The following is a 56300-nucleotide window of genomic DNA, read 5'->3' as shown; positions in this document are numbered from 1 at the left end:
CGACGTGCTGCCCGCCGACCGTCTGCGACTCGACGGCATCGGTCGCATCCTCGAGTACCCGCCGCGCTCCGCCACCCAGGTCGAGGAGGATTACTTCGGCGCCACTCGACGGGCCCGACGTGTCTTCGACAAGCTCTTCTACGGCTGAGCGGGTTCTCGCATCCGCCCGCCGGCCTACGACATGAGTCGCTCGCGCACCTCTCGTCGCAGCACCTTGCCGATGAGCGATCGCGGCAGATCATCGACCACGACGATGCGCCGCGGAACCTTGTAGGCCGCCAGGCGCGTCTTGCAGAAGTCGCGAATGGCTTCGGGCTCGACCTCGACGCCGTCGCGGAGGACGATCGCCGCCGCGACGTCTTCTCCGCCCGACGACTTCGGCAGCGCCACGACCGCCGCGCCGGCGATGTCGGGGTGCGAGGTCAGGACGTCCTCCACCTCGCTGGGGGAGACGTTGAAGCCGCCGGTGATGATGATCTCTTTGAGGCGGTCGACGATCGTGACGAAGCCGTCGTTCGAGACCGATGCGATGTCGCCGGTGCGCAGCCAACCGCCGTCGAGCAGCGTCTCGGCCGTGTCGGACGGCCGGTTCCAGTACCCCTGGAAGACCTGCGGTCCGCGCAGCAGCAGTTCGCCGGCCTCGCCGAGCGGCAGATCGGTGGTGGGGTTCTCGGGGTCCACCACACGGATGTCGGTACTCGGGAACGGCACGCCCACCGTGCCGGGTCGACGCGACGGTCCGATGGGGTTGCCCAGGGCGACGGGGGAGGACTCCGTCATCCCGTACCCCTCGACGAGGAGACCACCCGTAGCGGCCTCCCACCGGTCGACGGTGGCCACGGGGAGGCTCATCGCGCCGGAGATCGCGAACCGCACGCTGGTCAGGTCGATCGTGCCGCGCGCGGCGGCACGCGCGAGCTGGTCGTAGATGGGAGGGACGGCGGGGAGGAACGTGGGCGGGCTCTTCTTCGCCGCTGCGGCGACCAGATCGAGGTCGTACTTGGGGAACAGGACGAGCTTGGCCCCGATGCTCATCGCGAAGGTGAGGCAGAGGGTGAGTCCATAGGCGTGGAACAGCGGCAGCACGCCGTAGAACGTCTCTTCGCCGTCGCGCAGGCCCGGGACCCACGCCCGCCCCTGCATGGCGTTGGCGCGGAGATTCGCGTGCGTCAGCACCGCCCCCTTGGGGCTGCCGGTCGTGCCGCTGGTGTACTGCAGAAGGGCGATGTCGTCGAGCGCGGGCCCGTGGTGCTTCCGGGCGAGCGTGCCGTGGGTCAGCAGCCTCTTCCAGGCCAGCGGCCGCTTCGAGGTCGGAGTGGCCGTGAGCTGTGCGCGCGCGGTACGGGCCTCGGCCACCGGAAGGCGCAGCGCCAGCCGTTTGCCCAGTGGCAGCGCCTCGGTGATGTCGACGCTCACCACGTGCTCGAGCGCGAGGTCGGAGGGGAACTCGGCGACGGTGTCGGCGAGCTTGTCCCACACGATGGCGAACCGCGCCCCGTGGTCTTCGAACTGGTGGCGGAGCTCGCGGGGGGTGTAGAGCGGGTTGTGTTCGATCACGATCGCGCCCAAGCGCAGCGCCGCGTAGAAGGCGACGACGTGCTGCGGGGAGTTCGGCAGCACCAGAGCCACACGGTCTCCGGGTCGCACCCCCAGACGGCGCAGACCCTCGGCCGCCCGGGCGACCTGCTCACCGAGTTCGCGGTAGGTCGTCGGCGCACCGAAGAACTCGAGCGCCGTCTTCTTCCCGTAGCGCTCCACGGAGGCGTGCAGCATCTCGGGCAGGGTCTGGGCGGGGGCATCGATCTCGAGCGGCACGCCCTCGGCGTACGAGGTCGACCACGGACGCGAGGCGTAAGGGGACTCCGGCATGCTCCCATCCTCGCGTGCCCCACCGACATCGCGGCGGAGGTTGACCTGAGGGGATGCCGGGAAGCAGTCGCACCGCGTCCACCCGGTCCGACGCGGCGACCCTCGCGCGCCGCGCGCGAGAGGCCTAACCTGTCGGGCATGTGCCGCAACATCGTGCCCCTGCACAACTTCACGCCCCCGGCGACGGATGCCGAATGCCACGACGCTGCGCTGCAGTTCGTGCGCAAGATCGTCGGCACCACGACGCCCTCCCGCGCCAACCAGGACGTGTACGACCGCGCCGTCGCGGAGGTCTCCGCATCCGTCCGCCAGCTGCTGGACGATCTCGTGACGAGCGCCCCGCCGAAAGTGCGCGAGCTCGAGGCGGCGAAACGACAGGCCCGCTCCGCCGAGCGGTACGAGGCGATCCGCGTGTTCCAGGAGCAGAAGCGCGCGGCGCGAACGACCGGCTGACGTGCCGGGCCCCGGCATCCGTCGACTCCCACCGAAACGACGGCGCCCGCCCCCGCGAAGCGGCGGGGACGGGCGTCGTCGTGACGATCGGGCGGTCAGACCCCGAAGTACAGCTCGTACTCGAAGGGGTGCGGACGCTGGGCGATCGGCTGGATCTCGTTCTCGATCTTGTACTCGATCCAGGTGTCGATGAGCTCCTGCGTGAAGACGCCACCGGCGAGCAGGAACTCGTGGTCGGCGCGCAGGGCCTCGAGCGAGTCGAGCAGCGAGTTCGGAACCTGCGGGATGTTCTTGGCCTCTTCGGCGGGGAGCTCGTAGAGGTCCTTGTCGACGGGCTCGTGGGGCTCGATGCGGTTCTTGATGCCGTCCAGACCCGCCATGAGCTGCGCCGCGAACGCGAGGTACGGGTTGCCCGAGGCGTCGGGCGCACGGAACTCGATGCGCTTGGCCTTGGGGTTCGAACCGGTGATCGGGATGCGGATGGCCGCGGAGCGGTTGCCCGCCGAGTACACCAGGTTCACCGGCGCCTCGAAGCCCTTCACCAGACGGTGGTAGCTGTTGAGGGTCGGGTTGGTGAAGGCGAGCACGGCGGGGGCGTGGGCCAGCAGACCGCCGATGTACCAGCGGGCGATGTCGGAGAGCCCGCCGTAGCCGGTCTCGTCGTAGAACAGCGGCTTGCCGTCGTTCCACAGCGACTGGTGGGTGTGCATACCCGAACCGTTGTCACCGAACAGGGGCTTGGGCATGAAGGTCGCGACCTTGCCCCACTCCTCGCAGGTGTTCTTCACGATGTACTTGAACTTCAGGATGTCGTCGGCCGCGTGCACCATCGTGTCGAAGCGGTAGTTGATCTCCTGCTGACCGCCCGTACCGACCTCGTGGTGCGAGCGCTCGAGCACGAAGCCCGCCTCGATCAGCTTGAGGGTGATGTCGTCGCGCAGATCCGCGGTCTTGTCGACCGGCGAGACGGGGAAGTATCCACCCTTGTAGGGCGTCTTGTTGGCGAGGTTTCCGCCCTCTTCCGCGCGGCCCGTGTTCCACGCGCCCTCTGCGGAGTCGACCGAGTAGAAGCTCGAGTTCTGCTTCACCTCGTAGCGGACGTCGTCGAAGATGTAGAACTCGGCCTCGGGGGCGAAGAACGCGGTGTCGGCGATACCGGTCGAAGCGAGGTACTTCTCCGCCTTCTTCGCGACCTGACGCGGGTCCTTGCCGTAGATCTCACCGTTGCGCGGGTTGTAGATGTCGAAGATCATGACGAGGGTCTTGGCCTCGCGGAACTGGTCGACGTAGGCGGTGGTGACGTCGGGGATGAGCTGCATGTCCGACTCGTGGATGTTCGCGAACCCGCGGATCGACGAGCCATCGAACAGCTGTCCGACGGTGAAGAACTCCTCGTCGACGGTCGAGGCGGGGATGTTGAAGTGCTGCTGCACACCAGGAAGATCCGTGAAACGGATGTCGAGGAACTTGACGTCCTCGTCCTGGATGAACTTCAGCACCTCGGACGAATCTTTGAACATGAAGACTCCAGAGGTAGAACATTCGGGATCGTGCCGGCCTCGGCCAGCCTCCTCGACCCTACCCAGAACCGGTGTCCCGGTCATATCTCCCATGTTTCGGGGATGTTACGGCGACCCGATTACGCTGGGCACGTGAGCGTCCCCGCCGAGAACGACTACCCGGGCCAGCGGCTCGGCCTCCCCCGCGAGGGTCGCGGCTCCATCGCCCGTCCGGGCCGCCGGATCGGGGCGCTGCTGATCGACGTCGCGAGCGCCGGCCTCATCGGGTTCGCCTTCTTCTCCAGCCCCGATCCCGTGACGGGCGTGCCGTTCGCGAATCCGATCGCCACCAACATCATCTTCTTCGTGGTGCAGATCCTCTTCATCCCGCTCCTCGGGGGCAGTCCGGGTCACCGGCTCCTGGGGATGCGGCTCGAGCTGGCATCCGGGGGATGGGTCGGGCTGTGGCGTCCGATCGTGCGCACGATCCTGCTCGCCCTGATCATCCCCGCGGTCGTGTGGGACTCCGACCAACGCGGTCTGCATGACAAGGCCGTCGCAACGGTGCTCGTGCGCAGCTGACGCCGGAAGCATCGCCGACCACGACGAAGGCCCCCGCTGAGCGGGGGCCTTCGTGATGAACGGGATCAGCGCGGTCGCGGCGCGCGCATCTTGGTCGGGTCGACGCCCTTCGGGATGGGCAGCGACGACAGTCCCTGCGACACCGAGGACACGCGCTTGATCACTGCGGCCATCGTGGCGCGGTCGACCTTCTTCGGCAGAGCCTTGATGGTCGAGGCGAGCTTGCCGATCGGCACATCGTCGTCACCGTGTCCGACGTACAGCACCGTGACGGGGACGCCGGCGGCCACGCGCAGCACACGGGAGCGCTCCTCGCCGACCAGACGGGTCAGGCGGCTTCGGTTGCCCTCTCCGATGAGCACGACCCCACCGCGGCCGATGGCGCGGTAGAGCGCCTCCTGCGTGCGGGGGTTGACGCCGATCGGCGTCTCGGAGGCCTGCCAGTTCCGGCCGAGCGAGGAGGAGAGTACGTGACCGGTCGCGCCGGGCATGCCGTCGATCTTCTTGTACATCGCCTTCGTCGACAGCCGCGTCATGGTGATCATCGACACGAGGATGCCGGCCAGCAGGCCCGTCACACCCCAGAGGATGATGCTCCACACCGCGAGCGGCGGGATGAGGAACCCGACGAGCACGCCGAGGGCGATGCCGACCACCACGATACCGGCGAGCAGGACGGGCAGCCACCGGTACTCCTTCTGGGTGAAGGTGTAGAGCGTTTTGAGCTGGGAGAAGAAGCCCGGACGCTTCTCGGGCGTGGTGGTGCGAGCGGCCATGGGAACGATTCTATCTTCGCCATCGACCCTTCCTCCCCAGCGGGCGGATCACGCCGTCCATCCCCGTTTCGTCTTTCTCGCGCGGCCCGCCCCCGAGGGGTTCTTGCAGCATCGGGGGATGAGCAGTCCGGCAGCCTCCGTCCTCATCGAACCCTTCGACGCCTATCTCCGACGTCGTGCACGCAGCACGACCGTCCTGACACCCGGCGAAGCGGTGACGGCGACGGTGGGGCTGCTGCGTGGATGCCGTCGGGCCGCGGGCCGACTCGGTGGCGTGTCGTGGTGGCTCACGGCGGAGGGCCGCCCGGTGCCGATCGAGGATGCCGAGGCGCCCGATGCGGTCGAGGCGACGGCGGAGACGCTGGCACGTCTCGGAGCCCTCAGCCCCGACGACGAGACACGCGAGATCGTGCGGAAGGCGCGCGAGAGCATGCTCACGCGGCCCCCGCGGGAGTGGGACGCCCTGGAGAGGCGCCTCTTCTCGCACGCGGCACCCGTCGCCCTGACCCTGGGTCCGCTCGTTCCGGCGGAGCCGGAGATCGTCACGGCCGAGCCGTCCGTCGGCACGAGCCTGTCGGGGCTCGTCGATGCCGACCTCGCCGAGGCGGTGCGCGCGGCGGTCGGCGACCTCCACGCGCGCTGGCGCGGTTCCCCCCGCTGGCGAGCGATCACGGTGGGGGTCGCGGTCGCCGCCGTGATCGCGGTCGCGGCGGCGGTCCTGCTGCCCGGTCGCGAACATGACGCGCCGCACCTCGCGGTGTCCGCCACCCCCGACCGCTCGATTCCTCAAGGGCCCCCCGATGCGATCGAGGCGGCGCCGCGGTCGGTTCCGCCGGATTCCGCCAGAGCCCGACGGGCATCACCCGACCCCGCGGCGACGGCGGTGCAGCACGCCATCGAGACCCCCGGTCCGGCGGCGACCTCGCCCGCTCCCGTCGACGAGCGCATTCCGCTGTCGGACGACGCCGTCGAAACGGCGCGACGGCTGTTCGAGCAGATCGAACGATGCGCCGGAGATCCCGTGTGCACGAGTTCGCACGAGGAGGGGTCGACGTTCATCCGTGAGCCTCTCCTCGCCGACGCGGCGGCGGCCGAGATCCGTCTGCTCGACGACTTCGGGGGCGTCGTGGTGGTGCGGGTCGGTGACGCGGCCACCGGGCAGTACGTGACGCTCGCCAGGCAGAACGACAGATGGCTGGTCCGCGCCGTGAGAACGATCGCGGACCAGCCATCATGAGCCGGTGTTCAGCGGTGTCAGATGCCGAGGTCGCCCTCGAACTGCGCCGCCTCGAGGCGGGCCTTGACCGCACCGAGGAAGCGGGCGGCGTCAGCACCGTCGATGATGCGGTGGTCGTACGAGAGCGCCAGGTAGACGTAGGAGCGCACCGAGATGGCGTCCTTACCGTCGACCGACACCACGCCCGGCTTCTTCACGACGGCGCCGAGGCCGAGGATCGCCGACTGCGGGAGGAACACGATCGGCGTGTCGAACAGCGCGCCCCGCGAACCGGTGTTGGTCAGCGTGAACGTGCCGCCCGCGAGCTCGTCGGGCTTCAGCTTGTTGTCGCGCGTGCGGGCCGCGAGATCGGCGATCTCGCGAGCGAGCGCGGCGATGTTCTTCTCGCCGGCGTCCTTGATGACCGGGGTCAGCAGGCCGCGCTCGGTGTCGACCGCGATCGCCACGTTCTCGTGCGCGGGGTAGACGATCTCGTCGCCCTCGACCGTGGAGTTGATGATCGGGAACGCCTTGAGCGCCTCGACCGCCGCGATCGCGAAGAACGGCAGGAACGACAGCTTGTCGCCCGTCTTCTGCTGGAACTCGCCCTTGACGCGGTCGCGCAGCGCGGCGACCTTGGTCACGTCGACCTCGACCACGGTGGTCAGCTGGGCGGTCGCCTGCATCGAAGCGACGGCGCGCTCGGCGATGACCTTGCGCAGACGCGACATCTTCTGGGTCGTCCCACGCAGCGGCGAGACCTCCACGGGCGCCGGAGCCGAGGGCGCGGCGGGAGCGGCAGGGGCCGCGGCGGGAGCCGACTTCGCGGCCTCGGCGGCCTTGAGCACGTCTTCCTTGCGGATGCGTCCGCCGACGCCGCTTCCCTTGACCGCGGTCAAGTCCACGCCCTGCTGCTGCGCGAGACGACGCACGAGCGGGGTGACGTAGGTGACGTCGTCGTTCGACGACGCGGCGGGAGCCTGCTCGGCCGGCTTGTCAGCGGGCTTCTCCTCGGCGGGAGCCGACTGCTGCGGCGCGGGCTGCTCCGCGGGCTGCTCGACGGGCTTCTCCTCGGCGGCCGGGGCGGCCTCCTGAGCGGGCTTCTCCTCGGCGGCCGGAGCAGCCGGCGCTTCGGGCTGCGCGGCCGGCGCGGCACCGCTGCCGATGCGGGCGAGAGCGGCGCCGACGTTGACCGTCTCGTCTTCCTGCACCAGGATCTCCTGGAGCGTGCCGGCGACGGGCGAGGGGATCTCGGTGTCGACCTTGTCGGTCGAGATCTCGAGGAGCGGCTCGTCGACCGCGACGTCGTCGCCGACGGCCTTCAGCCAGCGGGTCACAGTGCCCTCGGTGACGCTCTCGCCCAGTTCGGGGAGCGTGACCTCGGTGGCGTCGCCGCCGGCGGAGGCCGACTGCTCGACGGGTGCGGGCTGCTCGGCCGGCGCGGACTCGGCGGGTGCCGACTCCGCGGCGGCCTCCTGCGCGGCCGGAGCCGATTCCTGCTCGGCCGGAGCGGCCTGCGGGGCGTCGTCGGACGACGGCGCGCCCGATCCGTCACCGATCTTCGCGAGGACGGCACCGACCTCGACGGTCTCGTCCTCCTGGACGAGGATCTCTTCGATCACGCCCGAGACGGGGGAGGGGATCTCTGTGTCGACCTTATCGGTCGAGATCTCCAGCAGCCCCTCATCCTCCTGGACGGTGTCACCGACCTGCTTGAGCCAGCGGGTGACCGTTCCCTCGGTGACGCTCTCGCCGAGAGCGGGGAGGACGACGGATGTGCTCATGGATATGTCTCCTTCGTACCGGATGCGGTATCTAGCTTAGTGACCGGTTGTCGGTCAGAGTGCGTGCAGCGGCTTGCCGGCGAGGGCCAGGAAGGCCTCTCCCAGCGCCTCGCTCTGCGTGGGGTGTGCGTGGATGAACGGCGCGATGTCTTCGGGGTGCGCCTCCCAGCCGACGGCGAGCTGCGCCTCGGAGATGAGCTCACCCACCCGGTCGCCCACCAGGTGGGCGCCGATGACGGGGCCGTCGACGCGTCGGACGATCTTGACGATGCCCGAGGTTCCGATGATCTCGCTGCGGCCGTTGCCCGCGAGGTTGTACTCGTACGCCGTCACGGCTTCCGCCCCGAAGCGGTCCTTCGCCTGAGCCTCGGTGAGGCCCACCGACGCCACCTCGGGGTGCGAGTACGCCACGCGGGGGACGTCGACGTCGGGGACGAGGACCGGCGAGAGACCGGCGATCTCCTCGGCGACGAACATGCCCTGCTGGAAGCCGCGGTGCGCGAGCTGCAGACCGGGCACGATGTCTCCGACCGCCCACACGTGGGGAGCGGCGGTGCGCAGCCGCGCATCGGTCGTGACGAAGCCGCGCTCGAGCTCGACGCCTGCTTCCTCGAAGCCCAGACCCGCCGTGGCGGGACCTCGGCCGACCGCCACGAGGACGTAGTCGGCGGGCATCTCGGTGCCATCGTCGAGGACGACGGTCACGCCCTGGTCGTCAGCGGTCAGCGAGGTGAACCGCCGACCGAGCTGGAAGGCGATACCGCGCTTGCGGAAGGCGCGTTCGAGCGCCTTGCTCGACGACACGTCCTCGGCGGGGAGCAGGTGGGACAGTGCTTCGACGATCGTGACCTCGACGCCGAACGAACGCCAGACACTGGCGAATTCGACGCCGATCACGCCCCCGCCGAGCACGACGACGCGGTCGGGGATCTCGTCGAGGTCGAGCGCCTGTTCGCTCGTGAGCACCCGGCCGCCGATCTCGAGTCCCGGCAGGCTCCGGCTGTACGAGCCGGTGGCCAGGATCACGTCGGTGCCGCGGTAGAGGTCATCACCGACGCGCACCGCGGGCCCCGCCTCGAGCGTTCCCTCCCCGGCGACCACGCGGATACCGCGCGCCGAGATGAGCCCCTCCAGGCCCTTGAACTTCTTCGCGACGATGCCTTCCCGGTAGGCCCGCACGCGCGCGGGGTCGATGCCGGAGAAGGTCACGTCGACGCCGATGTCGGCCGCTCCGCGCGCGGCGTCCGCCACCTCGCCCGCGTGCAGCAAGGCCTTGGTGGGGATGCAGCCGCGGTGCAGACACGTGCCGCCGAGCTTGTCCTTCTCGACCAGCACCACGTCCTTGCCGAGCTCGGCGAGACGCAGGGCCGCGGCGTAGCCGCCACTGCCGCCGCCGAGGACGACGACGTCGGCCGAATACTCCGTCATCGGGCGAGATCCGTGGCGAGCATCTCGACCAACGATCGCACGGTGGCGCCCGTCACGCCCTTGTCGGTGTACCCGAACGGTGCCGACTTGTTCATCCCGACGCCGGCGATGTCGAGGTGCACCCAGGGGATGCGGGGGGCGTCGGCGTCTTCCGAGACGCGCCCCACGAAGTGGCGCAGGAACAGACCGGCGAACAGCGACCCGCCCGCGGGATCGCCGATCTTCGCGTTCTGCAGATCGGCGATGGGGGAGTCGAGGTCGTCCACCATGTGGTCGGGGAGGGGAAGCTGCCAGGCGAGCTCGGCCGCGCGACCGGCGGCCCCCAGGTACGTGGCGACGGCCGCGTCGTCGCCCATCACACCGGTGTGGCGGTTGCCGAGCGCGACGGTGATCGCTCCGGTCAGCGTCGCCACGTCGACGATCAGGTCGGGGGTCTCACGGCTGGCGGCCGCGATCCCGTCAGCGAGGACGAGACGCCCCTCGGCGTCGGTGTTCAGCACCTCGACGGTGGTGCCGTCGAGCGTGCGCAGAACGTCGCCCGGGCGCGTCGCGCGACCCGACGGCATGTTGTCGGCGATGCACAGCCACGCGCTCACCTTGACCGGCAGCTGCATCTCGGCAGCGGCCTTGAGCACGGCGAGCACCGTCGCCGCGCCGCACATGTCGTACTTCATACCGACCATGGACGCCGGGGGCTTCAGCGACAGCCCGCCGGTATCGAAGGTGATGCCCTTGCCCACGAGCGCGACGTGACGCTGCGCATCGGCGGGCGAGTAGTCCAGACGCACCATGCGCGGCGGGCGGTCCGACCCCTGGCCGACGCCCAGGATGCCGCCGTATCCGCCCTCGCGGAGGGCGACCTCGTCGAGCACCTCGACCTCGACGGGCAGACCGCGCACCGCCTCGACGGCCGCGTCGGCGAATTCGGCCGGCCCCAGCCACTCGGCCGGCGTGGTGACGAGGTCTTTCACCAGCGCCACGGCGCCCGAGATCGCCGCGACCGCGGCGGTGTCGGCTTCCGAGGGCTCTGCGTCGGCGACGACGGTCACGCGAGACGCACGCGGCTTGGCGGACTTCTTCTTGTAGTCGGCGAAGCGGTAGCCACCGAGGGCGGCGCCCTCGGCCAGCGCGCGCCACGGGGCCGCGACGAGGGACTGCACGGCGACGTGCTCGAATCCGGTGAGTTGACGAACGCCCGTGCCCGCCGCATCGCGGAGCGCGGCCTCGCTGGGGTCGCTACCGGCACCGGCCACCGCGAGCGGCTTCGTCGCACCGGGGACGTGAACGCGCTGGAACGATCCCGCCGCTCCGGTGAAGCCCACCGCCGACAGCGCCGCACCCAGTCCGTCCCAGCCCTCGGGGTCGGGGCTGCCCTCCGCGAGGGTGGGGACGATCAGCAGGATCGCGTCGGCGTCGGACTCGTGGAGGGGGGCGTCGGTGTACGCCACAGAGGGGAAGGGCATGGCATCCATCCTAGGTTCGTGCGTGTTCGCTAGCAGCGGGACGCACCGCGCGACCGCATCCGGGAGCGCTCGTAGAGTGGAGACATGCCCTCCTCCGCCCCTCTGTACGATCGCGCCCCCGCAGCGCCGCCCGTGCCGTCGGGCCTGCCGCTGGTGATGGCCCTCACCGGCTTCACCGACGCCGGCGGGGCCGTCTCGCGCCTGGTCGAGTATTTCCGCGACGACGTGCAACCCAACCCCGTGGTCGTCTTCGACAACGACGCACTGCTCGACTACCGGGCGCGCCGCCCGTCGATCACCTTCGTCGAAGACCACCTCACCGACTACCGTCCGGCGCGCCTCGAGCTCTCGCTGGCGCACGACTCGCTGGGCCAGCCGTTCCTGCTGCTCGCCGGCTACGAGCCGGACTTCCTCTGGGAGGCGTTCGCCGAGACCGTGCTCGAACTCGCGGCGGGCCTGCAGGTGTCGTCGGTCACGTGGGTGCACGCCATCCCGATGCCGGTGCCGCACACCCGCCCGATCGGAACGACCGTGAGCGGAACGCGTCCCGACCTCGCCGAGGCCCACTCCGTCTGGCGCCCGCACACGCAGGTTCCCTCGACGGCCGGTCACCTGCTCGAGTACCGCTTCGCCGAGGCGGGGGCCAAGGTCGCGGGTTTCGCGCTCCTCGTTCCGCACTACCTCGGCGACACCGAATATCCCGCCGCCGCCCTGGCCGCGCTCGACAGCCTCACCGTCGCCACCGGCCTCGTCTTCTCCGGCGAGGTGCTGCGCGAGGAGAACCGCGAGTTCCTCGGCAAGGTCACCGAGCAGGTCGAGGGCAGCGACGAGCTGACCCGCATGCTCGAGGGACTCGAGGAGCGCTACGACGCCTATATGGCGGGCTCGACGCAGGCGACCCCGATCATCCACACGGGAGACCTGCCGAGCGCCGACGAGCTGGCTGCCGAGCTCGAGCGGTTCCTCGCGACGCGTCCCGACGACGATCGCCGCGGCAAGCTCGGCTGACCTCCGCCGCACCGCGCGCCCGACTTCCGCTTTCCCCGGCGCTGGGCACCGGCACGGGTGACCGCCCCCACCCGGATGCCGGATCCCCGGCATCCGGGAATGCCGCGTCGCCGCCGGGCGTTGTCTACGCATAGATCCCCGGTCCACGTCAAGTCCCGGTCTGGGGATGTGAGACAATGAAGAACCTGACCCGTTGTCAACCGGTCCAGGAGCCACGCTCCTCGGCTCGGCACTTGACAAGGGTCTTACTAGTGTCCGAGAACGACCGGCGGCCGTGCAACGTACGTTCCCGGTGAAAGGCGAAACGTGGCAGGCACGACAACCAAGACCCGCTCCCGGAGTGCGAAGGACACCGAGCTCGAGAACTCCGAGGAGACCGTGACGGCGTCGACGACGACGACCGCGAAGAAGGCTCCCGCCAAGAAGGCCCCTGCCAAGGCCAAGGCGACCCCCGCGAAGGCGAAGGCCAAAGCGAAGAAGGACGACGACCTCGAAGAAGACGACGAGGTCGAGAGTGAGGTCGACCTCGAGGTCGACGACAGCGACGACGCGGACGACGCCGAGGAGACGGCGAAGCCCGACGCCAAGAAGACCGACGACGACGACGAAGAGGAGACCCCGGCGGCGCCCGCCGAGGCTCTTCCCACCGGCGCCATCGTCATCTCCTCGAGCGACGAGGACGACGTCCCCGTCTACTCCGCGCAGATCACCGGTGCCACCGCCGACCCGGTCAAGGACTACCTGAAGCAGATCGGCAAGGTGCCGCTCCTGAACGCGGCCGAAGAGGTCGAGCTCGCGATGCGCATCGAGGCGGGCCTGTTCGCCGAGGAGAAGCTGTCGAACATGTCGGCGGCCGAGAAGACCGGTCAGCTCGGCCTCGACCTCCAGTGGGTCGCCCGTGACGGCCAGCGCGCCAAGAGCCACCTGCTCGGCGCCAACCTGCGCCTCGTCGTGTCGCTGGCCAAGCGCTACACCGGCCGCGGCATGCAGTTCCTCGACCTGATCCAGGAGGGCAACCTGGGCCTCATCCGTGCGGTCGAGAAGTTCGACTACACCAAGGGCTTCAAGTTCTCGACCTACGCCACGTGGTGGATCCGCCAGGCCATCACGCGCGCGATGGCCGACCAGGCGCGCACCATCCGCATCCCCGTGCACATGGTCGAAGTCATCAACAAGCTCGCCCGCGTGCAGCGCCAGATGCTGCAGGACCTCGGCCGCGAACCCACGCCCGAGGAACTCAGCCGCGAACTCGACATGACCCCCGAAAAGGTCATCGAGGTGCAGAAATACGGTCGCGAGCCGATCTCGCTGCACACGCCCCTCGGTGAAGACGGCGACAGCGAGTTCGGTGACCTCATCGAGGACACCGAGGCCGTGGTCCCCGCCGACGCGGTGGGCTTCACCATGCTGCAGCGCCAGCTGGAGTCGCTCCTCGACTCGCTCAGCGAGCGCGAGGCGGGCGTCATCCGCATGCGCTTCGGCCTGGGCGACGGTCAGCCCAAGACCCTCGACCAGATCGGCGACACGTTCGGCGTCACGCGCGAGCGCATCCGCCAGATCGAGTCGAAGACCATGGCGAAGCTGCGTCACCCCAGCCGCTCGCAGTCGCTGCGGGACTACCTCGAATGAGCGGCGAGGCCAACGCCGGCAAGGCGCTCACCGTCACCATCGAGGGCACCTCGTACGCCCGCATCCCGATCCGCACGCGGGTCGTCATGCCGGGTGACGACCTCGACGCGTTCATCCTCGAGTACGCGAAGGATGCCGTGCAGCCGGGCGACCTGCTGTTCGTCACCGAGAAGATCGTCGCCATCACGCAGGGCCGCTCGTACAAGCTCGACAGCATCACGCCCCGCAAGCTGGCGCTGTTCCTGTCGAAGTACGTCACCCGCACGCCCTACGGCATCGGTCTGGGCATGCCCGAGACGATGGAGATGGCGCTGCGCGAGTGCGGCACCCCGCGCATCCTCCTCGCCGCCGCGGTCTCGGCCGTCACGAAGGCGCTGGGGCGCAAGGGCGACTTCTACCGCATCGCCGGCGACAAGGCCCGCGCCATCGACGGCCCCACCAAGGGCACGATCCCGCCGTACAACCAGGCCGTCGTGCTCGGGCCGGAGCGCCCGCGCGAGGTCGCGGCGCGTCTGAAGTCGCTCCTCGGCGGCGACCTCCAGGTCGCGGTCGTCGACATCAACGACCTCGGTGGCAACATCCTCGGCTCCACGATGGACAAGGCGGGCGAGAAGCGTCTCGTCGCCATCCTGAAAGACAACCCGCTCGGCCAGGGACACGAGTCCACGCCGCTCGGTATCGTGCGCCACAGCTGACAGCTCGACGCGAAAGGCCCGTCCCGTTCTCGGGGCGGGCCTTCTCCGCATCCGGATGCCGGATCGCGACCCCGCGGTGCGCCAACACGTCGGAGCCGGTGCATCGTGCAACGGTTCACGGGCACTCCGACAGGCTCAGGGCCCTTCGGTGCACCACGCGAGAGGCCCGCCCCGATACGGGAGCGGGCCTGTCGGCATCCGGGCTCAGAACCCGATGGCCGCCTGATAGCGGGGCTTGTGACCCGTGCGGATGCCGGTGACGCTCGGCTTGTTCTCGTACACTCCGGCGCCCCAGTTGCCCTCCACGAGCACGGGCCCGTCGGGACCGACGACGATGTCCCAGCCGACGTACTGCACCTGCGGCACGACGCGGGCGACCTGGTCGACGAAGGCCTTGACCTCGTCGATCATGGGCAGCTGGAAGTCGGCGATGCGCACACCCGAGTCGGGGTGCAGCTCGTGCACGTGTCCGTGCGAGTCGTAGCCGGCGCCGAGCGCGCGGCCGTTCTCGTCCAGCATCGTGTAGAAGCCACCGAAGGTCATCTGGTCGCTGACCGCACCGCGGCCGAACTTCTGCGCCATCGCCAGGATGTGGGTCTTCTCGCCGTCGAAGAACGCCGTGACGCGCGTCGTGTTCACGGTGCCGGGGCAGACCGCCGCGAGATCGTCGTGCTGACGGATGACCTCTTCGACGAGGAGCTCCCCGCGTTCGAGCAGGCCGCGATGGAACGCACCCCAGTCCTCGACGTCGGCCGCGTGGTAACGATGCACGCCGGTGCCGGCCTGACCGACGGGCTCCTTCGTCACGACCGTGCCGAGGCGTTCGGTGAAGGCGCGCAGCTCGTCGGCGTTGCCGGCATCCACCACCATCCAGGCGCGGCGGAGGTAGTCGCTGAAGCGGCGGTCGAAGGCGACCTTGTCCTGGAAGAGCCCGCGGTAGTCGGGGTGGTCGTACTTCTGCGAGATCTGGTTCGAGACCGGGTGCGTCATGTACGTCGCGCGCTCGGCGGGGGTCAGGATCGCGAAGTCGTAGTCGATGTAGTCCTGGAAGCCGACGTTCTTCACTCCGGCCTGGTACAGCATGTCGGCGACCACCAGCGGCAGCGCCTTGCCGTGCTGGGCCGAGGCCTCCTTGGCTCGCTCGACCACCGATCCCACGTCGATGCGGCGGGCGCGTCCGGCGAGGTAGCGCAGACGGGTGACGGGGGAGAAGCCCTGGGATGGCATGCACGCTCCGGGGTCGGGGATGACGGACCCCGTTAGTCTAGACGGCGTGACCTCCACGCTCCCCGCCCGCCCGCCCGCGGCCGGGGGAGTCGCGCCGACGGCCCTCGTCTCGGCTTCGGCACTGCGCGCGAACGCTCTCCGCGCCGCCGCAGCCCACGCCGCCGACGGCTCGGTCGGTGCCCGCACCGGCGACGTGCTCGCGGGAGATGCCTGGGGTCACGGCGCGCAGTGGGTGGCATCCGTGCTCTCCGACCTCGGGGTGGATGCCGAGACGCTCGACGCCGCGACGGTCTACGGCCTCGCCGGCTCCGATGCGCGACCGGTGATGTCGCTGCGCGGGCGGGTCCTGGGCACCAAGCCGCTGCTGCGCGGGGAGGGCGTGTCGTACGGCTACACGCACCGCGCGGCGCACGACACCACCGTGGCCCTCGTGACCGGCGGTTACGCGCAGGGGGTCGTGCGCGCCCTCGGCAACGCCGTCACCGTGGCGATCGACGGCGGTCGGCACCCCGTCGTCGGACGCGTGGCGATGGACGTCTGCGTCGTCGACGTCGGCGAGACCGCGGTCGGTCGGGGGGCCGAGGTGGTCTTCTTCGGCGACCCCGCCGACGGCCACCCCTCGCTGCGGGAATGGACGGATGCCACCGGCCTCACCGCAGCCGAGATCGTCGCGGCCGTCGGCGTACGCGCCGATCGGAGGGTGAGCGCGTGAGCGCGTCCTACCGGGTCGACCTCGACGCCTTCGCCGCGAACCTGCACCGCGTGCGCGAGGCGGTCTCACCCGCCGCGCACATGCTGGTCGTGAAGGACGACGCCTATGCCCACGGCCTCGAGGCCGTCGTGCGGCGCGCAGCGGACGAAGGCGTCGGCTGGTTCGGCGCGTTCGACGTGGCCACGGGTGCGGCCGTGCGCCGCGTCGTCGGCCCCGATGCCCGCATCTTCGTCTGGCTCATCGGCGGTGCTACCGACCTCGCCGCGGGCGTCGCCGCCGACCTCGACCTCGGTATCGGCGACGAGGCCCTCCTGCACGACCTCTCCGATCTTCACCTCGACCGCCCCGCCCGCGTGCACCTCAAGATCGACACGGGCCTGCACCGAAACGGCATCCGTCCCGAGCGATGGGACGACGCCCTCGTCCTCGCGCGCGACCTGGTGCGGGGCGGGCGTGTCGCCTTCGAGGGCGTCTGGTCGCACATCTCCGAGGCCTCGGATGCCGACGACGACGACGCCCGGGCCCTCTTCCTCGCCGCCCGCGACGCGGCGCGCTCCGCCGGGCTCAACCCGCGGTTCTCGCACCTGGCGGCCAGCGCCGCGGGCTTCGCCCGGGGGGAGTTCCGCGAAGACCTCGTGCGGGTGGGCGCGTTCTCGTACGGCATCCGTCCGGCAGGGGGACCGGACGAGGCGGAGCTGGGGATCACGCCCATCGCGACCCTGGTCGCCCGGGTGACCCGGGCGGATGCCGAGGGCGTCCACCTCGACGTGGGGAGCCTGCACGGCGTGCCGTCGAGCCTGGCCGGCCGCTTCTCGGTCGCCACCCGCAGCGGTGATCGTCGTGTCGTGGCGATCCATCCCACCTCGATCGTCGTCGAGGCCGGGGCGGGGGTCGACGTCGGCGGAGAGGTCGCGGTGTTCGGTCGCGGTGCCCTGTGCAGCGCCACCGATCTGGCGGAACGGATCGACACCATCGGCGAGGAGATCGCGCTGCGCGTGTCGCCGATCCTGCCCCGCGTATACCGCTGACCCCGCCCGCACCGGACGCTGTGCGCTTACTCCCGACGTCGCCGCCCGGGGCCGCGGGGCGCTGCCTGCGATCAGTCGGCGCGCCCACACGCAGAACGGGCCCCGATCCGCTCCCGGAGGAGCGGCACGGGGCCCGTTCTGACGAGTGTCTCAGTCTGTGGCGTTGAGTCGCGCCGTCTCGTCGTGCCACGACGTGGCGACGCTGCGGAGCTTCTCCTCGTACTTGCGGCCGTGGTGCGCGCAGAACAGCAGTTCGCTGCCGTTGACCTCGGCGGCGATGTAAGCCTGTGCGCCGCAGGAGTCGCAGCGATCGGCCGCCGTCAGGCGGTGGTCGAGAACAGACGCTTCGGGTGCAGTCGTGGTGGTCATCTCGGGTGCCCTCCTCAAGTGGTCGTGGGCGAGTCTCCATATACAACCACGCGGATGTTTCCCCAATGCCGCCGCTTGATCACATTTCGCTGTGCGCGTACGGTGACCCGACCAGCCTGTGTGTCTGGCAGGGGATGTCGGTGGGCCCGATTACGCTCGGAGATTGTGACATCCGAGTACTCCGCCCACCACCTGCAGGTCCTCGAGGGCCTCGAAGCCGTGCGCAAGCGCCCGGGCATGTACATCGGCTCCACCGACTCCCGTGGCCTCATGCACTGCCTGTGGGAGATCATCGACAACTCCGTCGACGAAGCCCTCGGCGGCCACGGCACGCGCATCGACATCGTGCTGCACGCCGACGGCAGCGTCGAGGTGCGCGACCGCGCCCGCGGCATCCCCGTCGACGTCGAGCCCCGCACCGGTCTCACGGGCGTCGAGGTCGTGTTCACCAAGCTGCACGCCGGCGGCAAGTTCGGCGGCGGCTCGTACGCGGCCTCCGGCGGTCTGCACGGCGTCGGCGCGTCGGTCGTGAACGCCCTGTCCGAGCGTCTCGACGTCGAAGTCGACCGCGCCGGCAAGACCTACGCGATGTCCTTCCACCGCGGCGAGCCCGGCCTGTTCGCGGGCGACGGCCCCGATTCGCCCTTCACGCCGTTCGATCGCAGCAGTGAACTGCGCGTGATCGGCAAGGCACCGCGCGGCGTCACGGGAACGCGCATCCGCTACTGGGCCGACCGCCAGATCTTCACCAAAGACGCGGCCTTCGGTCACGACGAGCTCGTGCAGCGCGTTCGACAGACGGCCTTCCTCGTGCCGGGGCTCGAGATCGTCGTGCTCGACGACCGCGGCGAAGAGCGCATCGAGACGAGCTACCGATTCGACGGCGGCATCTCCGAGTTCGCCGACTTCCTCGCTCCCGACGCCGCGGTGACCGACACCTGGCGACTCACCGGCACGGGCACCTTCACCGAGACCGTGCCGGTGCTCCAGCCCGGCGGGTCGATGATTCCCACCGAGCTCGAGCGCACGTGCGAGGTCGACATCGCGGTGCGATGGGGCACCGGCTACGACACCACCACCCGCTCGTTCGTCAACATCATCGCCACGCCGAAGGGCGGCACGCACCAGCAGGGCTTCGAGCAGGGCCTGATGAAGGTGCTGCGCACGCAGGTCGACCAGAACGCGCGCAAGCTCAAGGTCGGCAACGACAAGATCGAGAAAGACGACATCCTCGCCGGCCTCTCGGCGGTGCTGACCGTCCGCCTGCCCGAGCCTCAGTTCGAAGGCCAGACGAAAGAGGTGCTCGGCACCCCAGCGGTCCGCCAGATCGTGGCGACCGTCGTGCAGAAGGAGCTCGCCGCGCGCTTCGCGTCGGCCAAGCGCGACGACAAGGCGCAGACGGCGCAGCTGCTCGAGAAGGTGGTGTCCGAGATGAAGGCGCGCATCTCGGCGCGCACTCACAAAGAGACCCAGCGTCGCAAGAACGCCCTCGAGTCGTCGTCCCTGCCCGCCAAGCTCGTCGACTGCCGTTCGAACGACGTCAACGACTCCGAGCTCTTCATCGTCGAGGGCGACTCCGCGCTCGGCACCGCCAAGCTCGCGCGCAACAGCGAATACCAGGCGCTCCTGCCCATCCGCGGCAAGATCCTGAACACGCAGAAGGCGTCCATCAGCGACATGCTCTCCAACGCGGAGTGCGCCTCGATCATCCAGGTGATCGGCGCCGGCTCCGGTCGCTCCTTCGATCTCGACGCCGCCCGCTACGGCAAGGTCATCCTGATGAGCGACGCCGACGTCGACGGCGCGCACATCCGCACGCTGCTGCTGACGCTGTTCTTCCGGTACATGCGTCCCCTCGTCGAAGAGGGCCGGGTCTTCGCCGCCGTCCCGCCGCTGCACCGCGTCGTGGTCATGAATCCCGGAACGAAGCCGAACGAGACGATCTACACCTACAGCGAGCAGGAGCTTCACGCCCTGCTCACCAAGCTCAAGCGCTCGAACAAGCGCTGGCAGGAGCCCGTGCAGCGTTACAAGGGCCTCGGCGAGATGGATGCCGACCAGCTCGCGACCACCACGATGGACCGGGCCGGGCGCATGCTGCGCCGCGTGCGGGTGCAGGACATGGAGGCCGCGGCTTCCGTCTTCGACCTGCTCATGGGTAGCGACGTCGCGCCGCGCCGCGAGTTCATCATCGACTCGAGCGACCGCCTGGCTCGCGAACGCATCGACGTCTGACGCCGGCTGCGCTGCGGGGACGCCTCATCGGGACGCACCCGACCGCGGCCCCCGGAGCGCGTCAGCTCCGCGCCGGGGCTGCGCTGCGGGGACGCCTCATCGGGACGCACCCGACAGCGGCCCCGGAGCGCACCGGCTCCGCGCCGGCGCCGTGCCCGACGCTCAGCGGACGGACGTGCCGATCGCGCCGACGACCGCGTCGAGCGGCTGGCCCGACGCATCGCGCTTGGCGGCGCCCTCGGGCAGAGTGCGCACCGACCCGTCGGGTCCGACCGCGCGGGGGTCCGTGCCCACCCACGCGAGCACGAGGGCGTCCTCGCCGCGGAGGAGCCGCTGCGCCCGCACCCCACCCGTGGCCCGCCCCTTCGCCGGGAACTCGGTGAACGCCGATACCTTCGCGCTGCCGGCGTCCGTGCCCGGGAGGGCCGCGGACGAGCCGGCGACGGTCACTACGACCGCGTCGAACGCCGACGCGCCCACGACGGCGAAGGCGATCACCCGCGCGCCGTCGGTGAGTCGGATGCCGGCCATGCCGCCCGCCGAACGCCCCTGCGGCCGGACGGACGAGGCCTCGAAGCGGAGGAGCTGCGCGTCGCTGGCGACGAAGACGAGTTCGGCGTTGTCGCCCGCGGGGGCGGCACCCACCACGCGATCGCCGTCACGGAGGGCGATGATCTCGATCTCGGGCTTCGTGCCGAGCTCGCTCGCGGCCACCCGCTTGACCACGCCCTGCTCGGTGCCGAGGGCGATCGTGGGGGAGTCGACCAGCGGCACGAGGGCCACGACGCTTTCTCCCTTGTCCAGGCTCAGGTACTGCTCGACCCGCGTCCCCGCGGCCAGGTGCACCGAGTTCGCCGGGACCGAGGGCAGGTCGACCGGGGAGAAGCGCACCAGGCGCCCCGCCGAGGTGACCGCGCCGATGTCGCCGCGCGTGGTGGTGTCGACCGACGACCGGATGGCGTCGTGCTTCGAGCGGCGCGCGGGCGGCACCACTCCACCGCCCGGGGCGTCGGCGATCAGCTCGGCGCGCACCATGCGGCTCGTGGCCGACAGGTACACGCGACAGGGAGCGTCGGCGATCCGCAGGTCGGCGGCGGCCGCGGCTTTCGCCGACCGGGGTTGCACCGGGCCGCCGTTGAGCAGCATCGTGCGGCGGGGCGTGCCGTAAGCCTCGGCCGCGGCATCCAGTTCGGATGCCACCTGCTGACGCAGGAGCGTCTCGCTGCCGAGCAGCTCGACGAGCTGCGCGATCTCGGCGTTCAGCTGGTCGCGTTCCGCCTCGAGCTCGATGCGCGAGAACTTGGTCAAGCGGCGCAGGCGCAGTTCGAGGATGTATTCGGCCTGGGGATGCGAGAGATCGAAGACCTCCTGCAGCTTGGTCCGCGCCTGCTCGCCGTCGTCGGACGAGCGGATGACCTGGATGACTTCGTCGATGTCGAGGATGGCGATGAGCAGTCCCTCGACCAGGTGCAGGCGCTCGCGCTTGCGGGCCAGCCGATACTCGCTGCGGCGGGTGACGACGCGGATGCGGTGATCCACGTACACGCGTAACATCTCGCGCAGGCCGAGCGTCTGGGGCTGGCCATCGACGAGAGCGACGTTGTTGATGCCGAAGGAGTCCTCGAGCGGGGTGAGGCGGTAGAGCTGCTCGAGCACGGCCTTCGGGTCGAAGCCCGTCTTGATGCCGATGACCAGCCGCAGGCCGTTGTTGCGGTCGGTGAGGTCGGTGACGTCGGCGATGCCGGTCAGCTTCTTGGCCTGCACCGCATCTTTGATCTTCTCGATCACGCGCTCGGGCCCGACCAGGTAGGGCAGCTCCGTGATGACGATCCCCGTGCGGCGGGGACCGAGCGACTCGATCGACGCCTTCGCGCGGGTGCGGAAGGTGCCGCGGCCGTTCGTATAGGCGTCTTTGATGCCGTCGAGACCGACGATGATGCCACCCGAGGGCAGGTCGGGGCCCGGGACGAACTCCATGAGCTCCTCGACCGTGGCATCCGGGTGCTGCAGCAGGTGGATGGCGGCGCCCACGACCTCGATGAGGTTGTGCGGGGCCATGTTTGTCGCCATGCCGACCGCGATGCCGGTGGCGCCGTTGACGAGCAGGTTCGGGAACGCCGCCGGCAGGACCTCGGGCTGCTGGAACTGCCCGTCGTAGTTGGGGATGAAATTGACGACGTCCTCGTCGAGGTTCTCGGTGAGGGCGAGGGCCGGCGGCGCCAGGCGAGCCTCGGTGTAGCGCGGGGCGGCGGGGCCGTCGTCGAGCGAGCCGAAGTTGCCGTGCCCGTCGACGAGCGGCACGCGCAGCGAGAAGTGCTGCGCGAGGCGCACGAGGGCGTCGTAGATCGGGGCGTCGCCGTGCGGGTGGAGCTTTCCCATCACCTCGCCCACCACGCGGGCGCTCTTGACGTGCCCGCGGTCGGGGCGCAGGCCCATCTCGGCCATCTGGTACAGGATGCGGCGCTGCACCGGCTTCAGGCCGTCGCGCGCGTCGGGCAGAGCGCGCGAATAGATCACCGAGTAGGCGTACTCGAGGAACGACCCCTGCATCTCGGTCGAGACATCGACGTCTTCGATGCGCTCGGCGACCGAAGACGCGGGGGAGGAGGAACGGGAATCGGGCATGGAAGCGGCCTCGGGTCGGGCGGGCGTCCGGAGCGGACGGGGATCGGGAGCCGTGTGGAAGACTTGCCCCGATGTCACTCAGCCTACCGGCGGACCCGCCGCGCTCTCGGAGCCTCACCGGTGTGGTGGAGCAGTCGATCGCCGCGCTGTCCGGCGCGTCCGATTGGTTCGGCCCCGCGCGCAGCGCGATCATCTTCCTCGTCGACGGGCTCGGCGCCCACAACCTCGCCGCCCGTCGCGGACACGCACGGTTCCTGGGCTCCGTCGGCGGCCGCCGTGACGTCGCGCGCACCGTGTTCCCCTCCACCACCGCCGCCGCGCTGACGAGCCTGCTGACCGGGACCGACCCCGGTGCCCACGGCATCGTCGGCTACCGTGCGCGCGTCCCCGGCACCGACACCGTGCCGAATCAGCTGCACGGGTGGGAGACCGACGGCCTCGACCCGCACACCTGGCAGCGCCGCACCCCGCTGTTCGAGACGCACGCGGCGGGAGGTCGCCCGGCCTTCGTGGTGTCCAAGCCGAGCTACACCGGCACCGGCTTCACCGAGGCCACACTGCGCGGGGCGCAGTTCTTCCCGTCCGACGACCTCGACGAGCGCGTGGCCCGCGCGGCCGATCTCGCCGCCCGGCATCCGGGATCCATCACGTACCTCTACGCCCCCGAACTCGACACGGCGGGGCATCGCGACGGCTGGGAGTCCGACCGCTGGACCGACACGCTCGAACAGGTCGACGCCGCCGCCCGCCGCCTCGCCGACGCGATCGACCGCGGCACCGGGGTCCTGATCACGGCGGACCACGGCATGGTCGACGTGCCCGCGCACAAGCACGTGCTGCTGCGCGCGGGGAGCCCCCTGCTCGAGGGCGTCGCCCTCATCGGCGGCGAGCCCCGCATGCTGCACCTGTACACCGACGACGGACGGGCGGATGCCGTGGCCGTGCGCTGGAAAGAAGACGAGGCCGCACGCGCCTGGGTGCTCACCCGTGACGAGGCCATCGCCGCCGGGCTGTTCGGCGCGGTCGACGACGACGTGCACGCGCGCATCGGCGACGTGCTCGTGGCCGCACGCGGGCGGTTCGCCTACTACGACGACCGCGAGGCCGACAAACGACCCCAGCGCATGGTCGGGCAGCACGGCTCGCTGACCGACGAGGAGCGCACCGTTCCGCTGCTGCGCCTGGGCGCCTTCGCCTGAGTCGGAGGCCGCTCGCACGCCCTCCGACCCCTCGCGAGGGGGAGGTCAGCTCTCGTCGGAACGGGCGCCGAAGACGATCTCGTCCCAGGAGGGCATCGAGGGGCGACCTTTGGCGCGGCGCGCCGTGTCGGGTTGAGGACGCTCGGGCTCGACCGTGTCGTCGATCGCCTCGTCGGAGTATCCAGGCTCCACCGCGTCGAAGAGCGCGACCGGAGGGGTCGAGGGGCGCGGCTCCGGCTCGACCTCGTTCGTGCCGGGCAGCGGCTCCCGCTGCCCACGGCGGCGGCGCAGCGCCTCGAGCAGGTCGGCGGTCTCGGACGAGGTCACCGGGGCATCGGGGGCGCGCTTGATCGCCGCCGCCTGCACGGCCGGGGCGACGGGGCCGGTGGCCTCGACCCCCGGCTCGTCGTCGATGTCGAGACGGCGGGGACCGAAGGCTCCGCTGTCGAAGCGCGAGTCGTCCTTCGAGACGCTGTCGAGGGCGCGCAGGCGCGGGATGAGTCCCTCGGGCAGCGATCCCTGCCGCGAGAGCTGGATCGCGTCGGCGTTCTGGGGGGACAGGCTGCTGCGGCGCGGGTCGAAGCCCCATCGGGCGTCGTGGTCGATCCCGTTCGCGGTGAACTCGAGCTTGACCAACCAGCCCGCGTTCTCTTTCCAGCTCGTCCAGCGCTCCGCCGAGGCGCCGGCTTCGGCGAGCTTGGCGCGCACGGCCGCCCCGAAGGTGATGGGACCGTCGTGATCGAGCGTGCCGCCCAGCAGCACGGGCACGGCGAGGGCCTGACCGACGACGTGCTCGCGCTCGGCGAGCACGGGTCGCTCGAAGCGCTCCACGTCCTCGACGCGGGCGTTCAGAAGGGTCGCCACCTCGCGGGCCGAGAGGCCGGCGCGGATGTGGGCCTGGATCTCGCGGGGGCTGGGTCGCGGGGCGCGGTCGTCGTCCTCGCGGTCGCGGCGCGCGCGGCGCGCCTCGGCGCGCAGCACCTCGTCGAGCGCGAGGGCGAATCGCTCGCCCGATTGCGTCGCCACGACGAGGACGTCATCTTCGGTTCCGATGACTTTGAGCTGTTCCATGCGAAACACCCCTCCGATCTGCGGTCAGCGCCCATGCTGACATGCGGGCCGCCCGGTTGCGGGAATATCCAGGGCGCGCCGCGAGTTTCCCGTCTCGCCCGACACGCAGACGCGTCCGAGAGCATTTGCTTATCGAGGACGTGTCATGCAAACTGTGGCCGCCCGATCGGGCACCCGATGGGGCAGAGCACCACGAAAACCGGAAGTAGAGACCCGCACGCATGGCAACCGATTACGACGCACCGCGCAAGACCGAGGACGACAGCGAGTCGATCGAGGCCCTCAAGGAGCGCGTGCCCGACAAGGCGTCGGGGTCGATCGACAACGAGGATGCCGACAACCCCTCGGGCTTCGAACTGCCCGGCGCCGACCTTTCCGACATCGAACTCGATGTCGTCGTCCTGCCCGCTCAGGAGGACGAGTTCACCTGCATGAACTGCTTCCTCGTGAAGCACCGTTCCCAGATCGCGGAGGAGAGCGGCCCCGGCTTCATCTGCCTGGAGTGCGCAGCCTGACCTGAGCGCGCTGGATCGCCGCCACCAGGCGATCCGGCGTGCGGGTGGACACCACCCACGACGGGGTCGGATCGTCGGGATCGGTCACGGGCACCGTGACGATGCCGTCGATCCCGCCCCGGATGACGTGCCAGGCCCGGCGGTCGAGACCACTCCCACGGGCCGTCCGCGCCTCCTCCGCCGTGACGCCGGCCGGCGCCCCCAGCAGATCGACGGGAATGTGAGCGCGCCCGGCGCGCAATTCGCCGTCCCGCACCTCGACCACGGGGGAGAGGGCGAGCAGCGCCGCGACGATCGCCACCGACACGACGAGGCCGATGAACAGCGCCAGGGTCGTGTCCAGCGGCGAGAACACGACGGCGGCCATCGGGCCGCACACGGCGGCGGCGACGAGCGCCCACAGCGACGGGCTGAGACGCTCGCGATACTCGGCTGCGGTGCGGATGCCGCACCCCCTCTTCTGCATTACCCTCATGGGGTGACCGAAACGGTGGACGTCCTCATTGTCGCATCCGAGCCCCCGGTCTTCGCCCACCCCGGCGACGCCGGAGCCGACCTCACCGCCGCCGAGGCGGTGCGCCTCGAACCCGGGCGCCGCGCTCTCGTCGCCACCGGTGTGCGTGTCGCCCTCCCCGAGGGCTTCGCCGCCTTCGTCGTCCCGCGCAGCGGCCTGGCCGCGAAGCACGGGATCACGATCGTCAACTCTCCGGGCACGATCGACGCCGGCTACCGGGGCGAGATCAAGGTGGCCCTGCTCAACACCGACCTCGACGAGGCCTACGACATCGCGGTCGGAGACCGCATCGCCCAGCTGATCGTGATGCCCGTCCCTTCCGTGCGTTTCGTCCCCGTCGACGATCTTCCCGACAGCGCGCGCGGTCAGGGCGGCTTCGGATCCAGCGGATACCAGACCCTGCAAGGGAGCACCCGATGACCGACGACGAGTCGCGAAACACCCCCGAGGCCGATCAGCCCGGGACCGAGATCGCCCCGCCCGCCAAGAGCGCCCCGCTCGACCGCGACAGCGCGGGACCGTTCGACGAGGCCGAGGCCAACCCCGTGCGCCCCTACATCGACCTGGGCGGCATCAAGATCCTCCCGCGCGAGGGTCTGAACCTGCGCCTCGAGGTGGAGGAGCAGACCAAGCGCATCGTCGCCGTGGGCTTGGACTACGCCGATTCCACGCTGCAGGTGCAGCCGTTCGCGGCGCCCCGCACGAGCGGGCTGTGGGAGGAGACGCGCGAGCAGATCCGCCAGCAGGTCAAGCAACAGGGCGGGCGTGTCGAGGAGCGCGAGGGCCCGCTCGGGCCCGAGCTGCTCGCGGAGGTGCCGGTCATGGCGGGCGCCGACGGCGCGGGCAAGCGTCTCGCGCGCTTCGTGGGCGTCGACGGACCGCGCTGGTTCCTGCGCGGCGTCGTCGGGGGAGCCGCGACGTCCGACGTCGAGGCCGCCGCCGCGGTGGAGGACCTGTTCCGATCGATCGTCGTCGTTCGCGGTGCGTCACCCATGCCCCCGCGCGATCTCATCCCCCTCCGGATGCCGGCGACCCCCGGCACGGCATGAGCGACGAGCCCGCCCGCCCGGTGTCCGACGCCGATCGCGTCCCCCTCGAACCGCCGTCCGCGGCGGAGGGCGTGGGAGCGGCGCTGGGCAACGCCGCACGCCGCGCGGGCCTGGACCCCGCGGCGCACAGCAGCACGGGCGCGGCGGTGTGGTCGGCCATGGGTGGCTGGCGCGGCATCCTCGAATCCGTCCTGCCGTCGCTGGCGTTCGTGGTGCTGTTCACCGTCACGATCGATCCCGAGACGCGCCAGGGCGACCTGTGGGTGAGCCTCGGCGTGTCGGTGGGGCTGGCGCTGGTGTTCACGCTCGCCCGCCTCGTCGCGAAGTCGCCACCGAGCGCCGCGATCGGAGGTCTCCTGGCCACCGCCGGTGCCGCGGTGCTCGCACTCGTCACCGGTCGCGGTCAAGACAACTTCGTGCTGGGGTTCTTCACGAACGGCGCCTACGGCACCGCTTTCCTCGTCTCGGCGCTCGTCGGTTGGCCCCTGATCGGCCTGGCGGCGGGGTACCTGCTCGGGGAGGGCACGCGCTGGCGGGCGGACCGCCGCAAGCGACGCGCCTACACGTGGCTGTCCGTCGCATGGGCGGCGTTGTTCGCCGCGCGGCTCGCGGTGCAACTGCCGCTGTACTTCGCCGGCGACGTCACCGCGCTGGGCACCTTGAAGATCGTGATGGGCCTGCCGTTGTTCGCGCCGATGCTCGCCGTGACATGGCTCGTGGTGCGTTCTCTCTCACCTCGGCGCGAGTCCTGATATTATCTTGACATCAAGATAAATCCCTCCCCCCGAGCGGTTAGGTCGACCTTCCTGGAATCGGCTTCTCGGCGCGGGGAAGATGGAGGGGATGCGGGCTGACGCCTGCGCATTCGCCGACGAAGGAGACGATCGTGTCCACGGTTGACAGCTTCGGTGCAAAGAGCACCCTGACGGTCGGCAGCACCGACTACGAGATCTTCCGGATCGACACGGTCGCCGGTCACGAGAAGCTCCCCTTCAGCCTGAAGGTGCTGCTCGAGAACCTTCTGCGCACGGAAGACGGTGCCAACGTCACCAAGGAGCAGATCGAGGCCCTCGGGTCGTGGGTCCCCACGGCCGACCCCGACACCGAGATCCAGTTCACCCCGGCCCGCGTGGTCATGCAGGACTTCACCGGTGTGCCCTGCATCGTCGACCTCGCCACCATGCGCGAGGCCGTGACCGCCCTCGGCGGCGACCCGAACAAGATCAACCCGCTCTCGCCCGCCGAGATGGTCATCGACCACTCGGTCATCGCTGACCTGTTCGGCAGTGAGAACGCCCTCGAGCGCAACGTCGAGATCGAGTACCAGCGCAACGGCGAGCGGTACCAGTTCCTGCGCTGGGGCCAGACGGCCTTCGACGACTTCAAGGTCGTGCCGCCGGGAACCGGCATCGTCCACCAGGTCAACATCGAGCACCTGGCCAAGGTCGTCTACGACCGTTCGGTCGACGGCGTCCTGCGCGCCTACCCCGACACCTGCGTCGGCACCGACTCGCACACGACGATGGTCAACGGCCTCGGCGTGCTCGGTTGGGGCGTCGGCGGCATCGAGGCCGAGGCCGCGATGCTCGGCCAGCCCGTCTCGATGCTCATCCCGCGCGTCGTCGGCTTCAAGCTCAGCGGCGAGATCCCCGCCGGCGTGACCGCCACCGACGTGGTGCTCACGATCACCGACATGCTGCGCAAGCACGGCGTCGTCGGCAAGTTCGTCGAGTTCTACGGCGAAGGCGTCGCCTCGGTGCCCCTGGCCAACCGCGCCACGATCGGAAACATGAGCCCGGAGTTCGGCTCGACCGCGGCGATGTTCCCCATCGACGACGTCACGCTCGACTACCTGCGCCTGACCGGCCGCGACGAGCAGACCGTCGCCCTCGTCGAGGCCTACGCCAAGGAGCAGAAGCTCTGGCACGACCCCTCGCGCGAACTGAACTTCAGCGAGTTCATGGAGCTCGACCTCTCCACGGTCGTCCCCTCCATCGCCGGCCCGAAGCGCCCGCAGGACCGCATCCTGCTGTCCGAGGCCAAGTCGCAGTTCGAGAAGGACATCCTGAACTACGCCGCGGCGTCGACGTCGGGCTCCATCGTCGATCTCGAGGTCGACGGCACCTTCCCCGCCTCCGACCCCGGATCCGTCCCCGGTGAAGAGGGCGAGGACGTGACCGAGACCGAAGTGCTCATCTCCTCGGGTCACCCCGCGAACGCCTCGAAGCCGGTCAAGGTCACCACGCCCGACGGGCAGTCCTACCTGCTCGACAACGGTGCGGTCACCCTCGCGGCCATCACCTCGTGCACCAACACCTCCAACCCGTCGGTCATGATCGCGGCGGGCCTGCTCGCCAAGAACGCCGTCGACAAGGGCCTGAAGCGCAAGCCGTGGGTCAAGACGACGCTCGGACCGGGCTCGAAGGTCGTCACCGACTACTACGAGAAGTCCGGCCTCGACAAGGCGCTCGAGGGCCTCGACTTCTACACCGTCGGCTACGGCTGCACCATCTGCATCGGCAACTCCGGTCCGCTGATCGAAGAGGTCTCCGAGGCGGTCAACGAGAACGACCTGGCCGTCACGGCCGTGCTCTCGGGCAACCGCAACTTCGAGGGGCGCATCAGCCCCGACGTGAAGATGAACTACCTGGCATCCCCGCCCCTGGTGGTCGCCTACGCCCTCGCCGGCTCGATGAACTTCGACTTCGAGACCGACGCCCTCGGCACCGACCAGAACGGCGACGAGGTCTTCCTGAAAGACATCTGGCCCGCCCCCGACCAGGTGCAGACGATCATCGACGCGTCGATCTCGCGCGAGCAGTTCATCCAGCAGTACGCCACCGTCTTCGAGGGCGACGAGCGCTGGAAGAACCTGCCCACCCCGACCGGCCCGATCTTCGAATGGGATGCCGACTCGACCTACGTGCGCAAGGCTCCCTACTTCGACGGCATGTCGATGGAGCCCTCGCCGGTCGCGGACATCACGGGTGCGCGTGTCATGGCGACGCTGGGCGACTCGGTCACCACCGACCACATCAGCCCGGCCGGCAACATCAAGGCGGGCACCCCCGCCGCGCAGTACCTCACCGAGCACGGCGTCGCGCAGAAGGACTTCAACTCCTACGGTTCGCGCCGTGGAAACCACGAGGTCATGATCCGCGGCACGTTCGCCAACATCCGCCTGAAGAACGAGCTCACGGCAGCGGTCAACGAGGGAACGGTCGTCGAGGGCGGCTACACCCGTGACTTCACGCAGCCCGGCGGTCCGCAGTCGTTCATCTACGACGCGAGCCAGAACTACCAGGCTCAGGGCACCCCGCTCGTGATCTTCGGCGGCAAGGAGTACGGCTCCGGCTCGTCGCGCGACTGGGCGGCCAAGGGCACGAACCTGCTGGGCGTGAAGGCCGTCATCACCGAGAGCTTCGAGCGCATCCACCGCTCGAACCTGATCGGCATGGGCGTCGTCCCGCTGCAGTTCCCGGCCGGCGAGACCTGGAAGACGCTGGGCCTCGACGGCACCGAGATCGTCTCGATCGAGGGCATCGAGCAGCTCAACGAGGGCGTGACGCCCAAGACCGTGAAGGTCACCGCCGAGCCGAGCGAGTTCTCGCCCGAGGGCAAGCAGACCGTCACGTTCGACGCCGTGGTCCGCATCGACACCCCCGGCGAGGCCGACTACTACCGCAACGGCGGCATCCTGCAGTACGTGCTGCGTTCGCTGGTCTGATCGCCGCGTCGACGTGCCCCGGGAGCCCCGCGCTCCCGGGGCACGTCGCTTTGCGGCGGACGCCCGCCCCGCGGGGTGCACGTCATCGGAACCGTCGCCCACCGCGACGCCGAGGCGACGAGAGTCAGCATCCCTCGACCACGCCCGCGCGCCGAACGCAAGCCGTTGCCGGGCCCGAGACGGCTCCCGAGACTAGAATCGACCCGTACGCGCGCCCCCGCGCGCACCCCACGAGAGGAGTCGCATGGCTCTCCTACCCGGAATCCACGGCCCCCGCGACCTCGACGGCCTGACGCCCGACGAGCTGCGTCAGCTGGCCGCCGAGGTGCGTTCGTTCCTCGTCGAGAACGTCGCCCGCACCGGTGGGCACCTCGGTCCGAACCTCGGCGTCGTCGAGCTGACGATCGCCCTGCACAAGGTCTTCGACTCGCCCGCCGATCCGATCATCTTCGACACCGGCCACCAGTCCTACGTGCACAAGATGCTCACTGATCGGCAGGACTTCTCGGCTCTCCGTTCGCGCGGTGGCCTCGCCGGCTACCCGCAGCGCTCCGAGAGCGAACACGACGTCGTGGAGTCCTCGCACGCATCGAGTTCGCTCAGTTGGGCCGACGGTGTGTCCCGCGCCTTCAGCCGCACCGGACGCCGTGACCGTCATGTCGTGGCCGTGGTCGGTGACGGCGCGCTCACCGGCGGCATGACCTGGGAGGCGCTGAACAACATCAGCGACGACAACGACCGCAACCTCGTGATCGTCGTCAACGACAACGGCCGCTCCTACGCCCCGACCATCGGCGGCATGGCGCGTTACCTCAACCGCGTGCGCACCAATGAGGCGTACCGCACCCTGCACCGCGGCTCCGACACCCTGTTCCGTCGGCTCGGACCCGCCGCCCGTGCGGTCTACCGCGGCGTCCGCGGCGGCACGCACGGCTTCCTGTCCCGTTTCACGAACAACGAGGCGCTCTACAGCAACCTCGACATCAAGTACCTCGGGCCCATCGACGGGCACGATTTCGAGTCGCTCATCGAGACGCTCGAGCTCGCCAAGTCGTACGGCGCGCCGGTCATCGTCCACGCCATCACCGACAAGGGCAGCGGCTACGCACCCGCGATGAGCGACGAGGCCGATCAGTTCCACGCCGTCGGCAAGATCGACCCCATCACCGGCGAGGCGCTCGGCTCCGGCGGCGGCACGCAGTGGACAGACGTCTTCGCCGAAGAGATCGTCGCCGTGGGTGCGGAGCGAGACGACGTCATCGCCATGACGGCCGCGATGCTGCGGCCCACCGGTCTGCAGCAGTTCGCCGAGCGCTTCCCCGAGCGCGTGTACGACGTCGGCATCGCCGAGCAGCACGCGGTGGCCTCCGCCGCCGGTCTCGCCTTCGGCGGGCTGCATCCCGTCGTCGCCATCTACGCGACCTTCATGAACCGCGCCTTCGACCAGGTGATGATGGACGTCGCCCTGCACAAGGCTGGAGTGACCTTCGTGCTCGACCGTGCCGGTGTCACCGGCCCCGACGGCCCCAGCCACCACGGGATCTGGGATCTCGCGATGCTGCAGCTCGTCCCCGGCATCCGGATCGCCGCTCCCCGCGACGCGACTCGTCTGCGCGAGGAGTTCCGCGAGGCCACGGCGGTCGAGGACGCCCCCACCGTGGTGCGGTACCCGAAGGGCAAAATACCCGCCGATGTCGAGGCCGTGGAGCGCCTGGCCGACGGCGTCGACGTGCTGGCTCGCGGCTCGGGCGAAGACGTGCTGCTGATCGGCATCGGCCCCATGGTGCACCTCGCCCTCGAAGTCGCCGAGCGGCTGCGGGCGCAGGGCATCGGCGCGACCGTCGTCGACCCGCGCTGGGCCATCCCCGTCCAGCCCTCGATCGTCGACCTCGCGCGGGAGCACCGTCTGGTCATCACGATCGAGGACGGCATCCGTGTCGGCGGCGTCGGCACGCGCGTGCGACAGGTGCTGCGCGAAGCGGGTGTCGACACGGCTGTCGACGAGCTCGGCATCCCGGACGAGTTCATCGATCACGCCACCCGCGAGCAGATCCTCGAGGATGCGGGGCTCACGGCCCCCAAGATCGCCCACGACGTGGTGGCGCAGGTGCTCGGCACCCGCGTGCCCATGGCGCGGCAGACGCCGACCGGCTCGATCCCGACGATCGACGCGTGGGAGAAGTCGCGCCCCTGACTCCCCGCCGACCGGTCGGGATGCCGTCATCCCGACCCGGTCCGTGTCGGCGGCGCCGCATTGGAACAGGCGATCCCGCCAGAACAGGACCCGACCGGGCGATCCCGGCCTGTTCTCACCGCATCGCCTGTCTCCGAACGATGCCCCGCGCCCTGAGCCCGCGCCGCGCCGGAACAGGCAATCCCGCCACAACAGGACCCACCCGGGCGATCCCGGCCTGTTCTCGCCGCATCCCCTGTCCCGGAACGCTGGCACGCACGACGCGCGGACGACGGCGGCGCCGCCCCGAGGGGACGACGCCGCCGTGAGAGCCGTGGTCAGCCGCTGATGCCGCGGATCGGGGGATGGTGGAACGTGTCGCCGAAGGCGCGATCCGACGCCCCCTCGCGGTCGAGGTAGGGCGAGGCGCCGCCGTCGATGAAGGGCCAGCCGGCGCCGAGGATGAGGCACAGGTCGATGTCCTGCACCTCGGGAACGACGCCCTCGTCGAGCATGATCTTGATCTCCTGCGCGAGGCCGTCCTGCACGCGGGCGAGGATCGTCTCGGGCGCGACCGGGGTCTTGCCGGTGACGAGCACCTTCTGCGCCGCCTTCGTCCAGCCGGTGACGCGTCCGCCCTTGTCCTTCTCGACGACCTCGGGGAGCGCTGCCAACTCGTGGAAGTTCTCCGAGGAGAAGAACCGGTCGGGGAACGCGTGCGCCATTGTGTCCTGCACGTGCGCGGCGACCTTCCAGCCGACGAGGTCGATGAGCTGGAACGGCCCCATCGGCAGTCCCAGCGGCGCGAAGGCCTTCTCGACGACCGTGATGGGCGTTCCCTCGTACACCGCGCGTGCGGCTTCGCCCATGACCTTCGCCAGCAGCCGGTTGACCACGAAGCCGGGGGCGTCGGCCGTGAGCACGGCGTTCTTGCCGAGACCCTTGGCGACGACGAACGCCGTCGACAATGCCGCGTCGCTCGTGGCATCCGTCTTGACGACCTCGATGAGCGGCATGACCGCGACGGGGTTGAAGAAGTGGAAGCCGACGAGACGCTCGGGGTGCTGGAGCACCGATCCGATCTCGCCGACCGACAGCGACGACGTATTGGTCGCCAGGATGGCGTCGTCGGCGACGATCTTCTCGATCGCGGTGAAGACCTCCTGCTTGACGCCGACCTCTTCGAACACCGCCTCGATCACGAAATCGCAGTCGGCGAACTCCGAGCGGTCGGTCGTGCCGTGCACGAGGGCGCGCAGCTGGTTGGCCGTGTCGCCGTCGAGGCGCCCCTTCGCCTCGAGCTTGCCGATCTCTTCGCGGATGGATGCCACGCCCTTGTCGACGCGGCCCTGATCGAGGTCGGTGATGACGACCGGAACCCGCAGCTTGCGCACGAACAACAGGGCGAACTGCGAGGCCATGAGACCCGCACCGATGACGCCGACCTTCGTGACCTTCTTCGCCAGCGCCTTGTCGGGGGCGCCGACCGGCCGCTTGGCGCGCTTCTGCACGAGGTCGAACGCGTACATGGATGCCGCGAACTGATCGCCCGTGATGAGGTCGGCCAGGGCCTCGTCTTCGCGCGCGAATCCTTCGGCCTTGGTGCCGCTCCTGGCCTTGTCGAGCAGGTCGAGTGCGACGTAGGGGGAGCGGGGGACGGTGCCGATCTTGGACTCGAGCATGCCGCGGGCCATCTTGATGGCGATGGGCCACTTGGTGAGGCGCTCGAGCTTGCCGGGCTCGTTCTTGCGCTCGACCTTCACGCGACCGGTGAGCACGCCGTCGGCCCAGCGCAGCGAGTCCTCCAGGTACGAAGCCGCCGGGAAGATGGCATCCATGATCCCGAGGTCGAAGGCCTGCTGCGGCTTGAGCATGCGGTTCTGCTTGAGCGGGTTCGACACCACGACCTCGAGAGCATTCTCGATGCCGATGAGGTTCGGCAGGAGGTAGGCGCCGCCCCAGCCGGGGATGATGCCCAGGAACACCTCGGGCAGCGCGACGGCCGCCGCCGAAGCGTCGACCGTGCGGTAGGTGGAGTTCAGCGCGATCTCGAGGCCGCCGCCGAGGGCGAGTCCGTTCACGAAAGCGAACGAAGGCACACCCAGGTCGGACAGCGAGCCGATCACCTGGTGGCCACGCTGAGCGATGAGGCGGGCGACGTCTCTCGAGGGCAGCTTGGCGACGTCCGACAGATCGGCGCCGGCGGCCAGGATGTACTGCTTGCCGGTGATGGCGACCGCGTGGATCTCGCCCGCGGCGGCGCGACGCTTCACCGTCGACAGGGTCTCGCCGAGCTCGGCGAGGGTGGCCGGTCCGAGCGTGTTCGGCCGCGTGTGATCGCGGCCGTTGTCGAGGGTGATGAGCGCCAGCACGTTGCCCGAGGGCAGACGCACGTCGCGCACGGGGGAGTGGGTGACGACCTCGTCGCCGGTGAGGGCGTCAAGGGGGGAGAAGTCGATGGTCGAGTAGTCGGTCACTTGCGCTTCTTCTTTCCGTCGAAGAACGGGTTCTCCCAGATGACCGAGCCGCCCTGCCCGAGACCGACGCACATCGCGGTGAGTCCGTAGCGTACGTCGGGCCGCTCGGCGAACTGCGCGGCGAGCTGGATCATCAGACGCACCCCGGATGCCGCGAGCGGGTGGCCCACGGCGATCGCGCCGCCCCACGGATTCACGCGCGGGTCATCATCGGCGATGCCGAAGTGGTCGAGCAGCGAGATCACCTGGATCGCGAAGGCCTCGTTCAGCTCGAACAGGCCGATGTCGTCGATCGTCAGACCGGCCTTCTTCAGGGCCTTCTCGGTCGAGGGGATCGGGCCGATGCCCATGATCTCGGGCTCGACACCCGCGAAGGCGAACGAGACCATGCGCATCTTGGGCGCGAGATCGAACTCCTTCACGGCGTCGGCGCCCGCGAGCAGGCTGATCGTCGCGCCGTCGGTGAGCGGTGACGACGTGGCGGCGGTGACGCGACCGTGGGGGCGGAAGGGCGTCTTCAACGTCGCCAGACCCTCCATCGTCGTCTCGGGACGGCGTCCCTCGTCCTCGGTCGCGAGGCCCCAGGCGCCGGCCGCGTCCTTGACGGCCACGGGGACCAGGTCGGGCTGGATCTTGCCGGCCTCGTAGGCCGCCTGCACCTTGTGCTGACTCGCGACGCCGAATCGGTCGGCTCGCTCCTTCGTGAGGTGGGGGAAGCGATCGTGGATGCGCTCCGCGGTCACGCCCATGTTGAGCGCGCCCGGGTCGACGAGCTTCTCGGCGACGAAGCGGGGGTTGGGGTCGACGTTGCCGCCGATGGGGTGGCGACCCATGTGCTCGACGCCGCCGGCGAGGGCGAGGTCGTACATGCCCACTCCGATCGAGGCGCCCATCGTGGTCACGCTGGTCATGGCTCCCGCGCACATGCGCTCGATCGCGAGACCCGGCACCGTCATCGGCAGACCCGCGAGGATCGCCGCCGTCCGGCCCAGTGTCAGTCCCTGATCGCCCGTCTGCGACGTGGCAGCGATGGCCACGTCATCGATGCGCTCCTTCGGCACGTCGCCGTTGCGCTCCATCAACCCGATGATCGCCTTGACCACCAGGTCGTCGGCTCGGGTGTTCCAGTACATGCCCTTCTCGCCGGCGCGCCCGAAGGGGGTGCGCATTCCGTCGACGAAGAAGACGTCCGTCATCTCGGCCACTCTGCCTCCAAAGTTTGGGATGGGCCCAGCCTAGGAAGAGCGCTCCGCCGCGGGGAATCGCTTGTCCGAACCTACGAAGTCGTGGCAGACGCGTCGTTGACCTCGTTGAGGGAAGCTACAAAGCTATCGACGATCACCTGTGCGGTCTGGTCAATCTGCCAGGGGCGCGCCCCCAGCTCCGCCAGCGACGCGCTCACCGCCTCGACCGTCAGTTCGGCCGGGGGCGCCCACGCGACACGGCGCAGCGTCTCGGGCGTCAGGAGGTTCTCGGTCGGCATCCGCAGTTCTTCCGCCCGGGCCTCGACGGCCGGGCGCGCCGCTTTGAGCCGCCGGTCGGCCTCGGGGTTGCGGTCGGACCACGCGCGAGGCGGCGGCAGCGTGTCGCTGGGGACGCGGTCGGCCGGCAGGTCGGTGGACTCCCGACCGGCGACGATGGCGTTCCACCAGCGGTCGAGCTGCGTGCGGCTGGCGCGGCCGTTGAACTCCTTCACGCCCGCGAGCGCCTGCTTGCTGGCGGGGTCGGCGAGCACCGCCGCCACGAGCGCGCGGTCGGGCACGAGACGACCAGGTGCCACATCCTGCTCCCGGGCGTAGTCCTCGCGGGCCTGCCAGAGCGAGCGCGCCACGGCCAGCAGGCGACGCCCCCGCACGGTGTGCAGCCCGCTCAGACGGCGCCACGGGTCCTCGCGGGCGGGCTTCGGCTGACGCTCGAGGACCGCCTGGAACTCCTGCCGCGCGAACTCGGTCTTCTGCTGCTCCTCGAGCTCGGCGACGAGCACGTCGCGCACGTCGATGAGGTGCTCGACGTCGAGAGCGGCGTATTCGAGCCACGACGCCGGCAGCGGACGGGTCGACCAGTCGGCGGCGGAGTGCGCCTTCGCCAGCGTGATGCCCAGCGTCTGCTCCACCACGGCACCGAGACCCACGCGCTCGTGGCCCAGCAGACGCGAGCCGAGCTCGGTGTCGAAGATGCGCGGGGGCTCGAGCCCCCGCTCGCGCAGGGAGGGAAGGTCCTGGCTGGCCGCGTGGAACACCCACTCGACGTCGCCGATCGCCTCCTGCAGCGGCGAGAAGTCCTCGATGGTCGAGGGGTCGAACAGGAAGACCCCCGCCTCGCGACGGAACACCTGGATCAAGTAGGCCCGCTGCGAGTAGCGGAACCCCGAGGCGCGCTCGACGTCGACCGCGACGGGACCGACCCCCGCGGCCAGGGTCCGGCACGCGGCGCTCAGGCCCGCGGCATCCTCGATGACGATGTACTCAACCACGCGTGGGCCTCCGGGCTCCGAACACGGCAACGCCCTCCGATCCCGGGGGGAGTCCGGCGAGCATGCACACGAGCTCCGCCCACGCCTCGAGGTGCGGGCGGAAGGGACCGCGCGGCGACCATGACGCGCGAAGTTCGATCTGCGACCCCTCGCCCTGTGCGGCGAGAGCGCCGAACCCGGTCGAGAGCGTCTTGGTGGCGGTACCCGACTCGGAATGCCGGTCGGCCCCGCGGGAGTCCAGCGCGTCGATGAGCCACGACCACGCGACGTCGGCGAGCAGCGGGTCGACGCCGATCTCGGGCTCGAGCGGAGCCTGGGCGAAGCACACGATGCGCCAGGCCCCACCCCACGGCTCGGGCTCCTCGGGGTCGTGCAACAGGATGAAGCGCCCCGTCCCGAAGGGCGAGTCCGTCGCGTGCGCCTCGGGCCGCACATCGCCGGCGAGGGCGAGGGAATACGGCGCCAGACCGGCGGGGGAGGGGATCTCGCGCACCACCAGGTCGTCGCGGAACGTCACGGCGCGCAGGTCGGCGGCAGCTCGCGCGAAGGGGCTGTCGGCCTCCGCCGGGCGATGCTCACTCACGGCAGCAGACTAGAGTGAGGCCTCGATGAACGCTCCCAGGCGCGCCGCGGGTCCCCGCGCATCGCGGCGCCGCACCACCGGCCTTCGCATCGCCCTCTCCACCCTGAGCCTCGCGCTGGCCGCCTCCGCGGGCGCCCTCGGCGCCGTGTCGCTGCGGGTCGCCCGCACGGTGGTGCGTCCGGCGGGGCGCCGGCCCGACACGCGCATCGTGCGCCTGGACGCCGCCGCGCAGACCATCACGCTCGAGCGGACCCCCGACACCTCGCTCCCCGGTCGCTACGGCCTGTTCACGGTCGGTTCCGCCGACTACCTGCGCCTCGGTCCCATCGTCGCCGAGGACGAGACGACCGTGACGCGCAAGCTGCTCACCCACGTGCCCGCCGACGGCGATCTCGCCCCCGAGGCTGCCTTCAGCGGCTGGTACATCGATCAGCCCGAGCACCTGCACCTCCCCTTCCGGTCCCTCGACATCGACACCGGCGTCGGCGCGTGCCCGGCATGGGAGTTCCCGGCCGCCTCGGCCACCGACGTCTGGGTGATCCAGGTGCACGGCCGCGGCACGACCCGTGCCGAGACGCTGCGTGCGGTCCCGGTCTTCCACGACCTGGGCATCACGAACCTCGTCGTGTCGTACCGCAACGACGGAGACGCTCCGCGCAGCCCCTCCGGCACCTACGCGCTCGGCGCCACCGAGTGGCGCGACGTGGACGCGGCGATCGGGTACGCCCGGCGACAGGGCGCCCGCCACGTCATCCTCATGGGCTGGTCGATGGGCGGCGCGCTCGCCCTTCAGGCGGCCCTCGAGTCGCCGCACGCGGATGTCATCGCGGGTCTCGTGCTCGAATCGCCCGTCGTGGACTGGCGCACCGTGCTGAGCTTCCAAGGCCGACTGATGCGCCTGCCCAAGCCCGTCGTCGCCCTCGCCGAGAGCACCCTCGTATCGAACTGGGGCGCCACCGCCCTGCGCAGCGGGGAGCCCATCCCGCTCGATCGCCTCGACGGGGTCGCGCGCGCGAAGGAGCTCCGGCATCCGATGCTCATCCTGCACAGCGACGACGACGGTTTCGTGCCGTCCGACGCCTCGCACGCGTTGGCCGCCGCGCGCCCCGACATCGTGACGATGGAGACGTTCTCGGTGGCCCGCCACACGAAGCTGTGGAACTACGACGAGACGCGATGGACCGACGCCATCACGCGCTGGGTCCGCGAGCGGGGGCTCGCCCGGGCGGAGTGATCCGGATGCCGCGCCTCAGGCGCCGCGCTGGGCGCGCACCTGGCGCTTCGCGCGCATGAGCATGCCGGTCATCCCCGCGATGCGCAGCGGGCTGACGGCCCGCGTGAGACCGATGCTCTGCGGGAAGTCGTCGGGCACGGCGAGCATCTCGTCGGCGGTGAGACCCGTGAGTCCCTGCGAGAGGATGCTGGCGAATCCGCGCGTCGTGGGGGCCTCGGCCGGGGCCGTGGCGTGCATCGCGACTCGGTCGTGGTCGTCGACCGCGACGATGATGTACACGGGCGACTGGCACTCCGCGACACGCTCCGCCATCTCGGGGTGATCGGCGTACTCCGCCGGCACGGCGGGCAGCTCCTGCGAGAACTCCAGCAGCAGCTGCAGCCGGTCGGGCTCGTCGAGCTCGAGGAACTCGTCGCGGATCTCGGCGAGGCGGTCCGGCAAGCCGGCGGGGGAGGTGTTGTCGGACATCACCGTCATTCTCCCACGCCGACGCCCTCGCGGGCTCGAGACCGAGGGAGACGAACCCTCAGCGTGAGGGGACCTCGCCGGGCTCCGAGCCCGACACGATCGGCACGCGTACGGCGCTGCCCCACTCGGTCCACGAACCGTCGTAGTTGCGCACGTCGTCGAAACCGAGCAGGTGCTTGAGCACGAACCAGGTGTGGCTCGAGCGCTCGCCGATGCGGCAGTAGGCGACGATCTTGTCGCCGTCCTTCAGGCCCGCGCCCTCTCGGTAGATGGCATCCAGCTCCTCACGGGACTTGAAGCCGCCGTCTTCGGCCACGGCCTTGCCCCACGGCACGCTCTGGGCGCTGGGGATGTGCCCGGCACGCAGGGCGCCTTCTTCGGGGTAGGCGGGGGCGGTCGTGCGCTCTCCGGAGTACTCCTCGGGGGAGCGCACGTCGATGAGGGGGTTGCCGAGGTGGGCGAGCACGTCGTCCTTGTACGCGCGCAGCAGGGCGTCGTCGCGTTCCACGACGGGGTAGTCGGTCGGCTCGACCACGGTCTTCTCGGTGGTCAGGGGGCGTCCCTCCGCGATCCACTTGTCGCGGCCGCCGTCGAGAAGCCGCACGTCCGCGTGGCCGAAGAGCGAGAACACCCACAGGGCGTATGCGGCCCACCAGTTGTTCTTGTCGCCGTAGATGACGACGGTGTCGTCGCGCGAGATGCCCTTGCCGCTCAGCAGGTGCGCGAATCCCGCGCCGTCGACGTAGTCGCGCACCACGGGGTCGTTGAGCTCGGTGTGCCAGTCGACCTTGACCGCCCCGGGGATGTGCCCGGTCTCGTAGAGCAGCACGTCTTCATCGGACTCGACCACGACCAGGCCCGGTCGGCCCAGCCGCTCCTCGAGCCACTCACCCGTGACGAGGCGTCCGGGCTCCGAGTAGTCGGCGAACTTGGGGGAGGTGGTGTCGAACTCGACGGTCACGGTGGCTCCTCGGTCGGGACGGGGGATGCGGCGGCATAGGGTGGACACCGCACCTTCGACCCTAGATCCGCGACGTGGGGCACGCACCCTCCCGGTAAGACTGCGACACAGGACGGCCATGACCTCGATTCCCGCCACGACCGGCCTCATCCATCTCACCGATCGCGAACCGGCCATCTCCGGGGCCGAGATGGTCAGCGCCCTGGTCCCGCCGCCGCAGTTCGACGGCGCGACCTTCGAGTCGTACCGGGCCGACGACGCCTATCCGTCGCAGCAGGAGGCGAAGGAGCTGCTCCAGGCCTTCGCCGGTCTCACGGCGACCCCCGCCAAGAAGGGCGGGTTCTTCCGCCGCGCCGAGAAGACCCCGCCGGTCAAGCCCGGCGTCTACCTCGACGGCGGCTTCGGGGTCGGCAAGACCCACCTGCTCGCCTCGATCTACCACGCGATGCCGGCCCGCCGGAAGTATTTCGGCTCCTTCATCGAGTACACCGCCCTCGTGGGCGTGCTCGGCTACGCCAAGGCCGTCGAGCTCTTCCGCGGGTCCGACCTGCTCTGCATCGACGAGTTCGAACTCGACGACCCGGGCGACACGATGGTGATGACGCGCCTGCTCGGCGAGCTCGTGGCATCCGGGACGAGGCTGGCGGCCACCTCGAACACACCGCCCAACGCGCTCGGCGAGGGACGCTTCGCCGCGCAGGACTTCCTGCGCGAGATCCAGTCGATGTCCGACAGCTTCCGCACCATCCGCATCGACGGCACCGACTTCCGCCAGCGTGCGATCGACGGCGAGGCCCGCGTGCTCGCGGACGACGAGTACCGCGACGCGCTGGATGCCGCAGCGGCCGGAGCCGTGGCATCCGATGACTCCTTCCCCGACCTGGTCGCCCACCTGGCACGGGTGCACCCGTCGCGCTTCATCCGCCTCATCGACGGCGTCGAGGTCATCGGCCTGCGCGACGTCGCCGTTCTGCACGATCAGTCGGCGGCTCTGCGGCTGGTCGCGTTCGTCGACCGCGCGTACGACGCGCAGATCCCGATCCGCGCCACCGGCGCCCCCCTGAACACGGTGTTCGGCGACGAGATGCTGGCCGGCGGCTATCGCAAGAAGTACCTGCGCGCGGTGTCGCGCCTGGTCGCCCTCACGCACTCCTGACAGCGCGTTCATCACCGCCTCCCAACCGCGCGAAACGCGATGTTTACCGCAGCGGCGTGGCTGTAACCCGCTCGAAACACGAGTCGAACGACGACGGTAACCGGGGCTGGGAACACTGAGGGGACCCGACGCTACACCTGCGTCCCTGCAGAGAGGTTCCCTCCGAGATGGATCAAGGCAACACCGCATTCATCCTGATAGCAGCGGCACTCGTGCTGCTCATGACGCCAGGACTCGCGTTCTTCTACGGCGGATTGGTCAAGGCCAAGAGCGTCATCAGCATGATGATGATGAGCTTCGGCGCCATGGGTCTCATGGGCGTCCTGTGGGTCCTGTACGGCTACTCGATCGCCTTCCCCACCACCGACGAGGGCGCCACGCAGTTCCCGTGGGCCCTCGACCCCACCAACTTCAGCCTCGCGGGCGTCCTCGAGACGCCTGAGGGCGCCGCGTACCCGCCGCTCGCCTTCGTCGCCTTCCAGGCCACGTTCGCCATCATCACCGTCGCCCTCGTCTCGGGCGCCATCGCCGACCGCGCCAAGTTCGGTGCGTGGATGATCTTCGCGGGCATCTGGGCCACGGTCGTGTACTTCCCCGTCGCCAGCTGGGTGTTCAACTTCGGCCTCGCCGACGACGGCTCGTTCTCCTACGGCGGCTGGATCACCCACGGGATGCAGGACGTCTTCGGCGTCGGCGCGATCGACTTCGCCGGTGGAACCGCCGTCCACATCAACGCCGGTGCCGCCGCCCTCGCCCTCGCCCTGGTCCTCGGCAAGCGCGTCGGCTTCCAGAAGGGCGCGCACGTCCCCCACAACCCGCCGTTCGTGCTCCTGGGCGCGGGCCTGCTGTGGTTCGGCTGGTTCGGCTTCAACGCGGGCTCCGAGCTCGCCGCCGACGGCACCGCCGCGCTGGCGTTCGTCAACACGATCGCCGCTCCCGCCGCCGCCCTGCTGGCCTGGCTGATCGTCGAGAAGATCAAGGACGGCAAGCCCACCTCGGTCGGCGCCGCCTCGGGTGCCGTCGCGGGTCTGGTCGCCATCACGCCCGCCTGCGCCTCGCTGACCCCGTTCTGGGCGATCGTCCTCGGCCTCGTCGCCGGTGCGGTGTGCGCCCTGGCGATCGAGCTGAAGTTCAAGCTCGGCTTCGACGACTCGCTCGACGTGGTCGGCATCCACCTCGTCGGTGGTCTGATCGGGACGCTCTACCTCGGCATCTTCGCCAACAACACCGGCCTGATCTACAGCGGTTCGATCAACCAGCTGCTCGTGCAGGCGATCGCCGCCCTCGCGGTGCTGGTGTACTCCTTCGTGCTCGCCTTCGTCATCGGCTTCGCGATCGAGAAGACGATCGGCTTCCGCGTGAAGAACGAGGACGAGATCGCCGGCATCGACACCGTGGTCCACGGCGAGGAGGGCTACGTGCTCTCCGACGCCCGCGGCTGACCACGGCTCACCCCTCGACGGGGCGTCACCGATTCGTCGGTGGCGCCCCGTCCGCCGTGTCTAGGGTGGGCGGTATGTCAACCACGTCACGCCTGCTGTCGGCCGTCCTGGGCTTGTTCTCCTCCCCGAAGCCCGCGCGCACGACAGCCCCCGCGCGACCCGCCGGGGCCGCGCACCGGTCGTCGACGACGACCGCCCGCCCCGTGGCTCCGTCGGGCGCAGAGACGACGGAGATCGACCCCCCGCGGCGCCTGACCCTCTCGTACGCCCCGCAGCGCGACAACGCCCCGGACGGGGGCGAGATCGTCTGGACCTGGGTGCCGTACGAGGAGCGCGACGGCCGCGGCAAAGACCGTCCCGTGCTCGTGATCGGCCGAGCGGATGCCACGCACTCCTACGCGGTGCGGTTGACGAGCAAGCCGCACGACGGCGAGAGGCAGTACCTGGCACTCGGCACGGGGGAGTGGGATCCGCAGCGCCGCCCGTCGTGGGTCGACGTGGAACAGATCTACCTCGTGCACGACCGGGGAATGCGCCGGGAAGCGGCCGCCCTCGATCGCGGGCGTTTCGACACCGTCGCGGCGGCCCTCTCGAGTCGGTACGGGTGGACGCGGGGATGAGCGACGCTCTGCTCGCGGGGCCGCGTGGTCGCCGGCTCTGCCTCGACTACGCGTGCCGTGACGAGCAGCTGCAGCACCTCGTCGGCTTCTACGGTTTCCACCGCGTCGACGCCTCGGCCCGGGTGATCGCCTTCACCGACGGCGACCCGGCTCCGATCCCGAATCCGACCGTGACCGACATCGCCGATCGCCTCTCCGCGAGGCCCGAGACGGCGATCGACGACGCCGCGCTCGCCGCTGCCCTGCGCACGACGGTCGACGTCGCCCGGTACTGGCAGGAGCCCGACCTCGAGGACCGGCTCGCCGCCCGGCCCGAGATCGTCGAGGCGCTGCGCCCGCTGGCCCGGAGGATATCCGCCCACATCGGCTCCGCGTGGGACCGAGGGCGGGGCGATCGGCAGTGGGCCGTGCACTGGCGAGAGCGCGAAACCGGCGGCCCCCTTCCGACCGGGGCATCGGACGCGCTGGCGACCTGGGCGGCACGGCTCCGCGCGGCGGAGGACCGGGCGCAGCGCGAGCTCCCCGATGCGCCCACGGCACGCGTGTCGGGGGAGTGGTGGTCCATCCCGCTGTCGCTGCTGTCGACGAGCGGCAGCGTCATCGCCGCGCTCGATCTCGTCGAGGACTCCTTCGGCGACGAGGTCGCCACCGTCATCCCCGTGAGAGGGAGTGGGCGCACGCTCGAGATCCGCGGTCCGTCCGAGTGGGCCGCGCTCTGTCGGGAATTCCCCATGGAGGTCACCGCCTCGCGCCGGCACGATTGGTACCGCACGACGGACCGCGACGGTCGTTGGCTGCTCCCCGATTGGCAGCGGGTGGGAGAGCGGTGGGATGCCGTGCACCTGACGACACTCGGGTACCTGACCACCGCGACACGACTGATCGAGATCGACGACGAGTACGCGAGCGTCATCGGTGGGTGGGCGCCGGATTCGACCCTGTGGCTGCGCGACACCGCGGTCGAAGTCGGTCCCCGGCAGGAGTGGGCTCGCGAGCACGCGGGCGCCGTCTGGGCGCGTGGGCCCGCCCCGGGCGCTGCCGCACGAAGGTGAGGGCGGCGGACCGATTCGCCCGCGGAAACGACGAAGGCCCCCGGCGAACCGGGGGCCTTTTTCGGTGGGCGATACCAGACTCGAACTGATGACCTCTTCCGTGTGAAGGAAGCGCGCTACCAACTGCGCCAATCGCCCTCGCCCCGTACGGGACTCATCGATCGTACCGGATGCCGGGAGGTGGTTCCGACCATCTCCCGGGACACGCGCGGGGCGCGTCTCGTTTTGCGCCGGCGCTCAGATCGGGTAATGTCTTACGAGTGCTCGGGGCAAGCCCCGGGAACGAAATGCGGATGTAGCGCAGTTGGTAGCGCACAACCTTGCCAAGGTTGGGGTCGCGAGTTCGAGTCTCGTCATCCGCTCGAGTGGAGGGATCTCCGTCTGGGAAACCGACGGAGAATCACGACACGTGGGTCGAACCACATCACGGTGGCGTGGCCGAGCGGCTAGGCACCGGCCTGCAAAGCCGTTTACACGGGTTCGAATCCCGTCGCCACCTCGCCTCACAATAGAACAGCCTGTATAGGCGCGATTGGCGCAGCGGTAGCGCGCTTCCCTGACACGGAAGAGGTCACTGGTTCGATCCCAGTATCGCGCACAGCTGAGAACCCCCGGACGCCCGGGGGTTCTTTTTGTTTCCACCAGGCGCCACGCCGTCCGGTGTGGCCCACCGAACGGAGGGCCGGTCACCCGCGAGGGCGCACCGGGGCGAGAGCGCGGTCACGGGCGCGGCTGCGCGATCGCAGCTCGCCGGGACGACCATCCTCCACGCCCGGTGAGGGCACGGCCGCCGCCGCCGACGGCACCGCGCACCGGACTCGTCGGGACCGGACTCGCCGGGACCGGACTCGTCAGGAGCGGACTCGTCAGGAGCGGACGCATCAGCACCGGAGGCATCGGGACCGGACGCACGGCAGGACGAGCCCGCCGCGACGCGACGTGCCCAGACCGGAGAAGCGCCGGGACCGGAGGCATCGGAACCGGACGCACGGCGGGACGAACCCGCCGCCGCGACGCGACGTGCCCAGACCGGAGAAGCGCCGGGACCGGATGCGTCGGGCTCGGATGCCGGGGGCTCGACTCCGTCATAGGCGGAGCCCGCGCCCCGCGACGGGCGGAAAGCGAGGTGGTTGTTCCCGCCGCCAGAAAGGGGGCTGCGGAGTGCCTGGCGGCGGGAACGTGACGACGCTAACCCATGTCCACCGAATGGGGGACACCTGATCCCGCGTCTTGTGACGGCGTTGCGCATTCCTTGAGCCGACGTTGAGGTTCATGCGGTCGCATGGGTCACGTCCGCCGGGCGGGTGGCATCCGCACCGTCGGCGCACGCCGTCAGATCACCGAGATGCTCTCGAGATACTGGGCCACGCGTTCCTGAGCGACGCTGTCGAGCGGGCGGCCGTCGGGTCGGCGAACCGAGGACAGGACGGTCATCGACTCGTTGGTCAGGCCGAATCGCAGCGTCTCGAGTGACACGATCACGGCCCCCACGAGCGGTACGACATAGTTCCCCACGCCCTCACGGTAGGGGAGACGGGTCATTCATGGAAGCGCTCCCAGGCACTCTGCGCGAAGCGTCCTGCGGTGCGCGGATGCCGACCCCCACCCCGGGACGTGCAGGCGGAGCCGTGGCGCTAACGTGAGGACATGATCGTCTCCGACACCCACTGGCACGAGATCGCGGCATCCGCGTTCGTCTCCCTCGGCACCTACCGCAAGAACGGCGCGCTGGTGGCGGTGCCGGTGTGGATCGCCCGCGACGGCGACGAGCTCGTGGTCACGAGCGAACGCGCGACCGGCAAGGTCAAGCGCCTGCGCAACGACCCGCGCGTGACGCTTCGCCCGTGCAGCCGTATGGGGGCGGTGGAGCCGGGCGCCCTGACGGTGGAGGCCCACGGGCGCATCGCCGGAGCGGCCACCGCGGATGCCCGCGCCGAGTCGGCGCTCCGGCGCAAGTACGGTCTGCAGTACCGCGCGATCCTCGGCTTCGAGGCCCTCGTGCACCGCCTCCAGCGACGACCCGGTGATCGCGTGATCCTGCGGATCGCGCGCACCGCCTGAGCCCGCGCCGCCTCCCGCATCCGGTTCGCGAGGGGCGTCCTCCAGAAAACGACGGCCGGCACAAGGGGGTTTACGCGCCGCGGCTTCTCGGGAGACAGTGCAGACAGCGACAGCGGCCGCCGCCCCCCAGTTCTCGCGTTCGACTTCTCGCCTGGAGATACGCACGGCGGCGGCGACGACCGCGCGGAGGATCCCATGGGCAAGTTCATCTACGACAGCAACATCAAAGTCGACTTCGAAGACCGCCTCCTCGCCCACCTGCAGGCCGTCATCATGGCCAAGGTGCGTCGCGGAGAATCATTTCCGTTCACCTGGAAAGACGACATCAGCACGGGTGGCGGGCGGACGACCGTCTACATCCACCCGAACGTGTCGCTGGTGTTCAAGTACCACGGGAGCCGCTCTCCGCAGTTGAGCTCGGCGTGGCTGCACGCGCTGACCTACAACGCCAACTCGGGCCGGGGACTTTACGTGATTCCGGAGCCCGACGAGTCCAGCCCGCGGGAAGGCGTCCAGCGCGAGGAGATGGTGTTCCGCGAGGTACCCAGGGATCACGCGAACGAGCCCGCCCATCCCTGATCCGCGCGGTCGGGAATGCCCCGCGGTAGACGGGCGGTTGTCCCCGGTATGACCGAGTGGGACGACACCAAGCCGTACTTCGAGACGACCGCCATCGCGCACCTCGCGACGCTCATGCGCGACGGTTCACCGCACTCCGTGCCCCTGTGGGTCGGTGTCGAGGGAGACCGCCTCGCGATCTTCACCGAGACCGACACGCTGAAGGACCGCAACCTGCGCCGCGACCCCCGGGTGGCCCTCTCGGTCACGGGAGCGGACAACCCGTACGCCATGGCATTCGTGCGGGGCGTGGCGGTCGAGCGCATCGATGGCGACGAGGCCATGCCGATCGTCGACCGGATCGCGACCCTGTACACGGGCGAGCCGTACGGCATGCGCGAAGGCCTCGCGGTGTGGTTCATCGAGCCGCGCAAGGCATGGGCGCGCGCGTACGAAGACTGAGCGTCAGAGCGCCAGGGGCAGCACGGCCAACACGAGGATGAGCGGGGCGATCACCGCCCCGAGCAGCACGAATCGGCTCCACCGCAGTTCCACCCCCGCGGCGACGAGTCGGTCGTGCCACAGCAGCGTCGCCAGCGAGGCCCACGGCGTGACGATCGGACCGGCGTTCACGCCGATCAGCAGTGCCGCCAGGCGCACGGGCGATCCGGCGACGGACTCGAGCGCGAGGTAGGCGGGGAGGTTGTTGATGCCGTTCGCGGCCAGCGCGCCCACGCCGGCGAGCTGCCACAGCGAGACGAGGTCGTCGCCGCTCCCGGCCAGCACCGAGGTGATGCGACCGATCCCGAGTGCCTCCAGCGCTCCCACGGCGAGGAACAGCCCGCCCGCGAACACCAGCAACGACCACGGCACGAGACGGATGCCGAGAGCCCGCGGCGCGCGCCAGGCGAAAGCGACCACGAGCACGGCGGCGGCCGCGACGGCCGGCATCCACGGTTCCAGCCCCACCACGAGCAGGGGGAGCAGCGCGAGCGTCACCACGCCGGAAATACGCAGCAGCACCCGGTCGGAGACGCCGGGGGTCGCGGCGTCCGGGTAGGTGCGGGGGAGCCGCCGGAGGAACACGACGGTCAGCACGATCACCGTCACCGCGATCGCGATCAGCGCCGAGGGCCCGAGGAGTGCGAGGAACGCGATCGGGTCGTGCCCGCCGCCCAGCGCCTCGGACGCGAGCAGGTTGGTCAGATTCGACACCGGCAGCACGAGCGAGGCGGTGTTGGCCAGCACCACGGTCACGAAGGCGAAGGGGAGAGGATCCATGCGGCGGGCCACGGCCATCGCGACCACGACCGGAGTGAGCAGTACCGCGGTGGTGTCGAGCGACAGGAACGCCGTGGCCACGATGGCCAGCGCCACCACGAGCACCCAGAGCAGCGCGGTGCGTCCGCGCGCGAGCTTCGCCAGGCGCGACGCCACCACGTCGAACAGTCCCGCCTTCGATGCGAGCTCGGCGACGATGGTGACCGCGACGACGAAGAGCAGGATGGGCCAGACGCGGTCGGCGACGGCCAGCGCGTCGTCGGCCGGGAAGGCCCCGGTGAGCAGCGCGACGATCCCGAGGATCCAGAGCACGCCGCCGATGATGGCCAGAGTCACCGCTCCACTATGGGGCACGCGCGGGTCGGCCGAGGCCATGGGCGCCCGGTAGCCTGGAACGCGACCCTTCCAGGAGATGCGCTGTGACTGATTTCCCCGCCGATGGCTTCGCCCTCTTCCCCGACCGTTCGGTCGTCGCGCTGCGCGTGAACGGCGAGCTCAAAGACCTCGCCACGACCGTCACGGCCGACGATCAGGTCGAACCCGTCACGATCGACAGCGCCGACGGCCTGTCGATCCTGCGCCACTCCACGGCCCACGTGCTGGCCCAGGCCGTGCAGCGCGTCAAGCCGCAGGCCAACCTCGGCATCGGCCCGCCCGTCACCGACGGCTTCTACTACGACTTCCAGGTCGATGAGCCCTTCACCCCCGATGATCTCAAGGTCATCAAGAAGGAGATGGAGCGCATCGTCCGTGAGAACCAGCGGTTCGTGCGCCGTGTCATCACCGACGACGAGGCCCGTGCCGAGCTCTCCGACGAGCCCTTCAAGCTCGAACTCATCGGCCTGAAGGGCGGGTCCGCCGAGGCCGCCGAGGGCGCGAGCGTCGAGGTCGGCGCCGGTGAGCTCACGATCTACGACAACGTCACCCGCGACGGCGAGACCGCGTGGAAAGACCTGTGCCGCGGTCCCCACGTTCCGGGAACGCGCCTGATCGGCAACGGGTGGGACCTGACCCGCATCGCCGGCGCCTACTGGCGCGGCAGCGAGAAGAACCCGCAGCTGCAGCGCATCTACGGCACCGCGTGGCCGACGAAAGACGAGCTGCGCGCCTACCAGCACCGCCTCGAGGAGGCGGCCAAGCGCGACCACCGCAAGCTCGGCAAGGAGCTCGACCTGTTCTCGTTCCCCGACGAGATCGGCCCGGGCCTGGCGGTGTTCCACCCCAAGGGCGGCATCATCCGCTACGAGATCGAGCGTTACATGCGCGAGCGTCTGCTCGCGAACGGGTACGAGGTCGTGAACACCCCGCACATCACCAAGGGCGACCTGTTCATGACGAGCGGTCACCTGCAGTGGTACGCCGACGGCATGTACCCCCCGATGGTGCTCGACGAGGTCGTGGACGCCGACGGGCACGTGTCGCGCGAGGGCCAGGAGTACTACCTCAAGCCCATGAACTGCCCGTTCCACAACCTGATCTTCCGCTCGCGCGGTCGCAGCTACCGCGAACTGCCGCTGCGGTTGAGCGAGTTCGGTTCGGTCTACCGCTACGAGAAGAGCGGCACCCTCGCGGGCCTCACGCGCGTGCGCGGCATGACCCAGGACGACACGCACATCTACGTCACCGCCGACCAGGTCAAGGGCGAGCTGACCCACAGCCTCGACTTCGTGCTGCAGACGTTGCGCGATTACGGCCTCAACGACTTCTACCTCGAGCTGTCGACGAAGGAGGAGGGCAATCCGAAGTTCATCGGCGACGACGCCCTCTGGACCGAGGCGACCGAGACGCTGCGCGAGGTGGCGGAGGCCTCGGGCCTGGAGCTCGTGCCCGACCCGGGCGGGGCCGCGTTCTACGGCCCCAAGATCTCGGTGCAGGCCCGCGACGCGATTGGCCGCACCTGGCAGATGTCGACGATCCAGCTCGACTTCAACCAGCCCGAGCGCTTCGAGCTCGAATACACCGGTCCCGACGGCGAGAAGCACCGTCCGGTGATGATCCACCGCGCCCTCTTCGGCTCGGTCGAGCGCTTCTTCGCGATCCTGCTCGAGCACTACGCCGGGGCGTTCCCGGTGTGGCTCGCCCCCGTGCAGGTCGTGGCGGTCCCCGTCGCGGCGGAGTACGGCGACTACCTCCAGGGCATCGTCGCCGACCTCAAGACCAGGGGCGTCCGCGCGGAGGCCGACCACAGCGACGACCGCATGCAGAAGAAGATCCGCACGCACACCACCCAGAAGGTGCCGCTCATGCTGATCGCCGGAGAGCAGGACCGCGCCGGCGGGACGGTCTCGTTCCGCTTCCGCGACGGCACGCAGCTCAACGGCATCCCCGTCGACGAGGCCGTCGCGCGCATCACCGGCGCGATCGCCGCGCGCACCCTGATCGACACCGCTGAGGATCTGGCGTGACGAGCGATCCGGATGCCGGGCCCCCGAACGACGCATCCCTCGTCGACGCCGCGACCCTTTCGGGTGTGCCCGATGAGTTCCAGCGACTGTGGACGCCGCACCGGATGGCGTACATCTCCGCCGGGCGCGAGCCGATGGAGAAGAACTGCCCGTTCTGTGCGGCCCCCGGCACGTCCGACGAAGACGGGCTGATCGTCGCGCGGGGCGAGAGCGCGTACGTGCTGCTGAACCTCTTCCCCTACAACTCCGGTCATCTGCTGGTCTGCCCGTACCGCCACATCGCGACGTACGACCAGGCCACCGACGAGGAAGTGGCCGAGATCGGTGCCCTCACGCAGCGCGGGATGCGGGTGCTGCGCGCGGTGTCGAACTGCGAGGGGTTCAACCTCGGCATGAACCAGGGCGCGATCGCCGGCGCCGGTGTGGATGGCCACCTCCACCAGCACATCGTTCCGCGGTGGTCGTCGGACGCCAATTTCTTCCCCATCATCGCGAAGACCAAGGCGCTGCCGCAGCTTCTGGGCGACGTACGGCGCACGGTCGCCGCGGCCTGGAACGACTGATCGCGCCTTTCCACAACCCCCGTTCGCGTCGCGCGCGCCATGGTTACGGTGAGCAGATGAGCGCTCGCACCCGTCCCCTCGTTCTGACCGCCACCCTGGCCGCCGTGCTGCTGGGAGCGACCGCCTGCTTCCCGCTCCCGAGTCCGCTCGGATCCGACGACGCCGCGGATGCGCCGACCCCCGTGCCGACCGCGGAGGAGTTCTCGACCCCGGGCGACGAAGCCACGGCCACACCCGATGACTTCGACGACGTCTTCGCCGAGCGCGATGAATTCTTCCGCGAGCAGCAGCTGCCGATGGACGGGAGCCCGCTGGTCGCGGTGACCCCGGCTCAGCAGGACTTCATCGCGCAGCAGCGCGCCTACGTGGAGGAGCAGGGGCTGAGCTGGACGGCATCCGATGAGAGTCTCTCGCTCGCCCTCGCGGGCGACGCGTGCGAGACGGCGATCCTGAGCCGCCACCAGGTCGACGCGTCGACGATGACCGCGCACGTCACGACGTCTCCGCTGTTCGCGCAGCTGATCCCCGCCGACCTCGACGGTGCCGCCCGGACGCAGGCCGAAGCGCCGATCGCAAGTGTCATGGTCTTCGGCGCGACGTTCCTGTGCCCCGACGACGGCGACCAGTGGGTCGCGGCCTACCAGGACGTCTACGGCGGCTGATCGGTCGGTCCCCGTCAGACGAGCGGCCACGTGGCGGCGCGCCCGCGACGTGCGGGGCGACTCGCGGTGCGGAAGTCGTCCGCGGGGCCCGGGCCCCGACGGGCGGGACGTCGGGCGTCAGCTGACGCCGACGCGCCGCTCGCTCGACGGGTTCGGCGTCATCCCGCCGACGGCGCTCAGCGCACCTGGCGGACGCCGAACTGCAGGCGCGGGTGGGCGTAGGCCTCCTGCGACTCGACGAGCCGCAGCTCGCGCGACCCCGACTCGAAGGTGTTCGACAGCAGATCGAAGACGCTCGAGGCGGTGCGGGCCAGCGCATCGGCGGCGTCGCCGCTGCGGCGGTAGTGCGCGGTGAACAGTGCCGCCGTCACGTCGCCGGAGCCGTTCGCCTTCATCGGGATCAGCGGGGTCTGGACGATCCATGCGCCGCTGTCGTCGACGACCATCATCTCGATGGTGTCGGCCTCGCGGTCGGGACGCTCGACGCTGGTCACGAGCACCGTGCGGGGCCCGCGGGCGCGCACCAGATCCGCCGACTCCAGGGTCGAGTCGATGCTGCCGGGCTCGGTTCCGGTGAGGAAGCCGAGCTCGAACTGGTTCGGGGTGATGATGTCGGCGACGGGGACCACACGTTCGCGCAGCAGCTCGGGGATGGCCGGGGCGACGAAGCAGCCCGACTTGGCGTTGCCCATGACCGGGTCGCAGGCGTAGACGGCATCCGGGTTGGCCCTCTTCACCCGCGCGACGGCGTCGATGATGACGTCGCCGATGCCCTCGCCCCCCTGGTAGCCCGAGAGCACCACGTCGATCTCGGGGAAGACACCGCGGTCCTCGATGCCGGCGATGACCGCCGCCACGTCATCCGGCGAGATGAGCGGTCCGCGCCAGGCTCCGTAGCCGGTGTGGTTGGAGAAGTTGACCGTGTACACCGGCAGCACCTCGACGCCGATGCGCTGGAGGGGGAAGACGGCGGCGGAGTTGCCGACGTGCCCGTACGCGACGGCGGACTGGATCGAGAGAACCTTCATGCCTCGATCCTTCCACCTCGGACCGCGTCCGGTCGTGCACCCACCGCGCCCGCACCGCCTGCGCCCGTCACACCGGCCAGGTCGTCGGCGAGGGCGGTCGCCGAGGCCTCGTCGAGGTCGTGCACGGTCAGGCGCAGGAACGCGCCGTGGTCGCCGTCGCCGAGGAAGAACGGATCACCCTCGCGCACGAGCCATCCGCGGCGCATGAGGTCTTCTCGCACCCGCGCGGCCGAGACCGGCAGCGGCACCCAGAGGTTGAGTCCGTCGCCCGGCTCGACGGGGAGTCCCCGGGCGGTCAGTGCCCGGGCGAAGGCGGCGTTGCGCGCCGCGTAGTGTGCGGCCGCCCGCTCGATGTCAGCGCGCACGCCCGCGTCGGTGACCAGCGCCAGGGTGAGGCGCTGCAGGATGTGGCTCACCCAGGTCGTGCCGGGGGTGAGACGGACGGCGAGACCGTCGGCGGTGTCGGGATCGGATGCCGTGACCGCGAGGCACGTGTCGGGCCCCAGGAACTTCGACATCGAGCGGATACGCGCCCACCGCCGCTGCGCCGGTCCGATGACCGAGTGCAGGGGCGCGCGCGACAACAACGAGAAATGGTCGTCCTCGATCACGAGCACGTAGGGGTGCGCGGCGAGAACCTCGCGCAGATCCGCGGCCCGCGCGGCCGACAGACTCGCCCCGGTGGGGTTGTGGGCGCGGGGCGTGCAGACGACGGCGCGCACGCCCGCGGCGAGGGCTTCGCGCAGTCCGTCGACGGTCATGCCCTCGGCATCCACCGGCACCGGGACGGCCCGGTAGCCGCCGGTGCGTACGGTGTGCAGCGCGGAGAGGAAGCACGGGTCTTCCAAGGCCACGGCGTCGTCGCGCTGCAGCGCCTGCGCGAGCAGCCTCTCGATCGCGTCGCTCGCGCCGCTGGTCACCGTGATGCGCACGTCGTCGTGGGGGAGGTGGTCGGCCATCCACTCGCGCGCCCAGCCTTCCAGGCCCGGGTCGATCACGGGTTCGCCGTAGAGCACCGGGCGCGCCGAGCGGGCCAGGGCCGCCGTGGGGTCGGGGATGAGCGCGGGGTCGGGGTTGCCCGTGCCGACGTCGCGCAGCACGGTGTCGGGGGCGTACCCCTCCTGCGCCACCGCCGCGCGGTCGGCGACGCGCGTGCCGCCGCGACCACGCGCCTCGACCAGTCCTGCCTGGGCGAGCTGCCGGTAGGCCGCCACCACGGTGTTGCGGTTGACCCCGACCTCGGCCGCCAGCGCGCGCACGGGCGGGAGCGGGGTGCCCGGAGGGAGCTCTCCGCGCTCGATGCGCGTGCGCAGACCTGCGGCGATCTCGGATGCCGAGCGGCCGGTGATGTCGATGGTCATACGCCCCCTGGGTCACCGCCCAGCCTATGTCCTGAGCCATGCTACGGTTTGGCCTAAGCCAATGAATCGCGCCCCGAAGCGCGGAACGGAGTGGACATGACCGACACCGGAACCTCCCGCGTCAAGCGCGGTCTCGCCGAGATGCTCAAGGGCGGCGTGATCATGGACGTCGTCACCGCCGAGCAGGCCCGCATCGCCGAGGACGCCGGCGCGGTGGCCGTCATGGCCCTCGAGCGCGTCCCCGCCGACATCCGCGCCCAGGGCGGCGTCGCCCGGATGAGCGACCCCGACCTGATCGACGACATCGTGGCATCCGTGTCGATCCCCGTCATGGCGAAAGCCCGCATCGGTCACTTCGTGGAGGCGCAGATCCTGCAGGAGCTGGGCGTCGACTACATCGACGAGTCCGAGGTGCTCTCACCCGCCGACTACGTGAACCACATCGACAAGTGGAACTTCACCGTGCCGTTCGTGTGCGGCGCCACCAACCTCGGCGAGGCGCTTCGCCGCATCACCGAGGGCGCGGCGATGATCCGCTCGAAGGGCGAGGCCGGCACCGGCGACGTGTCGGAGGCGACGAAGCACATCCGCACCATCCGCGGCGAGATCAACGCGCTGCGCGCCAAGACCAAGGACGAGCTCTACGTCGCCGCCAAGGAGCTGCAGGCCCCCTACGACCTCGTCGCCGAGATCGCCGAGACCGGCACACTGCCCGTCGTGCTCTTCACCGCCGGGGGAGTGGCGACCCCGGCCGACGCCGCCATGATGATGCAGCTCGGCGCCGACGGCGTGTTCGTGGGCTCGGGCATCTTCAAGTCGGGTAATCCCGCGCAGCGCGCCGCCGCGATCGTGAAGGCCACCACCTTCCACGACGACCCCAAGATCGTCGCCGAAGCCTCACGCGGACTCGGCGAGGCGATGGTCGGCATCAACGTCGCCGACCTGCCCGCTCCGCACCGCCTCGCCGAGCGTGGCTGGTAAAGCCCCCCGCGTCGGCGTCCTCGCCCTGCAGGGCGACGTGCGCGCGCCACACAGCGGGCGCGCGGGGCGGGGCGCCGCCCCCCCCCCC

General features: G+C 70.2%; 50 protein-coding genes and 4 tRNA genes (1 of these 54 running past the window's edge). 32 read left to right on the top strand and 22 right to left on the bottom strand.

The genetic code is table 11. From position 1 onward, the window contains the following. Positions 1-148, top strand: the final stretch of a protein-coding gene (locus tag ACK4LS_RS07665) for a bifunctional [glutamine synthetase] adenylyltransferase/[glutamine synthetase]-adenylyl-L-tyrosine phosphorylase (protein WP_409715582.1). It extends 2843 nt beyond the left edge of the window; only the last 148 of its 2991 coding nucleotides appear in the window; its start codon lies beyond the left edge, outside the window; its stop codon occupies positions 146-148. Positions 149-174: 26 nt separating this feature from the next. Here ACK4LS_RS07665 and ACK4LS_RS07660 read toward each other — a convergent pair whose 3' ends face one another. Beyond that, positions 175-1869, bottom strand: coding sequence for a long-chain-fatty-acid--CoA ligase (locus tag ACK4LS_RS07660; protein WP_409715579.1), 1695 nt, complete (start codon positions 1867-1869; stop codon positions 175-177). Positions 1870-2007: 138 nt separating this feature from the next. Here ACK4LS_RS07660 and ACK4LS_RS07655 point away from each other — a divergent pair, with 138 nt between their 5' ends. Further along, a complete protein-coding gene (locus tag ACK4LS_RS07655) occupies positions 2008-2322 on the top strand; it encodes a DUF2277 domain-containing protein (protein WP_409715576.1) in 315 nt (104 codons plus the stop codon). A gap of 95 nt (positions 2323-2417) precedes the next feature. Here ACK4LS_RS07655 and glnA read toward each other — a convergent pair whose 3' ends face one another. Beyond that, entirely contained in the window at positions 2418-3842 is a 1425-nt protein-coding gene (glnA, locus tag ACK4LS_RS07650; RefSeq protein WP_409715573.1) for a type I glutamate--ammonia ligase, read from the bottom strand. Positions 3843-3944: 102 nt separating this feature from the next. On the opposite strand from glnA, the gene ACK4LS_RS07645 reads away from it, so the two are divergent. Continuing rightward, complete coding sequence (locus tag ACK4LS_RS07645; RefSeq protein WP_409715570.1) at positions 3945-4403, top strand: RDD family protein; 459 nt, start codon at positions 3945-3947, stop codon at positions 4401-4403. A gap of 65 nt (positions 4404-4468) precedes the next feature. Here ACK4LS_RS07645 and ACK4LS_RS07640 read toward each other — a convergent pair whose 3' ends face one another. Further along, positions 4469-5179 (bottom strand): DUF4191 domain-containing protein, encoded by a 711-nt coding sequence (locus tag ACK4LS_RS07640; RefSeq protein ID WP_409715567.1) that lies wholly within the window; start codon positions 5177-5179, stop codon positions 4469-4471. A gap of 118 nt (positions 5180-5297) precedes the next feature. Between ACK4LS_RS07640 and ACK4LS_RS07635 the strand changes: the two genes are divergently transcribed. Beyond that, positions 5298-6416, top strand: a complete 1119-nt coding sequence (locus ACK4LS_RS07635; RefSeq protein ID WP_409715564.1) for a hypothetical protein — start codon at positions 5298-5300, stop codon at positions 6414-6416. A gap of 17 nt (positions 6417-6433) precedes the next feature. On the opposite strand, the gene sucB is transcribed toward ACK4LS_RS07635, so the two are convergent. From sucB to ACK4LS_RS07620, 3 genes are read right to left on the bottom strand one after another with little or no spacing between them, the layout of a single operon-like run. Further along, on the bottom strand, positions 6434-8179 hold the full coding sequence (sucB, locus tag ACK4LS_RS07630; RefSeq protein ID WP_409715560.1) for a 2-oxoglutarate dehydrogenase, E2 component, dihydrolipoamide succinyltransferase: 1746 nt from the start codon (positions 8177-8179) through the stop codon (positions 6434-6436). A 54-nt stretch (positions 8180-8233) separates the two neighbouring features. After that, positions 8234-9607 (bottom strand): dihydrolipoyl dehydrogenase, encoded by a 1374-nt coding sequence (gene lpdA, locus ACK4LS_RS07625; protein WP_409715557.1) that lies wholly within the window; start codon positions 9605-9607, stop codon positions 8234-8236. After that, positions 9604-11070 carry a leucyl aminopeptidase gene (locus ACK4LS_RS07620; protein WP_409715554.1) on the bottom strand — a complete coding sequence of 489 codons (1467 nt, stop codon included), beginning with the start codon at positions 11068-11070 and terminating at the stop codon, positions 9604-9606. The genes lpdA and ACK4LS_RS07620 overlap by 4 nt, the downstream gene beginning before the upstream one ends. 84 nt (positions 11071-11154) lie before the next feature. Between ACK4LS_RS07620 and ACK4LS_RS07615 the strand changes: the two genes are divergently transcribed. The 3 genes from ACK4LS_RS07615 to ACK4LS_RS07605 all read left to right on the top strand — a co-directional run bounded on the left by ACK4LS_RS07615 (position 11155) and on the right by ACK4LS_RS07605 (position 14402). Then, positions 11155-12078 (top strand): proteasome assembly chaperone family protein, encoded by a 924-nt coding sequence (locus ACK4LS_RS07615; RefSeq protein ID WP_409715551.1) that lies wholly within the window; start codon positions 11155-11157, stop codon positions 12076-12078. A gap of 306 nt (positions 12079-12384) precedes the next feature. Then, positions 12385-13707, top strand: a complete 1323-nt coding sequence (locus ACK4LS_RS07610) for an RNA polymerase sigma factor (RefSeq protein ID WP_409715548.1) — start codon at positions 12385-12387, stop codon at positions 13705-13707. Continuing rightward, positions 13704-14402 (top strand): coenzyme F420-0:L-glutamate ligase, encoded by a 699-nt coding sequence (locus ACK4LS_RS07605; RefSeq protein WP_409715545.1) that lies wholly within the window; start codon positions 13704-13706, stop codon positions 14400-14402. Before ACK4LS_RS07610 ends, ACK4LS_RS07605 begins: the two co-directional genes overlap by 4 nt. Positions 14403-14606: 204 nt before the next feature. Here the strand turns inward: ACK4LS_RS07605 and ACK4LS_RS07600 are convergent, their stop codons facing one another. After that, positions 14607-15629, bottom strand: coding sequence for a sugar-transfer associated ATP-grasp domain-containing protein (locus tag ACK4LS_RS07600; RefSeq protein WP_409715542.1), 1023 nt, complete (start codon positions 15627-15629; stop codon positions 14607-14609). Positions 15630-15675: 46 nt separating this feature from the next. Here ACK4LS_RS07600 and ACK4LS_RS07595 point away from each other — a divergent pair, with 46 nt between their 5' ends. Both ACK4LS_RS07595 and ACK4LS_RS07590 read left to right on the top strand, forming a co-directional pair. After that, on the top strand, positions 15676-16341 hold the full coding sequence (locus ACK4LS_RS07595; RefSeq protein ID WP_409715539.1) for an alanine racemase C-terminal domain-containing protein: 666 nt from the start codon (positions 15676-15678) through the stop codon (positions 16339-16341). Then, a complete protein-coding gene (locus ACK4LS_RS07590) occupies positions 16338-17369 on the top strand; it encodes an alanine racemase (RefSeq protein ID WP_409715536.1) in 1032 nt (343 codons plus the stop codon). The genes ACK4LS_RS07595 and ACK4LS_RS07590 overlap by 4 nt, the downstream gene beginning before the upstream one ends. A gap of 150 nt (positions 17370-17519) precedes the next feature. Here ACK4LS_RS07590 and ACK4LS_RS07585 read toward each other — a convergent pair whose 3' ends face one another. Continuing rightward, complete coding sequence (locus tag ACK4LS_RS07585) at positions 17520-17738, bottom strand: hypothetical protein (protein WP_409715533.1); 219 nt, start codon at positions 17736-17738, stop codon at positions 17520-17522. A gap of 165 nt (positions 17739-17903) precedes the next feature. Here ACK4LS_RS07585 and ACK4LS_RS07580 point away from each other — a divergent pair, with 165 nt between their 5' ends. Continuing rightward, positions 17904-19973: a type IIA DNA topoisomerase subunit B gene (locus tag ACK4LS_RS07580; protein WP_409715530.1), complete on the top strand. Its 2070-nt coding sequence runs from the start codon at positions 17904-17906 to the stop codon at positions 19971-19973. A gap of 162 nt (positions 19974-20135) precedes the next feature. On the opposite strand, the gene ACK4LS_RS07575 is transcribed toward ACK4LS_RS07580, so the two are convergent. Then, a complete protein-coding gene (locus tag ACK4LS_RS07575; RefSeq protein ID WP_409715527.1) occupies positions 20136-22598 on the bottom strand; it encodes a DNA topoisomerase (ATP-hydrolyzing) subunit A in 2463 nt (820 codons plus the stop codon). A 71-nt stretch (positions 22599-22669) separates the two neighbouring features. Between ACK4LS_RS07575 and ACK4LS_RS07570 the strand changes: the two genes are divergently transcribed. After that, positions 22670-23797 (top strand): alkaline phosphatase family protein, encoded by a 1128-nt coding sequence (locus tag ACK4LS_RS07570; RefSeq protein ID WP_409715524.1) that lies wholly within the window; start codon positions 22670-22672, stop codon positions 23795-23797. A 45-nt stretch (positions 23798-23842) separates the two neighbouring features. Here ACK4LS_RS07570 and sepH read toward each other — a convergent pair whose 3' ends face one another. Continuing rightward, positions 23843-24868, bottom strand: a complete 1026-nt coding sequence (gene sepH, locus ACK4LS_RS07565) for a septation protein SepH (protein WP_409715521.1) — start codon at positions 24866-24868, stop codon at positions 23843-23845. A 221-nt stretch (positions 24869-25089) separates the two neighbouring features. On the opposite strand from sepH, the gene ACK4LS_RS07560 reads away from it, so the two are divergent. Beyond that, positions 25090-25383: a DUF4193 domain-containing protein gene (locus ACK4LS_RS07560; protein ID WP_055837222.1), complete on the top strand. Its 294-nt coding sequence runs from the start codon at positions 25090-25092 to the stop codon at positions 25381-25383. Here ACK4LS_RS07560 and ACK4LS_RS07555 read toward each other — a convergent pair. After that, entirely contained in the window at positions 25358-25849 is a 492-nt protein-coding gene (locus ACK4LS_RS07555; protein WP_409715627.1) for a DUF3093 domain-containing protein, read from the bottom strand. The two genes, ACK4LS_RS07560 and ACK4LS_RS07555, sit on opposite strands and share 26 nt — an antisense overlap. Before the next feature lie 12 nt (positions 25850-25861). Here ACK4LS_RS07555 and dut point away from each other — a divergent pair, with 12 nt between their 5' ends. The 5 genes from dut to dxs all read left to right on the top strand — a co-directional run bounded on the left by dut (position 25862) and on the right by dxs (position 32867). Next, entirely contained in the window at positions 25862-26317 is a 456-nt protein-coding gene (gene dut, locus ACK4LS_RS07550) for a dUTP diphosphatase (protein ID WP_409715518.1), read from the top strand. Next, positions 26314-26946: a DUF3710 domain-containing protein gene (locus ACK4LS_RS07545; RefSeq protein WP_409715515.1), complete on the top strand. Its 633-nt coding sequence runs from the start codon at positions 26314-26316 to the stop codon at positions 26944-26946. The genes dut and ACK4LS_RS07545 overlap by 4 nt, the downstream gene beginning before the upstream one ends. After that, positions 26943-27698 (top strand): DUF3159 domain-containing protein, encoded by a 756-nt coding sequence (locus ACK4LS_RS07540; RefSeq protein WP_409715512.1) that lies wholly within the window; start codon positions 26943-26945, stop codon positions 27696-27698. The genes ACK4LS_RS07545 and ACK4LS_RS07540 overlap by 4 nt, the downstream gene beginning before the upstream one ends. Before the next feature lie 134 nt (positions 27699-27832). Next, positions 27833-30673, top strand: a complete 2841-nt coding sequence (locus ACK4LS_RS07535) for an aconitate hydratase (protein WP_409715509.1) — start codon at positions 27833-27835, stop codon at positions 30671-30673. A 244-nt stretch (positions 30674-30917) separates the two neighbouring features. Beyond that, positions 30918-32867 (top strand): 1-deoxy-D-xylulose-5-phosphate synthase, encoded by a 1950-nt coding sequence (dxs, locus tag ACK4LS_RS07530; protein ID WP_409715507.1) that lies wholly within the window; start codon positions 30918-30920, stop codon positions 32865-32867. Between the two features lie 317 nt (positions 32868-33184). Here dxs and ACK4LS_RS07525 read toward each other — a convergent pair whose 3' ends face one another. The 4 genes from ACK4LS_RS07525 to ACK4LS_RS07510 all read right to left on the bottom strand — a co-directional run bounded on the left by ACK4LS_RS07525 (position 33185) and on the right by ACK4LS_RS07510 (position 38379). Then, entirely contained in the window at positions 33185-35323 is a 2139-nt protein-coding gene (locus ACK4LS_RS07525) for a 3-hydroxyacyl-CoA dehydrogenase NAD-binding domain-containing protein (RefSeq protein WP_409715505.1), read from the bottom strand. Next, a complete protein-coding gene (locus ACK4LS_RS07520) occupies positions 35320-36528 on the bottom strand; it encodes a thiolase family protein (RefSeq protein WP_409715503.1) in 1209 nt (402 codons plus the stop codon). The genes ACK4LS_RS07525 and ACK4LS_RS07520 overlap by 4 nt, the downstream gene beginning before the upstream one ends. 71 nt (positions 36529-36599) lie before the next feature. Further along, positions 36600-37796 (bottom strand): ribonuclease D, encoded by a 1197-nt coding sequence (locus tag ACK4LS_RS07515; protein WP_409715501.1) that lies wholly within the window; start codon positions 37794-37796, stop codon positions 36600-36602. Then, complete coding sequence (locus ACK4LS_RS07510) at positions 37789-38379, bottom strand: DUF3000 domain-containing protein (RefSeq protein WP_409715498.1); 591 nt, start codon at positions 38377-38379, stop codon at positions 37789-37791. Before ACK4LS_RS07510 ends, ACK4LS_RS07515 begins: the two co-directional genes overlap by 8 nt. Before the next feature lie 25 nt (positions 38380-38404). Between ACK4LS_RS07510 and ACK4LS_RS07505 the strand changes: the two genes are divergently transcribed. Beyond that, the gene (locus tag ACK4LS_RS07505) at positions 38405-39613 is read left to right on the top strand and encodes an alpha/beta hydrolase family protein (RefSeq protein ID WP_409715495.1); all 1209 of its coding nucleotides are present in this window, start codon (positions 38405-38407) and stop codon (positions 39611-39613) included. Positions 39614-39628: 15 nt separating this feature from the next. Here the strand turns inward: ACK4LS_RS07505 and ACK4LS_RS07500 are convergent, their stop codons facing one another. Next, positions 39629-40081, bottom strand: a complete 453-nt coding sequence (locus tag ACK4LS_RS07500) for a SufE family protein (RefSeq protein ID WP_409715492.1) — start codon at positions 40079-40081, stop codon at positions 39629-39631. A gap of 58 nt (positions 40082-40139) precedes the next feature. Continuing rightward, the gene (locus tag ACK4LS_RS07495; protein WP_409715489.1) at positions 40140-41042 is read right to left on the bottom strand and encodes a sulfurtransferase; all 903 of its coding nucleotides are present in this window, start codon (positions 41040-41042) and stop codon (positions 40140-40142) included. A gap of 118 nt (positions 41043-41160) precedes the next feature. On the opposite strand from ACK4LS_RS07495, the gene zapE reads away from it, so the two are divergent. From zapE to ACK4LS_RS07475, 4 genes are all read left to right on the top strand, one after another. Further along, positions 41161-42198, top strand: coding sequence for a cell division protein ZapE (gene zapE, locus ACK4LS_RS07490; RefSeq protein WP_409715486.1), 1038 nt, complete (start codon positions 41161-41163; stop codon positions 42196-42198). 167 nt (positions 42199-42365) lie between these two features. Further along, positions 42366-43640 (top strand): ammonium transporter, encoded by a 1275-nt coding sequence (locus ACK4LS_RS07485; RefSeq protein ID WP_409715483.1) that lies wholly within the window; start codon positions 42366-42368, stop codon positions 43638-43640. Between the two features lie 74 nt (positions 43641-43714). After that, entirely contained in the window at positions 43715-44260 is a 546-nt protein-coding gene (locus ACK4LS_RS07480; protein WP_409715480.1) for a type II toxin-antitoxin system PemK/MazF family toxin, read from the top strand. Further along, positions 44257-45312, top strand: a complete 1056-nt coding sequence (locus ACK4LS_RS07475) for a hypothetical protein (protein WP_409715477.1) — start codon at positions 44257-44259, stop codon at positions 45310-45312. The genes ACK4LS_RS07480 and ACK4LS_RS07475 overlap by 4 nt, the downstream gene beginning before the upstream one ends. Positions 45313-45377: 65 nt before the next feature. Here the strand turns inward: ACK4LS_RS07475 and ACK4LS_RS07470 are convergent. Further along, positions 45378-45450 (bottom strand) — tRNA-Val (locus ACK4LS_RS07470). Between the two features lie 151 nt (positions 45451-45601). Here ACK4LS_RS07470 and ACK4LS_RS07465 point away from each other — a divergent pair. The 3 genes from ACK4LS_RS07465 (at position 45602) to ACK4LS_RS07455 (ending at position 45910) form a co-directional block, all read left to right on the top strand. After that, positions 45602-45674, top strand: a tRNA-Gly gene (locus ACK4LS_RS07465). 66 nt (positions 45675-45740) lie between these two features. Next, a tRNA-Cys gene (locus ACK4LS_RS07460) sits at positions 45741-45811 on the top strand. Between the two features lie 27 nt (positions 45812-45838). Next, positions 45839-45910: transfer RNA gene (locus tag ACK4LS_RS07455), tRNA-Val, on the top strand. A 734-nt stretch (positions 45911-46644) separates the two neighbouring features. Here ACK4LS_RS07455 and ACK4LS_RS07450 read toward each other — a convergent pair. After that, positions 46645-46827, bottom strand: a complete 183-nt coding sequence (locus ACK4LS_RS07450; protein ID WP_409715474.1) for a hypothetical protein — start codon at positions 46825-46827, stop codon at positions 46645-46647. Positions 46828-46959: 132 nt separating this feature from the next. Between ACK4LS_RS07450 and ACK4LS_RS07445 the strand changes: the two genes are divergently transcribed. The 3 genes from ACK4LS_RS07445 to ACK4LS_RS07435 all read left to right on the top strand — a co-directional run bounded on the left by ACK4LS_RS07445 (position 46960) and on the right by ACK4LS_RS07435 (position 48393). Further along, entirely contained in the window at positions 46960-47373 is a 414-nt protein-coding gene (locus ACK4LS_RS07445; protein WP_409715471.1) for a PPOX class F420-dependent oxidoreductase, read from the top strand. Between the two features lie 195 nt (positions 47374-47568). After that, a complete protein-coding gene (locus ACK4LS_RS07440) occupies positions 47569-47952 on the top strand; it encodes an ATP-dependent DNA ligase (RefSeq protein WP_409715468.1) in 384 nt (127 codons plus the stop codon). A 48-nt stretch (positions 47953-48000) separates the two neighbouring features. After that, the gene (locus ACK4LS_RS07435; protein ID WP_409715465.1) at positions 48001-48393 is read left to right on the top strand and encodes a TIGR03618 family F420-dependent PPOX class oxidoreductase; all 393 of its coding nucleotides are present in this window, start codon (positions 48001-48003) and stop codon (positions 48391-48393) included. Positions 48394-48396: 3 nt separating this feature from the next. Here ACK4LS_RS07435 and ACK4LS_RS07430 read toward each other — a convergent pair whose 3' ends face one another. After that, on the bottom strand, positions 48397-49548 hold the full coding sequence (locus ACK4LS_RS07430) for an SLC13 family permease (protein WP_409715462.1): 1152 nt from the start codon (positions 49546-49548) through the stop codon (positions 48397-48399). A gap of 83 nt (positions 49549-49631) precedes the next feature. On the opposite strand from ACK4LS_RS07430, the gene thrS reads away from it, so the two are divergent. The 3 genes from thrS to ACK4LS_RS07415 are packed head-to-tail and all read left to right on the top strand — an operon-like array spanning position 49632 to position 52842. Continuing rightward, the gene (gene thrS, locus ACK4LS_RS07425; RefSeq protein WP_409715459.1) at positions 49632-51617 is read left to right on the top strand and encodes a threonine--tRNA ligase; all 1986 of its coding nucleotides are present in this window, start codon (positions 49632-49634) and stop codon (positions 51615-51617) included. Beyond that, a complete protein-coding gene (locus tag ACK4LS_RS07420) occupies positions 51614-52180 on the top strand; it encodes an HIT family protein (RefSeq protein WP_409715456.1) in 567 nt (188 codons plus the stop codon). The genes thrS and ACK4LS_RS07420 overlap by 4 nt, the downstream gene beginning before the upstream one ends. A gap of 56 nt (positions 52181-52236) precedes the next feature. After that, positions 52237-52842, top strand: a complete 606-nt coding sequence (locus tag ACK4LS_RS07415) for a hypothetical protein (protein WP_409715453.1) — start codon at positions 52237-52239, stop codon at positions 52840-52842. A 176-nt stretch (positions 52843-53018) separates the two neighbouring features. On the opposite strand, the gene pdxY is transcribed toward ACK4LS_RS07415, so the two are convergent. Both pdxY and ACK4LS_RS07405 read right to left on the bottom strand, forming a co-directional pair. After that, a complete protein-coding gene (pdxY, locus tag ACK4LS_RS07410; RefSeq protein ID WP_409715450.1) occupies positions 53019-53870 on the bottom strand; it encodes a pyridoxal kinase PdxY in 852 nt (283 codons plus the stop codon). Continuing rightward, complete coding sequence (locus ACK4LS_RS07405; RefSeq protein ID WP_409715447.1) at positions 53867-55231, bottom strand: aminotransferase class I/II-fold pyridoxal phosphate-dependent enzyme; 1365 nt, start codon at positions 55229-55231, stop codon at positions 53867-53869. The genes pdxY and ACK4LS_RS07405 overlap by 4 nt, the downstream gene beginning before the upstream one ends. 96 nt (positions 55232-55327) lie before the next feature. On the opposite strand from ACK4LS_RS07405, the gene pdxS reads away from it, so the two are divergent. After that, on the top strand, positions 55328-56212 hold the full coding sequence (gene pdxS, locus ACK4LS_RS07400) for a pyridoxal 5'-phosphate synthase lyase subunit PdxS (protein WP_409715445.1): 885 nt from the start codon (positions 55328-55330) through the stop codon (positions 56210-56212). Positions 56213-56300: the final 88 nt, after the last annotated feature.

The sequence above is a fragment of the Microbacterium sp. genome (assembly GCF_046295495.1).
Lineage (GTDB): Bacteria > Actinomycetota > Actinomycetes > Actinomycetales > Microbacteriaceae > Microbacterium.
The sequence above is the reverse complement of the archived record's forward strand: the minus strand, read 5'-3'. Positions and strand labels throughout refer to the sequence as shown.

Excerpts from the sequence above, each read along its gene's own strand:
- ACK4LS_RS07405 (WP_409715447.1), bottom strand. The coding sequence starts at position 55,231 with ATGACCATCGACATCACCGGCCGCTCGGCATCCGAGATCGCCGCAGGT.
- ACK4LS_RS07555 (WP_409715627.1), bottom strand. The coding sequence starts at position 25,849 with ATGCAGAAGAGGGGGTGCGGCATCCGCACCGCAGCCGAGTATCGCGAG.
- ACK4LS_RS07435 (WP_409715465.1), top strand. The coding sequence starts at position 48,001 with ATGACCGAGTGGGACGACACCAAGCCGTACTTCGAGACGACCGCCATC.
- sucB (WP_409715560.1), bottom strand. The coding sequence starts at position 8,179 with ATGAGCACATCCGTCGTCCTCCCCGCTCTCGGCGAGAGCGTCACCGAG.
- glnA (WP_409715573.1), bottom strand. The coding sequence starts at position 3,842 with ATGTTCAAAGATTCGTCCGAGGTGCTGAAGTTCATCCAGGACGAGGAC.
- ACK4LS_RS07540 (WP_409715512.1), top strand. The coding sequence starts at position 26,943 with ATGAGCGACGAGCCCGCCCGCCCGGTGTCCGACGCCGATCGCGTCCCC.
- ACK4LS_RS07415 (WP_409715453.1), top strand. The coding sequence starts at position 52,237 with ATGAGCGCTCGCACCCGTCCCCTCGTTCTGACCGCCACCCTGGCCGCC.
- ACK4LS_RS07655 (WP_409715576.1), top strand. The coding sequence starts at position 2,008 with ATGTGCCGCAACATCGTGCCCCTGCACAACTTCACGCCCCCGGCGACG.
- ACK4LS_RS07445 (WP_409715471.1), top strand. The coding sequence starts at position 46,960 with ATGATCGTCTCCGACACCCACTGGCACGAGATCGCGGCATCCGCGTTC.
- ACK4LS_RS07645 (WP_409715570.1), top strand. The coding sequence starts at position 3,945 with ATGTTACGGCGACCCGATTACGCTGGGCACGTGAGCGTCCCCGCCGAG.
- ACK4LS_RS07605 (WP_409715545.1), top strand. The coding sequence starts at position 13,704 with ATGAGCGGCGAGGCCAACGCCGGCAAGGCGCTCACCGTCACCATCGAG.
- ACK4LS_RS07615 (WP_409715551.1), top strand. The coding sequence starts at position 11,155 with ATGCCCTCCTCCGCCCCTCTGTACGATCGCGCCCCCGCAGCGCCGCCC.
- ACK4LS_RS07660 (WP_409715579.1), bottom strand. The coding sequence starts at position 1,869 with ATGCCGGAGTCCCCTTACGCCTCGCGTCCGTGGTCGACCTCGTACGCC.
- ACK4LS_RS07570 (WP_409715524.1), top strand. The coding sequence starts at position 22,670 with ATGTCACTCAGCCTACCGGCGGACCCGCCGCGCTCTCGGAGCCTCACC.
- sepH (WP_409715521.1), bottom strand. The coding sequence starts at position 24,868 with ATGGAACAGCTCAAAGTCATCGGAACCGAAGATGACGTCCTCGTCGTG.
- ACK4LS_RS07560 (WP_055837222.1), top strand. The coding sequence starts at position 25,090 with ATGGCAACCGATTACGACGCACCGCGCAAGACCGAGGACGACAGCGAG.
- ACK4LS_RS07600 (WP_409715542.1), bottom strand. The coding sequence starts at position 15,629 with ATGCCATCCCAGGGCTTCTCCCCCGTCACCCGTCTGCGCTACCTCGCC.
- ACK4LS_RS07585 (WP_409715533.1), bottom strand. The coding sequence starts at position 17,738 with ATGACCACCACGACTGCACCCGAAGCGTCTGTTCTCGACCACCGCCTG.
- ACK4LS_RS07500 (WP_409715492.1), bottom strand. The coding sequence starts at position 40,081 with ATGTCCGACAACACCTCCCCCGCCGGCTTGCCGGACCGCCTCGCCGAG.
- ACK4LS_RS07505 (WP_409715495.1), top strand. The coding sequence starts at position 38,405 with ATGAACGCTCCCAGGCGCGCCGCGGGTCCCCGCGCATCGCGGCGCCGC.
- ACK4LS_RS07545 (WP_409715515.1), top strand. The coding sequence starts at position 26,314 with ATGACCGACGACGAGTCGCGAAACACCCCCGAGGCCGATCAGCCCGGG.
- pdxY (WP_409715450.1), bottom strand. The coding sequence starts at position 53,870 with ATGAAGGTTCTCTCGATCCAGTCCGCCGTCGCGTACGGGCACGTCGGC.
- ACK4LS_RS07575 (WP_409715527.1), bottom strand. The coding sequence starts at position 22,598 with ATGCCCGATTCCCGTTCCTCCTCCCCCGCGTCTTCGGTCGCCGAGCGC.
- ACK4LS_RS07620 (WP_409715554.1), bottom strand. The coding sequence starts at position 11,070 with ATGCCCTTCCCCTCTGTGGCGTACACCGACGCCCCCCTCCACGAGTCC.
- zapE (WP_409715486.1), top strand. The coding sequence starts at position 41,161 with ATGACCTCGATTCCCGCCACGACCGGCCTCATCCATCTCACCGATCGC.
- dxs (WP_409715507.1), top strand. The coding sequence starts at position 30,918 with ATGGCTCTCCTACCCGGAATCCACGGCCCCCGCGACCTCGACGGCCTG.
- ACK4LS_RS07635 (WP_409715564.1), top strand. The coding sequence starts at position 5,298 with ATGAGCAGTCCGGCAGCCTCCGTCCTCATCGAACCCTTCGACGCCTAT.
- pdxS (WP_409715445.1), top strand. The coding sequence starts at position 55,328 with ATGACCGACACCGGAACCTCCCGCGTCAAGCGCGGTCTCGCCGAGATG.
- ACK4LS_RS07440 (WP_409715468.1), top strand. The coding sequence starts at position 47,569 with ATGGGCAAGTTCATCTACGACAGCAACATCAAAGTCGACTTCGAAGAC.
- lpdA (WP_409715557.1), bottom strand. The coding sequence starts at position 9,607 with ATGACGGAGTATTCGGCCGACGTCGTCGTCCTCGGCGGCGGCAGTGGC.
- ACK4LS_RS07640 (WP_409715567.1), bottom strand. The coding sequence starts at position 5,179 with ATGGCCGCTCGCACCACCACGCCCGAGAAGCGTCCGGGCTTCTTCTCC.
- ACK4LS_RS07475 (WP_409715477.1), top strand. The coding sequence starts at position 44,257 with ATGAGCGACGCTCTGCTCGCGGGGCCGCGTGGTCGCCGGCTCTGCCTC.
- ACK4LS_RS07485 (WP_409715483.1), top strand. The coding sequence starts at position 42,366 with ATGGATCAAGGCAACACCGCATTCATCCTGATAGCAGCGGCACTCGTG.
- ACK4LS_RS07480 (WP_409715480.1), top strand. The coding sequence starts at position 43,715 with ATGTCAACCACGTCACGCCTGCTGTCGGCCGTCCTGGGCTTGTTCTCC.